The following is a 57,671-nucleotide window of genomic DNA, read 5'->3' as shown; positions in this document are numbered from 1 at the left end:
TGCTCGATTATTCAAACTTGAGGCGTATTTTATAACACTTGCCCTGATAACAGAGAAAATAGCGCAAAAATATTATTAAGACCCCACTGATTGCTACGGCCTCACTAAAAATAAGCAAAAAAAACCGATAGTGGTTAAGTAAAAAACTTACTCACTATCGGTTACCTTGATACCGAATACTTACTTATCTAATTTAGAAGCGATAATTAAAGCTTACTGTATATGCATCACGGGTTTCACCTTTGTTATACAGCACACTTAAATTGTAATGTTTACCAATTTGCTTATTAAAGCCGACTAGATAAGCCCATTGGTTCAACTCAACACCTACATCGAAAGTAAACTCACGGTTCAACTCTTCAACAAAACCTAAATTACCTTCCATGTTAGCTTTTAATGCTTGATATTCTGCACCAACAAAAAACTGAGCACGGTAATCCAGTAACTGGTAACCCAACATAGGTTGCACGGTGAGAATACCGTCGCCCCAATCCTGGCCACTTAATTTAGTGAACGAATAGGTACCTGTAACTGAAGCAAAAAACTCCCTATAACCCACCGAAAGTGTGGTACCTGCGCCCACTAAATCATAATTAAGTTCCAAAGGAACATCAAAACGGGTTGGCTCACAAAGTGGTACTCCGACTTCAGCAGCAAAGGCACAAGCAATATCAGCTTTAAACTCTGAGCCTAATTTATCGACAAACACATCACGAATATTACCGGTATACTGGGCATCGATAACCGCATCGACTTTAATTTTACCGACTAATGCATACACATTCCAAAATGGAAAAATATTTAAATCGGCCCTTAGGGACACACTTTTAGCGTCTACGGTTCCGAAGGTGGTTTCTGGGTCAAAAAACTCGTCTAACTCCAACCCCATAATATCAAATGAAGTGAAACCTACATCCATACTTTGATCTCGATAGGCGACTGAAATACCGTAAGGTAATGGCACATCAATCCCTTGTCGACGCACCAAGTCAGCAAGTATTGGGAACATCGCTTGTAGCTCTACTTTTTCTTCTCGCATGCGCGGATCTGAAACCGTTGCGAGTAAGTCAGCATCAATCACCACCACGGCATCTTGATTATCATATAAAGCAATTGTGGTAACCGTTGTAGTTAAGGTGATCGGTTTGTCTTTTTTAGTGCCCTTGGTAATTTCAATTTTCTTTTTGATATAAGGCTTACCGTTTTCCAATTCAGTAAAATAAATCGTTTGCGAATAGTCTTTAACTTTTACGCCTTCGTAATCGAAGTCTTTTGAATTGGTAATCTCCATTTTAATTGGCTTGCCGTCTTTAGCCGTGATGGATACCTGCATAAAACGAAAATAAGCAATGTTTTGCGGAAGTTGGTATTTGGAGTAGTTAAAACGAATCACCACTTCTCCATTGGCTTTTTCAGCCACCTTAACTGATGACTCATCATAGCTTTTAGCGTATTGGCGCAAAAGGTACTCGGTTTTTGTCAGATTTTCGATACGTGCAATGACATCTTCGTCTTTATCTAACTTAATTGGGTCATATTTAATTCTTAAATCAATATTGCCTTTAGTGTCAGTACTTTGGACTAAAAATATGTCCGACGTTGTTTGTTTCCCTTCAAACTCAGTGACTCGAGATGCATGTTCAACCAGGTTTTCACCTTGGGATAATGAACTCATTCCAAATTTTGGGAGGTCATCAGAAAGACCATACTTTTCAAATACACTCACCCCCTTAGGGACGCTAATAAACTCTAAATTATTGATATCTTCACTAGCAATTTCTTCACTAAAAGCCACATTACTTAGTAACAATGAACTCACAACTAAACTTGAAACTTTTATTACCTTGTTAAGTCTGAAAAATCCCACCTTTGATAGAACATAATTAAACGTTATTCCGTTTAACGATCTTTTATTAGTATCCATATAAGCGCTACCTAATTGATGCATAAAGTCATTTTTATTGAGCTACTAGGTAAATTGTACGCACTAACAACAAAATTGCAAAGTTTCACCTACATTTTTTACATTTACCTGAGTGGCAGTATTAGCTGTTGTTCTAATAGAACAATTAAGCTGAACGATAAAGGTAAAACTGTGACTAAAACCCACACGCTAAACGATGACAAGGGGAAATGATTACGGGTAATAATCGGTAGAATTTAGGCGTTATTAAAGGTATTTGAAGGCAAACTAACAATGCTTTGAGCCTGTGCATTACCACGCTCAAAGCATCAATGGTAGAGTAAAGCGAGTATCCTCTTTGTCTTAAAAAGGGTAATACATACCCACTGAAATATAGTCGTCGTTACTATTGCTGCCGTCGGCATTTTTACCGTTATCGACCACTCCCTCAATAAAGGCAAAAAAACCCAACGATGGCACATTGTAATTAAGGGTAAGGATCAACAAATCAAGCTCATATTGGCTAGCTTGACTCTGCTCTGCAATATCATAATTATCTGGCTCGATATGGTTCCAACCGATCATTGGAGTCCAATTTCCTATGTCTCGGCTCAGTGCTATTTCGTAGCCTTTACCTTCAAAAATTTGATTACTGTTGTCTTGATACATGCCTTCTGAATGTGCGGCTACCGCAGATAAATACCAGTCACCCATGGTTGAACTAAAAGAAACTGCTAAGGCCCTAGGGTTACTGATCCTAATACCTTTCCCTTCAGCCTCGTCATTAACATACGCTAAGCCAAAGGTAAATTTGTCTACATCATAAGCATAAATAACACTGGCCGCTTCACCGCCTTTAGCTGTTAGAGTGACTTCATTACCGTCATCATCTAATACTGGCATATCTTCATCGTCTTTAAGCACTGTGGTGTCGTCGATAAACTGCCCTTGAAGGTTAACCGTTAAACTATGATTATCGAAATCGAACGGCTTATTCCAGAAAACACCATTATCGACTCGACCCGTGCCACTTAAGCCACCATCACCGTATACATAAGTTGATGATGCCAGCGCCGAATAAACATTAAACCTATCGGTTACCGAGGTCACTGCCGAATAAGCTCCTATTCTTTTACCAATAGACAGCTCTCCCCATTTGCTGTGCTGAGCAGCAAAGAAACCTTGCCTGAGTGACATAAACTCATTTCTACCATCACTTAGCGAGATTGCATTATGACCAACGTTGTAACTATCAATGCTATTGCGGGCTACCGCATTAATATACCACTCAAAAAAACCTCTAAATTTAAGGTCTGAATTTACCGAACTGCTAAAATCAAAATGTAATCGAGAGCCGTTATCAAACACAGTGGTGGTATTGTCACCATCGTTAGTGTCACTATTGATAACACCTAATTGAATATTGCCACCGACGTCTAAATTTAATAGATCAGACTTATAAACTTCAACTGCCTCTAGCGGTAACACGGTTACCAGTAAGCAAGCCCCTAATAATTTTTTCATCATCTCAATGACACTCCCATTTGTAGTCATTTTGGCGAAATCCTTCTCTGTGACTAATTTTTCGCCTCTTTATAAATGTAGCTAATTTTTCGCAACTATAAAGATACACAAGAAATTGTTTTTATTTTTTATTTTTTATTCAATAAAAGTCGTGAGAAGAGCGATGAGAATAAGAGTAATGAGAGTAATGAGAAAGAATTATCGGTTGTTACCTAAAGCGAGCCAGCGCTATTTAAGTAACCCTTGCTCAGCGGCGCTGATTAACTGTTTTTCAAGCTCAGTCCATAGACTATGACTACCTTTAGCGATTCGATCACCATTCAATGACATGACTTGCTGCTTTGAAATATTATGCTTTTTCCAACTATGACCACCGCCATGAATGTTATGCAGTAACGGCGGCACTCTATCAATGGCTTTAGCGAATATAGCATCGGCAGTTTTACCTGCTTCGAACTCAAGCCAAAGCTGTAAATATTCGTCAGCTAAATATTCTGGCAAGGTTTTGAATAACCGCTCTACTCCTTGCTGCTCCGCAATCGAATGCGTATTGCTGCTGGCATAAACTATGGTATCGCCTGCATCGATTTCACCAAAATCATGCAGTAGTAGCATTTTAATCACCCGATTGATATCAACGGGTTCATTAGCAAACTCTTTTAACATCAGCGCACTAATGCACACATGCCAGCTGTGTTCAGCTGAATTCTCATAGCGTTCTAAACCTACAGGTTTAGTATTAGGTGTTACCGACTTTAACTTTTCTATTTCTACAATAAATTCAACAATGCCTTTGATCTCATTCAAACATCCTTGTAAATGAATCCCATAATATTCAGTGAGCATTAGTATTCTTTGGTGAGGAAAATCCTTTCAGGGCTACCAGGAAAAGCTGCCACACTGCCGACAACTTTAAAACCCAGCTTTTTATAAAACTCTGGCGCTTGGTAATCTAAGGTATCCAGTTGGGCAACAACACAACCCCTTTTCTTGGCTTCCAGTTCTGCCGATGCCATTAATTGACGGCCAAGACCTGAGCCTCGGCTTGCTTTGTCGACCCAGAGCACTTCAATAAGAAAGTTTCTGTATATAGTTCGCCCTGCTATCCCACCTATAATAGTGCCTTGTTCATCACGACAAACCACAGATAAGGGCTTGGTTTCTTCTGGCCCCATATGTTCATATTTGTGCTCTCTAACCCCTGCGACTAGGGTGTCAAAAATAACGCTATCTTCTTGATGGTTTACTTCTAACATCATTTGCTGGCCTCCAAGCCAATATCTTGGGTTATTCAAACTAAATTAGCTTAGCCTTCGAATTTAATGTGAATTTTATTGCCACTGAAACTCGCCTTAAAGCCATACACCTGTAATTACTTAACTCATTTTTGCAACTGACTCACTCCATGTCCTTGTTTATAGCAGTCTTCAATATTTTTACACATTAAGCTGGGTTATCAAATTGTTAGATCCATCGTTTACTAAAATATCTACGGCCCAACTTTAACGCAAACAGCTTTATCTACCCCCTAGCAACACATAAAGGGGTTAATATACTGAGTGTATATCAACTATTACTATCAATTGCCCTGCTATAGGGCCATACTAAGATGGTTACTTATATATTCGACAATTGAGTCTAATGTACTAGTAACAGGGTCCTCCGGTTGATTAAAACTAGCCTCAGGTGTGTTACATGACAACAAATGGAAAGTATCATGAGCAAAGGACAAGACAGTAAGAAAAACACTAAAAAGCAACCACTTTTAACTGCAAAAGAAAAGAAAGCAGCAAAGACTGCCAAGAAAGCTAACAAAGGTTTTCTAGAGCATTAAGCAAGATGTGGCCATCGAGTTCCTTCGGTGGCCTGAATAGCTACCAACATTTCCCTCGCGATACTTACTTGTTATACCCCGCCCTAAAACTGTGATGTAAAAATTAGCGCTGCTAAAAGTTAAAAATCACCCCAACAAAATCCCAAAACGCAGTAATTGTTGAGATGACTTTAGTTCGGCATTAAGCCTGATTAACAATTAACTCATACTTAACTAAAACCATGTGTATTCAAATGTCACCCCGTATTGGGCGCCCATTGCTGGGTATTTGGCATACATTTCATTATTTTTGACTGTGGTATTGGTGTAGTACTCGTCAGTGATATTTTTACCCCATGCAAAGGCTTTCCAACTATCAGCTTCAACCCCAAAACGTAAATTCACTAGGGTATAAGACGGGTTAATAAAACGCTCATCAAACTCATAATCGGTTGCTGGTATTTCAACGGCATAAGGCTCACCAACAAAATCTGACACGGCAAGAGTTTGATCAACTGAGGCTTCAAAATCGGCATGTGACTCACTTGAATATGCTACATCTGCGCCAACAAAGCCTTGCAGCCCGGCTGAAATTTCAAAGTCAAAACGGGCAAATAAATTAAACTGATGCTCTGGCGTAAAAGGCAGTGGCGAACCTTTAAAGTCTAAATATTGCCCTGGTTGGTTATAGCCGACACCTTGTTTAATCTGTGAATCTAACCAGCCGTAGGCAGCGCCTAAGGTCAAGTTATCTGTCGCTAACCAGCGCCCATCAAGTTCAACCCCTGTGATCGAAGATTTAGGCATATTACCCAGGGTAAATACGGTGTTAAATACTGGGGCGATTTTTTTGGTAAGCAATTGCTTATCTTGGTAATCATAATAAAAAGCCGCGCCATTTAACTGCAGAGTACGCTCGGCTAGGCTTGATTTAAAACCTATTTCATAAGCGTCAAGTTGCTCTTGAACAACGGGAACTAACTGTTGATCAGTCACTGCCGCTAAAGAAGGAAAGCTACCCGCTTTAAAACCACGGCTATAAGATGCATAGACTGATAAATCATCATTAAACTCATAATTAGCAGCTAGGCGCCATGAAAGTGAGTCTTCGCTTAATGTGTCACTAACCTCCCCAACACTCGCCTCTGGCGTTCCAAAATCTAATACCGTAACGCAACTGCCTGCGTTGTAGCCATCACCTTTGATGACGTCACTAGTGGGCGTTGTTCCGAAAAAGAAATTAAAAAAAGTATCAGCTAAACCGCCATCAACATCTCTTGAGCAGCCAGTAAAATCCGCTTCATCTTTTGAATAACGCAAGCCGGTGGTAAGCGTGAATTGATCTGTAATAAACCAGTCAGCACTGGCAAACACTGAGGCGGTTGTGGTTTGTTGATTAATATCATTTTCAGCAATATTAAAGCCAAAGCCAGGGATTGGCAGAATATTTACGTTACTACTTATGCCCCAATCCTGCTGGGTTTGGTAATCGACTTCGCTTTTACTGTAATAAAGCCCTGCAATCCACACCAGGCTATCAAGTTGTTGGCTAACTCGAAACTCTTGGGATATGGAATCAATTTCACCATTTTGATAAACATAGTCCATGGTAACGTATTCGGAATCGGCGGCATTTTGATAACGACCTAATAAGTAGCCGTCAAATCCTGCTCCAAAGGCTTGTTCAGTAGCGGCACTCAGTGGGTTATTTTTAATATTAGCAATGGTTTCCCCTGCAAAACCAGCTCGCTCGTATTCTGAACCATCATCTTCAAATTTTGAGTAGCCAGTCAGCGAGGTAAATAAGGTTTGATCATTAATGTCGTGCTCAACTTTCAATGACACATTCGTGCTGATGTGTTCAAGGCTCGGTGTGCGCCCAGCAGTCCAATCTGCTTTGGCATTATCATCCATTAAGCCGGTAAAATTCTGTGGATTTTGTGCCATATCTAACTGGGTTTGATATATCGAAACAGTAAACGGCGCGCCTCCTGCTTTACCGGGAATATAATCAATATTTTGCGGCGCAATTGTTTCTGAATTATCGCTAGCATAACCGATAGTCAGCAATGCTTGAGTTGCCTCACTGAAGTCAAAGTTTAAGCTACCACGCACAGCCAGTTTATCTTGTCGACCTAAGGTTTCATCACGGCTAATGCTTTCCTGCCAGCCCTCGTCTGACTGAATCGTTTTAAGTGCCAGACGACCACTTACCATGTCGCTAATTCCGCCTGTCACGTAACCTTCAGCAGAAATGGTTTCATAAGAAGCAATACCCGCTTTGATGGCGGCTTCAAAATCCTTAGAGGGTTTCGCCGCAATATAATTGACCGCGCCAGCCGTTGAGTTACGGCCATAAAGCGTGCCTTGTGGCCCTTTTAAAATCTCCACCCGTTCGACGTCAAGGTTAGTGCCTTTGGTCATAATAGGAAATGGTACTGCAATTTCATCAACATACACTCCAACCGTTGATGTCGCTTGAGCGCTTGACTCATTGAAACCCACCCCACGTAAGGTATAAACCGGTGCCCCAAATGCGCTATCACTGAAATTAAACCCAGGTACAATATTGGCTAAATCAGTGGTGTCATCGATACCTATTTCATCTAATGTCTCGGCATTAAAGGCCGAAATCGACATAGGCACTTCATTAATAGACTGGCTGCGTTTTTGCGCGGTCACTTCAATCACTTCAAATTGTTTTTTTTCTGACTGAGTTTGTTCTTGTTGTGGCTCATTTGCCATTACTGGCGCATGAATTATTGATAGCAGCACTGTCGCAATTAACGACTTTTTAAAATTTCCGTTTGCTTGAACATTTGACATAGTTAATCCCCAAATTGACTATTATTATTTTTCAACCCATGTTAATTATTTGTAAAGAAATACGGGTTAATTTGAGGGTAACGCTAGCGCTGTACAATAAACTGCCACATTTGTTCGGTTGGGATATCTGTGGGATAAAATATCAACTAATTTATAGCGAGGATTTGTTTATTAAAATGGGTTGGCTAAAAAGATTTTGCAAGCTTTGGCTGTCATGAATTCAAGATAATGGCATTGTTCGGCTCAATATGTCCAAAAGACAGATTAAGCCATAAAACCTAGCCTCATAACATATAAACATACCTTATGAGGCCACTGCTTATATCGTGTTAAGCAGCCAATAACTCCCAATTGTGGTTAAACAGGCAATGACGGGGAACACCACAGTCACGACTCCGACATCTTTATAAGCCGTTTTATGGGTTTGCCCTGTTATTGCCAATATCGCTACTACCGCGCCGCAATGAGGCAGACTATCAAACCCGCCGCTGGCCATAGCAGCAACCCGATGTAAGATCTCTGGATCGACGCCTTTATCTAAATAAACAGGCGCCATAGTCCCTAAAAAGATTTGCAAGCCACCTGATGACGAACCCACAATTGCAGACACTGAACTTGCGGCAATAAAAATTGACAGCAGCACAGGGACATCTAAGGTGGTGATCCACTGGGAAAACTGCGAAAACGTTTCGGTATGGCTCACTACGCCACCAAAACCGATGACAACTGAAGTCGCGATTAACGGCGATATAGACTCTTCAGCGCCTTGACCAAGCTCGGTAATACTGCGGGGTAGAATACGTGGAAACAACACTATGGTGGTAATAATACCAATCAAGAGTGCCATACAAGGCCAAATTATCGGCTGACTGTTGGCATAGTCAACAACCTCAATGCCGTTAACGCCTAAAGCACTGATGATCCTTGGAGAGACAATACAAATTACCACAGCGGCAATGGGAATGACTGAACGAAACCAAGATGGCATCGCCATTTGCTTATTGTTGGCTAAAATCAGTTTATCTTTTTCAGAAGGGATAAAACCCTCACCATTGGCCTTGGCTATGTGACGCTGCTTTTCAAGATACCACAGCCCCAAAGACAACATAATGGCGCTACTGAATAGGCCATATCCCGCTGCGGCAAATAAGTCGGTTTTTAGCGATACCGAAGATATCACATTATGTATTGACGGTGAGCCTGGCATAGCGGTCATGGTGAACGTACCAATACCTAAGGCAATGGCACCAGTAAATAACCGCTTAGGCACATTCGCTTGTTGCAATAGCTGCACCCCAAGCGGATACATAGTGAAAATAACCACAAACAACACCACGCCACCATAGGTGAGCAAAGCTGAAAATAATACCGTAATAATTAGCACACGTTCAGCGCCTAAGGTGTCGACTAACTTATTCGCAATACTATTGGCCGCTCCTGTTGCCGCCAATAAACGACCAAACATCGCACCTGCGGCAAAGAGTAAAAAGAACCGTCCCGCAAATGTAAATGCCCCCAGTGCCCCGGTTGGAAAATATTCCAGCATGGCTTTATCAAATGCCATGCCGCTAGTGATAATCACTATGGTGGAACACACTAGCGAGGCCAGCACAATGCTATAGCCGCGCATTGCCATCCATATAAATACAGCTAATGCCGCAATAATTCCTAAAGCCATATCAATAACTCCATTTATAGCTCACGATATCCACCGCGATCGGCACTGGTAGCAAACGCTGCATAGGATTTTAACGCGCGGGTGATCACACGGGTTCTTGGTTCATTGGGCTGCCAAGCTTGATCCTTTGGCAATGCATTCATGGCATCACGACGTTGCTGCAATGCCGTATCAGAGATCAGTAAATTAATCGAACGATTAGGTATATCGATGCGTATTTGATCGCCATCTTCAATTAACCCGATAGCACCTTGATTAGCCGCCTCAGGTGAAACATGGCCCACTGATAGACCCGCAGATGCACCAGAGTATCGACCATCTGTCACCAGTGCACAGCTAGCATCTAACCCTTGAGCTTTTAAGCTCATGGTTGGTTTAAGCATCTCTTGCATGCCAGGTCCGCCCTTGGGGCCTTCGTAGCGAATAATGATGATGGTGTTAGGTTGAATTTCACCATTATCAATGGCGGTTAATGCCGTTTCTTGCTGATTGAATACTCTTGCCGTTCCGGTAAAATCCAGCATATGCTCATACACTGCAGCGGTTTTCACTATGCAACCATCTTCAGAAATATTACCGTACAAAACGGCCAAGCCACCTTCGGTGCTATAAGGGTTATCAATATTACGGATACAGCCTTTTTCACGATCTAAATCTAACTCTTTCCAGCGCTGTGACTGGCCATAGGCCTTAATGGTGCGTTTGCCACCAGGCGCGGCTTTAAAGTACTCATGCACTTCTGGGTTATCTGTACGTAATACATCCCAATAGGCTAGCATTTCCGCTAATGTCCCGCCGCCAACCGATTTAACACTGGTGTCAATTAATCCGGCGCGTTCTAGTTCGCCAATGATTGCCATCATGCCGCCAGCACGGTGAACATCTTCCATATAGTAATCTTTGGTGGCTGGTGACACCTTGCAAAGGTGCGGCACTTTTCTGGATAAGCCATCAATATCACTGAGATTGAAATCCACCTCGCCTTCTTGGGCCATAGCCAGCAAGTGTAGAATGGTGTTGGTAGAACCTCCCATCGTAATATCCACTTTCATCGCATTGAAAAACGCTTCGCGAGTGGCAATCGAGCGCGGTAACACCGAGTCGTCATCTTCAAAATAGAACTTTTTGGTGTTGGTTACGATTTGCTTAGCTGCACGGGTGAACAAGTCTTTACGATCGGAATGAGTCGCCAATAATGAGCCATTGCCCGGTAGTGCGAGCCCTAACACTTCAGCCAAGCAATTCATTGAGTTGGCGGTAAACATGCCAGAACAAGATCCGCAGGTAGGACAGGCATGATTTTCTAAAAACTCAGCACTTTTACCATCAAGTTCCTGACTACTGAAAGCGGCAATATAGGTATCAATGGGGTCAAAACGCTGAACTTTATCTTTTTCAACTACGCGGCCTGCTTCCATAGGCCCGCCTGAGACAAATATCACTGGAATATTTAACCTTAATCCCGCCATTAACATGCCAGGGGTGATTTTGTCGCAGTTTGAAATACAGATCATCGCATCAACGCAATGAGCATTAATCATATATTCGATGCTGTCAGCAATAATTTCACGGCTCGGTAAGCTATAAAGCATACCGTCATGACCCATGGCAATGCCGTCATCGATAGCAATGGTATTGAACTCACGGGCAATGCCGCCCGCTTCAAAAATAGCCTCACACACTAGGCGGCCGACGTCTTGTAAATGTACATGGCCTGGGACAAACTCGGTAAATGAATTAACCACGGCAATCATGGGCTTGCCAAAATCTGTTTGCTGTAATCCCCCTGCTAACCAAAGTGCACGTGCTGCAGCTGCACCTTTACCGTCGACAACTTTTGATGATCTTAATTTAGGCATGTTAACTCTCGTTTTTATTATTAGTGTTAACTACTTTGTCATAGATGATTTGTTAATTTCTGTCACATTTGTGACAATTAAGGCGAAGCACTGAGTTTGGTTCGAAACTCAATTGCAATGACAGGTGTAGCAAATATCAGCCATAAGACCTTGCGAGGCACTGTTAACACAATAGATGATAAAATATAATAAAATCAAATATCTAAGCGGTATCTGCCATTGTCGAATAAAGCGGCACTATGGCTTGATGTGACAAATTCAAATCAAACAATTTGATCATGTTATCAATATCATTAATAAAAATTTTACCGTACTCAATTTGAATCAGGTTTTCTTGCTGCATTTTTTTCAATTCACGCCCGACGCTTTGCCGTGTTGCCCCCACCATTTGCCCGAGCATTTCTTGTGATATATCAGGTAAAGAGACGGCTTCAAGTTCTTTAGCGCCGCGGCTTAGGGCAAGCCTGACAATTGCTGCACCTAATCTTTCATAAAGTGGCAGTAATAATGCTTCATTTAAACTGGCAAAAGTGTATTGAATGCGGGTACATAGAAAGCGGTTTAGTGCTATCGACATTTCAGGAAAGTGCTGACTTAAATGTAAATAGTCTTTATGTGACAATACATTAACTTCAACATCAGTGCATGCCACAGCATAGTTAGGTCGATTATAGCGGGTGATTAATCCGATATCCCCAAAGCAATCACCTGCATGCAAAATGGCCACAATTAACTCTCGACCTTCTTTATTGTAATTACAAATCTTGACTTTACCTGACACCACTTGAAAGCCACAATTTGAGGTTTCACCAGAGTTGTAAATAAATTCATCTTTACGAAATTTTTTAAAGCTAAGCCTGTGGGATATTTGCTGCTGTATTTCGCTGGGTAATTCAGCGCGCCAATTATGTAGATGTTGAATTGTTAACATAGTGCAGAGAGTCCTTGTTCATTCGAACTTATTATTATTGGTCAATCATGGCTAGATTAAGTGATAGTCCCTACAAAGGCAAAGGCTAAAAAAACCACACGCTAGCAACAAATGCTGCCTAGGTTTTTATCCACTTAACAACACTATTCTTCTACCGATTAATAGTGATATTTATAGTAGACACGTTATTATCGTTCACAAAAGCAAGCCAATTAAGCTTATAAATTTTATATCAATATCGACCATGAAGCATCTCAAATGCAACATTTGTTGCGGAAACAAACCATCGCTACTGGCACTCTAAACAATCACTAGCTTCAAAAATCATGACAGAAATAGCGAGACCTAAAACCAATTGATTGCCCATAAAAATAATAATAAGGACAAGATAATGACTGATATTATTGTACTTTCTCGCCCATTACCTCTACCGCAAATTAGCGCTAATGGCTCCGCAATCGAAGTGCGGGTATTTGAAGGTGATTACGCTGTTTTTACAGGTGCAAAGGTGTACTTAACAACGGCATTAGATGCCGTTAGTTCTGATTTTATTAATACCTTGCCGACATCCATTACATTAATCGCCAATATTGGTATTGGCGTTGATAATATTGACCTTAACGCCGCTAAAGTGCGCTCCATTTCGGTAACTAACACCCCGGTGGTCACTGAAGATACTGCCGACTTAGCCTTTGGGTTATTGCTAGCCACTTGCCGCCGACTTGGCGCAAATGAGCGCTTTTTACGCAGCGGTAAATGGTCTAAACAAGCCCCAATGGCCATGATGGGAAATCAAGTCCACGGTAAAAAGTTAGGCATTGTGGGAATGGGTAGCATAGGCCAAGCCGTTGCGCGCCGCGCCAAAGCCTTTAATATGGATATTTATTATTATAATCGCTCACGATCTCTCGAAGCCGAAGCAAACTATCAAGCCCATTATTGTGACAGTCTGGCGAGCTTGTTATCGTCTGTAGATATCATTAGTTTACATTGCCCACTCACCCCTGAATCACAACAGATAATCAATGCTGATAGCTTAGCCAATTGCAACGATGGCGCCATTTTGATCAATACCGGCCGCGGCGGATTAATTGATGACAACGCCCTCATCGATGCACTAAAAAACGGTAAAATTGCTGCAGCTGGATTAGATGTATTTGATGGTGAGCCTGATTTCCATTCTGGCTATCTTGATTTTGAAAATGTCACCTTAACTCCGCATATTGGCAGCGCAACGGCTGAATGCCGTCAAGCTATGGCAGGCAAAGCCTTACAAAATGTTATTGCGATGCTTGAAGGCAAACCGTTATCAACTCCTGTATAGAGCAGCCACTATGTTATTAACTAAGTCTTTAGAAAAATGCTTTAACATTGAGCAGTTACATCAGCAAGCACATAAAAACCTCCCCCTACCTGTGTATGACTACATGGCAGGCGGTGCTGACGATGAAGTGTCTTTGAGTCACAATGTTAATGCCTTTGATCAATATCAGATTATTCCTAAGTGTCTCACTAATGTCACCGACATCAATACCCACAGCCATATACTGGGCTGTGACATGTCGGCACCATTTTTTATTTCACCTGTGGGTCAGCAGCGCATGTTTCATGCTGATGCAGATATCGCTGGCGCTAAAGCCGCTGAAAAACAGGATATTTTGTTTACCTTATCCACTTTCTCTTCCAAAACCATTGAAGAGGTCGCCAGCAGTAGTTATGGCAATAAAATGTTTCAGGTATATGTCGTGACGGATCCGCAATTAAATGAAGAAATTATGCAGCGGGCAAAAGCGGCAAAATATCAAGCCATGTGTTTAACCGTTGATACCGTGGTGGGCGGCAATCGTGAGCGAGACATAAAAAATGGCTTAACCATACCCATGAACCTCAGCCTAAAAAGCCTATTGGAATTTGCTAAACATCCTTTGTGGGTAAAAAACTACTTTATGTCAGGTGGCAAAGATTTAGTTAATCTAAATGCAGCCCCCTCAACAGGCGATACCGAAAGCTTCCTTAAGTATATGGGTAATCTATTGGAGCGAAATCTCACTTGGGATCACGCCGCCAAGATGATTAAACAATGGGGCGGCCCTTTTGCCATCAAAGGCATTATGTCGGTAGATGATGCAGTTAAAGCTAAACACATTGGCGCATCGGCCATTATGATTTCAAATCATGGCGGCAGACAGCTGGACTGCACCCCTGCGCCAATTGAAATGGTGGCTGACATTCGAGCGGCAGTCGGTCCAGACATCGAGCTCATCGTCGATGGCGGCATCAGACGCGGCAGCGATATTTTTAAAGCGATAGCCTTAGGCGCTAATGCGGTATCACTTGGCAGAGCATACGCCTATGGCCTAGCTGCGGGCGGGCAAGCGGGCGCAGAAAAAGCCATCAATATACTCAAAACAGAATTTGTCCGTACTATGGCCTTGGCAGGCTGTCAAAGCCTTAAGGATATTAACACCAGCATGATCCGTAAGCGTTAACGGTCATCCTCATTCCCTTTAAGTGAGATAATATTAAGTTAGAACAACATCAGGCCTGCGAGCTCCCCCCCCCTTCGCAGGCCTGATGCTCTAGTGTCATAATGCAACGACTTAAAAGAATTTAAGCATTCAAACTAATCCGCGCTATTCACTCGCCTAATTCCTATCGCCTTCTATACTTTTGTTGAGCTTATAAGTGATTTGATTATCAAGCATTCGCTAATTAACTCGCTCATGTCCTATACCTTTAATTCACAGTCTTGTAGGAGTAATTTTATCAATGACACGATTAAGCACCATATTACTGCTATTAAGTTTGTTAAGCATTTATCCACTGCAGGCCACAACCAATCCTTGGGAGCTCGCCACCAGCATCTATCAAGGGCAAGTTGCAGCTATTGGCGGCTATGCTAATGGTTGTTTATCAGGCGCACAGCCACTGCCGTTAACGGGTGACGGCTACCAAGTTATTCGTAGTCAGCGGCAGCGTTTTTATGGCCACCCTAATCTCGTGAATTTTGTCAGTCACTATTCAAAGCAGCTAACTCAGCAAGGGATCAATAATATTCTCATCGGTGATATGTCGATGCCCCGCGGCGGTCAATTTGATTTTGGCCACAGCAGCCATCAAATAGGCTTAGATGTGGATATTTGGCTAAAACTAACCGAGGCGCCACTCAAGCCCCAAGAATTACAAAATCCACGTCATTTGTCTGTGGTTGATATTGATAAATTAACCGTTAATCAAGCATGGTCAAAACAACATAAAACCATGCTCAAAGTCGCTGCAGAGAATAATCAGGTCGCTCGGATTTTTGTTAATCCAATCATCAAGCAGCAGCTGTGTAATGAACGAAGCGACAAGGATACTTGGCTACAAAAAATTCGTCCTTGGTGGGGCCATACCTCTCACATGCATGTGCGCTTGCATTGCCCTGAAACTGATAGCTTATGTAAAGCGCAGCAGCCCATTAAATCAGGTCATGGCTGTGAAGAATTAACTTGGTGGACCCAGCAACTTAAGCGTGCAGCGGCAAGCCAGCAACAAGCTAAACAACCTAAAACGGCAGCGGCGCCAAAGCCTTTAAAACAAAAACCGCTTTCCTGTGAACCACTAGTTAAAAACTTACAGGCAAAACAGTAATTTCCCCCTCTTAAAACATTCACTATTGAGCATTTGCCCGTTAAATTGCACTAAACAGGCCAAAAATATACTTTAACTGCATTGGCTGCTCGACATATGAGCAGTTATGTCTGTATAATCCGCGGCTGTTTTACCTACGTAAATGCTCTGCCTTTTTAAGGTCAGCGTTTATCTGCTTAGCTTGGCTGAACTCAAAGTACCTTTTTATTGTACATCGAGCTTTGTTTTGCATACTTAACCATTCAGGATATTCCTTTGATTTCTACCGCAAATATCACCATGCAGTTTGGCCCAGAGCCATTGTTTGAAAACATCTCAGCTAAATTTGGCCACGGAAACCGTTATGGTTTAATTGGTGCCAACGGTTGTGGTAAATCAACCTTCATGAAAATTCTAAGTGGTGAACTTGCACCGACTTCTGGCAACGTGTCTATTACTCCGGGCCAAAAAGTCGGTACCTTAAGTCAAGATCAGTTTGCTTTTGAACAGTACAGCGTAGTCGATGCTGTCATTCAGGGTGACCCAAAACTGTGGGAAGTTAAGCAAGAGCGTGAACGCATTTATTCTTTGCCTGAAATGACTGAAGAAGACGGAATGAGAGTCGGTGAACTTGAAAGTGAGTTTGCTGAAATGGACGGTTACAGTGCAGAAAGCCGCGCTGGTGAAATCTTACTTGAAGCCGGTATCGATGAAGAATATCACTTTGGTTTAATGAGCCAAGTCGCTCCCGGTAAAAAGCTACGTGTATTACTGGCACAGGCTTTATTCTCAAACCCTGATATCTTGCTGCTTGATGAACCGACCAACAACTTGGACATACATACCATTAGTTGGTTAGCAGATGAGTTAAACAAACGTAAATGCACCATGATCATCATCTCCCATGATAGACATTTCTTGAACACTGTCTGTACTCATATGGCTGATATCGATTACGGTGAACTGCGTATTTACCCTGGTAATTACGAATACTTCCTTGAAGCTGCAGGCTTAATCCAAGAGCAGTTATTAGCAGGTAACGCTAAGAAAGTGGCTGAAATGGCTGAACTTCAAGACTTTGTTAACCGTTTTGGTGCTAACGCATCTAAAGCGAAGCAAGCCAGTTCTCGTGCTAAAAAGCTTGATAAAATTTCGCTAGATGAAGTTAAATCATCTAGTCGCATGACGCCTTCATTACGTTTTGACGAAAGCAAAAAAATGCATCGTCAAGCGCTTATCATGGAAGACGTTGGCCATGGTTTTGAAGATAATACCTTATTCCAAGGCGGTAACATTATCCTTGAAGCAGGCGCAAAGCTTGCTGTTATTGGTGAAAACGGTGTCGGTAAAACTACCCTGCTACGCTGTTTAGTTAACGATCTGACCAATAACGAAGGTGTGGTTAAGTGGTCTGAAAATGCCGCTATCGGTTACTGCCCGCAAGACAGCAGCAAAGACTTTGATAATGATCTAAGTTTATTTGATTGGATGTCGCAATGGCGCACCCCAAGACATAACGATTTAATGGTCCGTGGTATGTTAGGCCGTCTTCTATTTACTGAAGATGATGCCAACAAGAAAGCCCGTAACTGTTCAGGTGGTGAAAAGAACCGTCTATTATTTGGTAAGTTAATGATGATGGATGTAAATGTACTCATCATGGACGAGCCAACCAACCACATGGACATGGAAGCCATTGAAGCGCTGAACAATGCCCTTAAAGAATTTGAAGGCACCTTGATTTTCGTTAGCCACGATAGAGAATTTGTATCATCGCTTGCAACTCACATCATTGATGTGAGAGACCAAAAGTTATTAAGCTTCCACGGTACCTTTAACGAGTACATGGCAAGCCAAGCTGAAGCAGCAGCGCTGATAAAAAAATAAGCCTTATTAACGAAGATTATTCGTAATATCGCAGTCATAAAAAAGCCATTTGAATATTCAAATGGCTTTTTTGTTTTTACGCTATGCCAACCTTTGGAACTTATAAATAGGTATTTAAAAATTCGAGGTATTTATTAGAAGCACTAATGCGGTTAGCTTTTTTACTAAAGCCATGGCCTTCATCATCAAACACAAGGTAATCAACATAAGTGCCGCCCGAGCGGATTGACTCGACCATTTCATCACTCTCAATTTTTAGTACTCGGGGATCATTTGCCCCTTGCACCACCAACACCGGGCTTTTCACTTGTTCACCAAAAAACACTGGTGAAATATTGTGTAAGCGCTCTTTATCTGTCGTTGGGTCCCCTAACTCGTCATAAAGACTTTTACGAAATGCTTCCCAGTAAGGCGGTATGCTTTCAAGGGTTCTCACCCAGTTAGTAACGCCAAAGATATTAATTCCGACCTTAAACTCATCAGTAAATGCCATCGCAGCCATTGTTAAGTAACCGCCATAACTGCCACCCATAACACCAATCTTATCGGCATCAACCCAATCTAAGGTTTGAAGGTATTTTTTGTTATACACCACATCTTGTAAATCATCTTCACCATGACGTTTATCATCTAAGTGAAAAAACGTTTTACCATATCCACTTGAACCACGATTGTTAATCTTAATGATGGCATAGCCGTTATTCACCAGATGTTGAACTGTTGCAGAGTACCCTTTGCGAGATTGCCCGCCAGGACCACCATGGATATAAATCAATGCGGGCACTTTTTTCATATTAGCTTGTTTAGGCTTATATAAAATCGCAGGAATCTCTAAACCATCAAAGCTTTTAAAACGCACCACTTCACCGGTAACAAGATTCTGTTCTTTTATGTTTGGATTACCAGAATTGGTTAATCGAAGTATCGAGTCTGTACCTAATTTGTGGGTATATAAGTTTGATGGTGAAGTATCTGAGTTAATGTAAAACACCATTGAACTTGAATCATCAGAGAAATTTACCCCGCGTAAATCACCACTGGGTAAGGTCGGTAATTGCAGTTCAGAATTAGTGGTTAAATCAGTAATAATCAACTGTGTTTGCGCATCGGCATTGACACCGGTAATTTGAAAACGACCATCTTTTGAAAAGTAGCTAAAACTGACATCCCAATCTGCCTTATAGCTTAAGGTGCTCTCACCTGTTGCTAAATCATATGCCCATGATTGATTGAACTCACCAAATTCATCGGTGGCATACAACAAGCGTTTATTGTCTTTAGAAAAAGTATCAACCGAATAAGACACATCACCACTATGTTCAGTGAGCAAGCGTGGTTTTGCCATTTTCAATCTAAGGTCGATTAAATAAAGATCTGAGTTACTGTTTGAATGGCTTTTACTCAGCGCGATAAAACGGCCATTTGGACTCACACTTTCTACACTAAAACCAGAGTCATTTTTAAACACTAATTGGCGACTGTAATCTTCAGTATTATATTGATAAACATCAAAATACTTAGCATCTCGTTCATTGGTTACCACAAAGAAAGATTGCTCATCTTCATGCCATGACATTACTGACGCTTTTAAGCCTTCGCCTGGGGTTAAATCCACGTCAGTGCCATCTAACTCTTGGACATAAAGATGATTAAGTTCATCACCACCTTTATCCGCGCTATATAAAAAACGTTCGTCTTTTGGAAACCACGACTCAACAAATACTGATTCTTTAGTTGAAAACGTCAGTTGTTTTGACGGGCTGCCATCAACAGACACACGATAAGCATTGAAAATACCGCTTTTATCATTACTGACTAAAACAGCATTGCCTAAATGGTTAATTGAAGAGCCAAATACACTGGTGGTTTTATAAAACTCTTCAGCATTGTAAGTTTCAAATGCCACTGAATTACTGGCAACTAAATCAATTGGATCAGCTTGTGGTTTAACATCATTGGAGTTACTGGAATTCGAGCAACCACCTAGTGCAACCGCCATTATGGCTGTTGTGATAGCAGTTGTGATGAGGGTTTTAAGCATGAAAATATCCTTATTATGTCCGAGAACTTAAACGAGATAATTCAAAAAGTAGCGATGAATTATTGAGTATAGTATTCAACCTAGCAGGAGATGCTAATATTGGCTAGCCGTATGAGAATCAATAAAACAGAAGTTGAAGCGGAACGTTATAACATTTAAATAAAATAACGATTATGCGAATACATTAACTAGCAAGTTGAAATGAGATAGCCAAAGGTATTATTTGCATGCTCTGGAACGCCCAAACCCACTAAAGTAGACATCACAAAAATGACTAAGATGGTAATTGCTAACGCTGCGGTGATAATCATTAATAGCCTAAATAATGTTGCCATCTAAGTTCCTTTAGCCTTCACTTTTAACTGACTGATACGATTTATCTCAATCATATTTCAGCCATAAGTTAACAGAATGAGCTCATATAGTGTTATTGATAAATGCTATTACCTTTATACAAATGACAAAAACAACAAAGCCCATCATGAAATGGGCTTTGTTAAATTGGTTTTAACTGTATTCGTTATTTAGCGGCATTCGCCCGTGCTTGATGCAGCTTTTTATAGCTTTCAATCAATCTTAAATGCGGCTCGATACCTTCAAGCTTCATGCTGGTTTGAGTCAAACCAAAGAACTTCACCTCACCAGTGACACTGCCAACAACGTTTTTCATATTGTCTTCACCAAACATACGGTTGAAGTTATTGATAAAGTGCTCAAGCGCTAAACCGTCATCCAAGGTGACTTCTAATACCGCATTAACCGCTTGATAGAACAAGCCGCGCTCGACTGTATTGTCGTTGTATTGTAAAAACTCACCAACATAATCCATCGCATCTTCAAGTCTGCCTATCGCAAGATAGATTAAGATTTTAAGCTCGATGATGGTTAACTGTCCCCAAGGGGTGTTTTCGTCAAACACGATACCAATTAAGGTTGGTATATCGGTTTGATTATCCAGTTGGCTTTCTTCTAAGCGCTCAACTAAATCAGTTAACTGCTCTTGGGTTAACACATGCAGGTTTAAAATCTCTTCACGGTAATCCAACGCTTTATTGGTGTTGTCCCAAATAAGATCTTCAACTGGATACACTTCTGAGTAATCAGGCACCAAGATACGGCAAACCGCTGCGCCTAATTGGTCAAACTCAGCAATATAAGCTTCTTTGCCAATATCCGCTAAGATGCCAAATAAGCTTTCAGTTTCTTCTTCCGTAGTACCAGAGAAATCCCATTCGCAGAAATCATAATCATGATTGCTGCTAAAGAAACGCCACGAGATAACACCTGTAGAGTCAATAAAGTGCTCAACAAAGTTTTCAGGCTCTGTCACTGTCATGCTATTGAACGTCGGCTTTGGCACATCGTTCAAGCCTTCAAAGCTTCGACCTTGCAATAATTCTGTCAGGCTGCGCTCAAGCGCCACTTCAAGACTCGGATGGGCGCCAAATGAAGCAAATACGCCGCCAGTTTTAGGGTTCATCAAGGTGACACACATTACAGGGAATTGACCACCGAGTGAGGCATCTTTAACCACAACAGGGAAGCCTTGTTCTTCTAAACCTTTAATACCCGCTAATATGCTTGGGTACTTTTCAAGTACAGCCATTGGCACATCTGGCAGGACAATTTCTTGCTCGATGATTTGGCGTTTAACCGCGCGTTCAAAGATTTCAGATAAACACTGCACCTTGGCTTCAGCTAGGTTATTACCCGCGCTCATGCCGTTACTTAAAAATAAGTTCTCGATTAAGTTAGACGGGATATTAACCACTTCGCCATCTGAGTGACGAGTATAAGGAATGGTACAAATACCACGCTCAAAGTTACCTGAGTTGGTATCTATCAGATTTGAACCGGCTAACTCACCATCTGGATTATAAATCTCTAAACAGTAGTCATCTAAAATGCCGCTTGGCAGCGAGTCATCTTCTTCTAACTCAAACCATGTTTCATTGGGATAATGCACAAACTCGCTATTAGCTATCTCTTCGCCAAAGAACTGGTCGTTATAAAAGAAGTTACAGTTTAAACGTTCAATGAATTCACCTAATGCAGAGCACAGCGCACTCTCTTTCGTCGCGCCTTTACCATTAGTAAAACAGGCTGGTGATGCTGCATCACGAATATGCAGTGACCACACATTCGGCACAATGTTACGCCATGAAGAAATTTCAATCTTCATCCCCAGCTCTGCTAGCATGGCAGTCATGTTGGTGATGGTTTCTTCAAGGGGTAAGTCTTTACCTATGATGTAGGTGCTGGTATCGCCTTCAGGTTGACCCATTAGCATGGCATTGGCGTCAGCGGCTAAATCATCAACGGTTTCGATTTTAAATTCAGGGCCGGTTTGCACCACTTTTTTAACCGTGCAGCGGTCGATAGAACGTAAAATACCGGTACGATCTTTTTCAGAAATATCATCTGGTAATTCAACTTGGATCTGAAAAATCTGGTTATAACGATCTTCAGGATCAACAATGTTGTTTTGTGATAGCTTGATATTTTCCGTAGGAATATCACGGGCTTTACAATACACCTTGATAAAGTAAGCCGCACACAGCGCTGACGACGCTAAGAAGTAATCAAACGGACTTGGCGCTGACCCATCACCTTTGTAGCGAATAGGCTGATCGGCAGTAACAGTAAAGTCGTCAAACTTGGCTTCAAGTCTTAAGTTGTCGAGAAAATTAACTTTGATTTCCATTGAATAGTTCCAGAGTCGTGCGCTGTAAATTGGCGGGTATATCTAATGAGGTGAATTATCGGTGTTTTTAGCGCAATAGTCTTGGGTTAATTGTCACTATTGCTTAATTAGCTGAAAAATTTCCCCTGCATTAAACAATAATCAAAGGCTTAGCATTGGCCATGCTTGCACATGACCAGCTAAGTTATTGCTGATTAAGTCGACATATAGATTTATTTATGACATTTGCCATAGTTAAATGACTATAGTTAAATGACCATAGTTAAACGGCGAGGCTTAATTCAATATCTTTAATCTTGTAAGGGTACTCTGCCTCACGGTGCTGAAACGATAAAATCGCCTCATTTAAAACAACGCCCTCTTCAATGTTTATCGCTTGGCGAATGGTTTCATTTTGCAGCCAAGCGCTCTGCCCTGCTAGCACTGCAGGTAAATACACAATCAGCGCTGCTGAAATCGACCGAGTAGCACTTTCCCAAAGGTAAGTCGGGGTATGATCCACCGCATAATAATCCACCGTTTTATAGTTAAACATTGGCTGTTTAAATGTGGTCGGCTTAGCAAAAAAGAAGCCCATTTTTTCATCGCAACTGACATCAATGATCAAACTATGGGGTTTTAGGCACTCTGCTTCAGATTCGATAACGAAATTAGTTGGCTTGGCAGTGTTTTGAAAAGTGCCGTTAACGATAATATCGGCTTCACTGATGAGCTCTGTTAATGGCCTGCTAGTGCCATCATGCTCAACCACCATCATTCGGGCTTCGCCCGTCTCGCCTGCGCGAATACGGACATAGTTACAATCTAATACTTCTTCACGCACTTGCTCTTCAGGTCGCTGAATACAAATGGTAATGTCTTTAAAACCATGGGCTTTAAGGGCGTAAATCGCGCCGCGACTCACGGCGCCAAAGCCAAAAATAATCGTCTTACGTTGATCGCCATAGTGGCCATCAATGCCTTTAAGTTGTAATGAGTGTAGCACTGCACAATAACCAGCCATTTCATTATTTTTATAAAAAGTATGACGACCCATTTGCCCCGTTGCCGACCAAATAAACATATCTTCAAAAGCAATTAGGGTTTGTTTGCGATCTAGCGCTGCTTGAGTAATATCTTGCTGCTGCACACAATGTACATAACCCCATAAAGTGCCGCCTTCACGCAGCTCTTGTAAATCTTCTAACACCGGCTTGGCAATAATTACCGTACCAATATTTGCCAGTAACTCATGACGCGTGGCAATACCGCCAGTTAATGCAGCAATTTCAGCATCTGAGATCCCAAAGGGTTCGCCATAACCTTGCTCAAATATGAGTTGCTTTCGAAGCGCTTGCGGAATGCGCAGTAAATGTCCTGGGTGAATGGGAAAGCGTTTTTCGTCTACTTTTCTTGAAGTCCCTATGACTCCTACTTTTAACGTGTTCATGTCATCGTTCCTTGTTATATCAATGGATCTATGTGACTGCATACACGAATGTTTATTTTCGCCAATGGCCAGTTGCTCTAATGATTAGAGGTGGGATCTGCTCTGGTTAATGCGACAGTCGTAAACAACGCGGCCTAATTAACATAGAGTTTTATAAATGGAAGAACTTTACGGTGACCGAGCTTAAAAAAGCGTCGCAGACGATAAAGTGTCAATATTTGAAGGGAAATTTATTGCATACTCATTTATCCACTACGAAGGTTTTAGCTACAGAATTATGGGAAGTTCATATAACTAGCAGTGTGAGCACTTAATGAATTAATCATTGCTAACGCTTTTGAAAACTCATATAGCACAAGATGAGGTTGTCTATTTACCGAAGAAGATAAAAAAGATAAGCGCCTTACTTTAGCATAAATTAGCCCGCTAAAGTTAAAATGCGCAGCTTTAGTCCTGTTAAAACCGCGGCTGCTAAATATAAGCTCGTATTTAAACAAGATAAGTCAAGCCAGCTAAATTGGCCTACTTTTGCATAATCTTTAAAAAAGTCAGTCTATATTATTAGATTATGCTTAAAAACAACTACACTGATCTCATCGAGATCAGCTAAATGTAACTATTCACTTTAATAAATAGGTTAACTACAGCCACTATGCGACAATCGCGCCCATGAGTATCTACCAGCTATTACACAAGGCCCCTATTCGCGTTATCCGTATTGGAAGACGGCGCATTTGGCTACGTGTAAAACTGGATATGTTGGTGGTAAAACAGGCCTTAGCCCAAGAAAAGCAAGAAACCAAAGCCATGCTGGTGACTTATAAACGCTATACCTGCAAGCAAGCCAACAAGGATGAATTAGCCGAAGCCAATAAACAATTTGCCGACTTACTCAAAGGTTTGGGCTTAGGGGTTTTCGCGGTGTTACCTTTTGCCCCTATTACTATTCCTTTGGTATTAAAACTCGGCAAAATGGTAGGCGTTGACGTGCTGCCAAGCTCATTCAATAATATGTCCGAACGCAAAGCCAATGCTCGAAAAAACGCCATTAACAAAACCAGTTAACCCAAATAGCCACAGCCTAACTGATAAGTGACAATAGCCAGTAGCTAAACTAATAAGCAACTACCACGGTTATTTTTTAGCAATCCTAATAACTTTGCCAAAAAGTAGTCGTAACCTCAGCTCATAACCGCCTATTTCAGTCGCGCCATTCCACTATAGTCATCTATTGCAGCAAACAAGCACACTAAAACCATCTCTATGCTTTCTAGAATCAAATCAGCCTGATACTCTTAGGGATATCCTTAAACTCATCGCAATCAACGAGTCCTACTATGAGCAATATCATTATTTCAGGTGTTTCAGGCATTCCCCTGTCTATTTTCAATAGCGAAACATTTGCACAGTGGCGCGATAAGCAGTCTAAAAATGTTACTAACTGGCTCACCACCACCCAGTTTTCAGGTAAAGGCATGAGCTTAATTCCTAATACCGAAGGTGAGTTAGCTGAAGTTATTTTTGTGAGTAACCAAGATGACTCTTATTGGCTGTGTGGTGATCTGGTTAATCAACTGCCCGCAGGTCAATACCAATTAAACGCGGATGACAAGCAGATAAAAACCGCCGCATTTAGTTGGGGTTTAGGGGCGTATCAGTTCGATCGCTACAAAAAAAGCGACAAGCAAATTCCACAGCTTATTGTGCCGACTAGTGCGCAAGCTGATGAAGCTAATAAGTTCATCCGCTCAGTGTCATTAGTCCGTGACTTGGTTAACACACCCGCCGCCGATATGATGCCGCAACACTTAGCTGAGACCATGAGCACCATGGCGACAGAATTTGGCGCTAAGCTCAACCAAATTGTCGGTGATGAACTACTTGAGCAAAACTACCCGACCATTCATATGGTTGGCCGCGCCAGCGCAAATGTTCCGCGCTTAATCGACTTAACTTGGGGTGATGAATCGGCTCCTAAAGTGACCCTAGTAGGTAAAGGTGTGTGTTTTGACTCTGGTGGCCTTGATTTAAAACCCGGCGCCGGCATGCGCTTTATGAAAAAAGACATGGGCGGCGCAGCGCATGTTATTGGTTTAGCGCAATTGATTATGGCGAGCAACTTACCTATTCGTCTGCGGGTATTGGTTCCTGCGGTTGAAAATGCCGTTTCAGCCAATGCCTTTAGGCCCGGTGATGTGATTACTACCCGCAAAGGGCTGACCGTTGAAATTGATAATACTGACGCCGAAGGCCGCTTAGTCTTATGTGATGCCCTTGCTGAAGCCAATAACGACAAACCTGAGCTAATGATTGATTTTGCCACCTTAACAGGGGCTATGCGAGTTGCTTTAGGCACCGAGCTGCCGGGGTTCTTTAGTAACGATGACCAAGTGGCCGCCGATATTACCGCATCGGGTTTATCTGTAGACGACCCAGTTTGGCGCATGCCACTGCATAAACCTTATTATGACTTAACCTGTAGTGATATTGCTGACTTAGCCAACTGCGGCAAAACTCCATTTGGCGGCGCAATTACCGCAGCACTTTATCTTGAGGCCTTTGTTGATAAAGATATTAGCTGGAGTCACTTCGATGTGATGGCATGGAATAACCGTAAATTACCGGGTCGTCCTGTGGGTGGTGAAGCCTTTGGTATTCGTGCGGTATTTGATTACCTGCAAAATCGATTTGATAAGTAAACTAAGCCCAAAACCTCATTAGCGAAAAGGCCTGTCGATACAGGCCTTTTCTTTATTAAAACCATGATACTTTTATCACTGTTTTATATAGCAAACAAAAAACACTGCATAGCTATTAAGCTTACTCAGCGCCACGGTCTACATCTTGACCATTATCATCTAACCACTTCAAACTTGATAACGGATAGCCTAAAAACCACTTACTGCGTTCAAGTACGATACGGGTCTTAATATTTTTGATACTTAGCTCTGATCTGTCTGAAAGCTCGGTACAGATCTCATTGAGTTTTTTGATATTGGGAAAGCAACTTAACGACATATAATCCACATCACCAGCAAGCTGCATGCAATCCATAAATTCTGGAATATCTTGAATAGCACTAACAAAGCGTCGCCGCGACGGTGCTGTGTTATCGGTTAAGGTAAACTCCACATAGGCCATCACGTGCTCACAAATCTGCTCTAAATTCACATCCGCATGAAAGGTTCTGAAATAGCCGGCTTCTTTTAACGATTTAACTCGCTGAAAACAAGCACTAGGTGAAAGGTTTACTTTTTCAGCTAATTCAATATTGGTCAAATCCCCCTCAAGATGTAGGGTCGCCAATATTTTTTTGTTGTAACTATCAATCTTTACTTTCTTTTTCATTTTCAGAAACCTAGTGTTATTTTATCTATGGTTTTCGCTACCTATAGTGGATTATCCATGATTAATTTGCAAAATGTCCCGTGTTTCCTCTCAAAGCGACAAATTTTTACTGCATTTTTGCTGCATTACAAAATATTATTTTCCAGCAAAGTCCCACAATGGTTATAACGGATCACACAAATGCATAATAACTACATATTTATGCAAGGAAGCCTATAAGGGCCAAAATATGAGTCATACTAATCGTCGTTTTTTCGCAAAATCAATATTAGCCACTGCGGTGGGTTTATCGCTTGTTAGTTCAGCCCACGCTGAGAACAATGAGCCACAAACTGTTGAAGCCACTAGCGGAATAGAGCGCATCGAGATTAGTGCTCGTGGCCGTGTAGAAACCTTACAGAATGTACCAGACTCGGTAACCGCGTTTAGTGCTGATATGATCCAAAACCAGCGTATTGAAAATTTCAGAGATGTTGCCGATCTCACGCCTAATTTAAGCCAGTTGGACAACTTCAGACCAGGCCTTGCCCGTATCACTATCCGCGGCTTAATTACCCCGCAAGTGGGCGATGCGCCGCTGGCTTTTGTGGTTGATGGGGTCACCGCACCCGATTTAGAATTTATTAACCAAGATTTAGTCGACATTGAGCGTATTGAAGTCATGCGCGGTGCACAGGGTGCACTTTACGGTAAAGGCGCCATTGGCGGCGCAGTGATTGTCACCACCAAAAAACCAACCGAAGAGTTAGAAGGCACCATTAAAGGCTCATACGGTAACGGCAATACCTATAATTTAAATGGCGTGGTATCGGGCGCGCTTAATGATGACAGCAGCGCATTTTTCCGTGTTGGCGGTTATACCAAAAACTCTGATGGCTTAATTGATAATGTGTTTTTAGATGAGCCAGCAGATTACTTTTCAGAAGACTCAGTGTTTGCCCAGCTTGAATTTGATCTCACAGACGACACCAGTTTAAACCTGCGCGGCCGTTACACCACCAGCGATGCCGGCTTTGCTTATTATCAAGGCGTCACTGAAGACAGCGCGGAAGACTTTGATATTGGCACCTCGCAAAACATCCGTAATAACGACCAACGTGATGTATATGAAGTCAGCGCCAAACTTACCCAGCATTATGACTTAGGTACCTTTGACTTTATCACTGCTTACAGTAGCTCTGAAAACAAACACTTTTACGATGGCGATTACTCCGCCGACCCGACCTTTATTGATGAAGATGATTTTTTCCGTGCCCCTTTTGGCACTGAAGGCTTATTTGATGTGAAATCACTGACGGTTGAATCACGCTTTACTTCTCAAAGTGATCAGGATTTAAGATGGGCAGTGTCAGCTTTCTATCAAGACAAGAAACGTGACAACACCATTAACTTCTTTGACGACTTCTTAGGCGATGTGCCGCTAGACAGAGACGATTTTACCGATGAGATGATGTATCTAACCATCGCCGATAAAAACAGCAGCAAAGCCTGGGCATTATCAGGTCAAATTAACTACGACATTACTGACAAGTTAGAATTAACGGCAGCGCTACGTTTTGATAGCGACAAACGTGAGTCTTACGACCCTAACTTCCCTGTTGATACGTTTGCAGAGGATACCTTTAGCCAATGGCAACCTAAGGTGACTTTAGCTTATCAAATGAATGAGGAGTTGCTGCTTTATACTGGCTACTCAAAAGGTTTTAGAAGTGGAGGCTTTAACGAGCCCGCAGAAGGTATAAACCGTGTTTACAATCAGGAAGTGTCTGACAGCTACGAAGCGGGTTTTAAAACCACCCTATTCTCAAATAAACTGACCTTAAACGGTGCGTTATTTGTCATCTCCCAATCTGATGCACAAATTACCCAATTTAATGTCGACAGCTTTACCCTTGAAAACCTCGCCATTGATGACGTGCTCACTAAAGGCGCTGAAATCGAATTAGGCTGGGCTGCGACAGAAAACCTCAATGTACGTTTTAATGCAGGTTATATTGACTCAGAAATAAAAGAGTTTACAGATAGACCTGAGCTTGAAGGTGAATCACAAGTATGGGTGCCAGAATATACTTATAGTTTATCTGCAGATCATTATTTCCCTATTAGCTCAAACTGGTCACTGGTATCTCGAGCTGATATTCAGGTGCAAGGGCCACAATATTTTGATATTGAAATCCCACATGTTACTTCGTCAACCTTCACCTCAATTAATGCTGGGGTCGGTTTGAAGTCTGACGATTGGACAGTGCAGCTATATGTCAATAACTTAACTGACGAGCGCACCATTGAAGATATCTTCTTTTATGGTGATGGCGTAACCGATTTAGCCCGCATGCCTAATAAACCGAGAACATATGGTATCGAAGCGATTTATAATTTCTAAGGCAAGACATCGTCACTCCCATACAGGCCTCTAGATTAGGGGCCTATTTTTACAAGTAGAACTTATGCCTAACCGTCTGACACCTAGCGCTGAATACTGCGCAAGAAACAACCAAGAACACAGCCCTAAGCCAAGCTCTGAATATAGCTCTGAATATAGCTCTAAAAATAGTGCAAACAATGATCTATTTGATGATTATGCCACTCGCCCCGTGCCGCAAGATAAAACCGTCGGCGGCGTGCGCATTGGCATGATAAACGGTGGATTGGCATTTGCCGTGCCGGGTCTAATCACCGGGCTTGAGCTTGGCGGCGCGTTAGGCCTTAGCCAAAGTATTTACGCCTTTATTATTGGCGGCATTATTTTGTCAGTACTTGGCACTGTCACTGGCTTAGTTGGCATGCACAACCGCCTAACCTCATGCATGACCATGAAATTTGTCTTTGGCCGCAAAGGAGCAAACCTGCTCAGCCTTGCGTTTGTATTATCTTTACTGGGTTGGTATGGGGTTAACATCAATCTGTTTAGCGAAGTCTCTCAAGCCCTGTTTCAACAGTTATTTACTGTGACAGTGCCATTGTGGCTATTAGAAGTATCAGCCGGAATGTTAATTACCCTCACCACTATTTGGGGCTTTAAGCTGATTGAAAAGCTGTCCAGTTTATTCGTGCCGATTCTATTTATGTTAGTGGCTTATATGCTCTATAAAAGTGTCGGTTATGTCATCGCCCCAGATGCAGTTACTCAGTTTAACAGCATTGAACTCACCTTTGGTGAAGCGGTATCAGCCGTTGTCGGCAGTTTTATTGTCAGCGTGGTATTAATGCCTGACTTTAGCCGGTTTGCAAAAACCACCAATGACACCATTATCGCTTCATTTCTGCCATTTTTAGTACTCAACAGCTTCGTTTATATCGCTGCAGCCATGGCAGGTATTGCGGTGCAACAAAGTGATATTCTGGCTGTCATGCTCACATTAGGCATTGGCACTTTAGCGTTTATCTTGCTCATCATGTCGAGCTGGGTCACCAACGTGGTCAATTTATACAGCGCCGCGCTGGGTTTTAACGCCATAAATATTAGCTGGAAAGAATGGAAAATCATCGTGGTTTCAGGCGTATTAGGCACGATTATCGCTTCATTTAATTTACTGGCTAATTTTACTGACTTCTTATTTAGCCTATCGATTATCTTCACCCCTGTTGCGGCGATTTATGTGGTGGATTTTTTCATCGTACGTAATAAACAATCTTACCTGTTAAGTGAATTAAGCCAAGTTGCGGCGGTTAATTACCTTGCCGTTATCGCCTGGGCTGTGGGAATTGCAACCTCAATGCTGACCAATCATGGCCTAATCACCATCACAGGTATTGAAGTATGCGACGCCATTTTAGTCACCGCGCCAACCTACTATTTATTGATGCAAGCTTTTGCAAAAAAATCCATTGCTTAAGCCAGTAAATACATAGGAATGTTTTTGCTTCGCGGCACAAATGGAACACAAATTTTGCAGCGTTGGCATAAGATCAACACCATAAAAAGTTTAAGTTTAAGAGCTATTATTTATGAAAACACTAACAAGAGTTGACCTATCAGATATCTTGCACGGCTGCGCTATATTAGGCACAGGCGGTGGCGGTGAGCTAGATGAAGGCTTTTACTATATTGATAAAGCACTGGCTGAAGGTAAGACATTTAAGCTTGTTAGTGTTGATGATGTGCCCCAGGGCAAAAAGATTTGCACCCCCTATATGCTAGGGGCATTATCACCAATGACACCTGAAGAAGAACAGCAATATACCCGCTTACCTAAAAGCAGCAGCTCATCGATTATGACCGCATTTAGACGGTTAGAAAAATACACTGGCGATGAGTTTTATGGCACCATTTGCTGTGAATTAGGCGGCTCAAATACCGCTATTTCGTTTTACGTGGCCGCCATGGCTAATGGCTATATTATTGACGCCGATGTGGCAGGTCGTGCGGTACCTGAAATAACCCATTCAACCTACTATTTCAATAACATCCCTGCTGCGCCCATTGTCACCGCCAACGAGTTTGGCGAATGCTTTATTTGTGAAAATGTTATTGATGATTTACGCGCCGAAAACGTGGTAAGAGCCTTATCGATGATAAGCCGTAACGACATTGCTGCTATCGATCATGCGATGCCCATAGAGCAGGTTAAAGATGCGGTGATTAAAGGCACCATATCTAAGTCACTTGAAATAGGTAAAGCCTACCGGTTAGCCAAAGAAAACAACCAAGATATCGCCGATGCCATTGCCAGCCATGGTGGTGGCTATGTGGCCTTTAGAGGCTCGATTGCCAAATATCAATTTAAAACCCAAGACGGTTTCACTCTTGGAGACATATTTATTGAAGGCACAGGCCAACATCTCAATGACCGTTACCATATTGAAGTAAAAAATGAGAATTTAGTCAGTCGCTTAAATGGCGTTGTGGATGTCACTATTCCTGATTTAATTTGCTGCCTAGACATGGATAGCAATAGCCCTATCACTAACCCCAATGTCAGTTATGGCGTCAATGTTGCCGTTATAGTACTGCCAGCACCAAAAGAGTTTGTCACCGAAAAAGGCTTACAGGCTTTTGGTCCCGCTTACGTAGGCATAGATGCGCCCTACCAAGCTGCGGTAGAGCGTCATTTTTTGCAAGCGACTCATTTTGAAAACCATGACTAAATGCTTAAACAGGTTAAATTAATTTCTAGCTAAATTAAGTACTTAAATGCTCATAAATAAAAGCTAAATAGAAAATATGCGAAATGAACCTATTCATTTAACCATCATTAGGTTCATTTAATAGAGCAATAACCACAATTACTGCCACTGTTACCAAGCAATAATGCCACTGACAAATTGATCTTCCACTTTCTGCTACTATGCCTGCTAGTTAAAGGTGATTTAGATGTTTTTCTGTCTATTGAGCTGTACAAAAACGTTCACTGATTGATAAGCATTTCCTCCATTGGATTAAGCTTTTAATACCCCATATAATTTCAAAAATAGGATTTTTATCTCACTTTAAGTTCTAAAAAGTATCGCTACTGATATTACCGCTATCTCGAGATACCTAATGTGAAGTCACCACAGTTGAACTAATCAATAAAGAGCTAACAACAGTCTAACCACTCGGTAAAACTAAACCATCACGCTTCCTATGGGATTAGTTAAAACCGCTATTTTGCCGAAACATAACTAACGCTGATGCTTTTTAAAGGATGTTTGCTAATATTAATTTAGTAGAGCAAGGATTGAGCTTATTAAACTAATAGAAAATCAGCATTTACTCGACTAACAGTAGCGCTGTGTTAGCAGCCCTAATTAGTTCGCGTAAATGGGATTATAGAAGGGTTATAAATGGAAATTTCAGACCTCATTGTGTCCCAACATGACGTTAAAGGCAAAATTTTGGTGGTCGATGACCAAATTGTTAATGTCAAAATAATTAAAAAATTATTGCAAGAAGACTATGATATTTTCATGGCGACCGATGGCGATCAAGTCATCGACGTATGCATGGGTTTACAACCAGATATGGTATTACTTGATATAGAAATGCCGACAGTAAATGGTTTTGAAGTATGCAAACAACTCAAAGCGAATCCACTCACGGCCAATATCGCCGTTATATTTATTACAGCTCATTTTGAAGAAGCCACTGAGGTAAAAGGACTTCAACTTGGCGCAGTAGATTTTATTCATAAACCTATTAACCCCATCATCACCAAAACCCGAGTTAAAAATCAATTGAGGCTCAAACAGCAATCGGATTTATTGCGCTCTTTTGCCATGTACGATGCGTTAACGGGTGTCGCTAACAGACGCCAGTTTGACCAGCGTTTTGCCGCAAATTGGCGCCATTGTGTTCGTGAAAAAGAGCCTATTTCCATCATCCTGTTAGATATTGATGTCTTTAAGCAATACAACGATAACTATGGCCACCAGCAAGGAGATAACTGCCTAGCCCAGGTTGCCAAAACAATACAACAGACACTGAAACGTCCTTGTGATTTAGTGGCACGTTACGGCGGTGAAGAATTTGTGTGTATTTTGCCACAAACTGATTTTTGTGGCGCTGAACATAAAGCCAAATCAATTGTCGATAACATCAACGCCCTAAAAATCGAACACGGCTTTTCAAATGTATCAGACTACATCACCATCAGTGCAGGCGTAGCTACCGTTGTACCTCATAAGGAAATGCAGCAAGGTATGTTATTGGAACTTGCTGATAAGCAACTGTATCTTGCTAAATCGAATGGAAGAAACCAAGTCGCCAGCATAGAAATAAGCAATATTTCCTAGTGGTTATTATTTGTGATTTAACAGAATAGTTGGACATAAGAAAGTATAACTAATGGCATAAAGCTCATTTAGATTAAGTTTTTCATCACTGGTTTAGGAAAATATAAGCGATTTTGAAATGCAAATGAGCGCTAGCTCGAGTTTTTTAAATATTATTGGTGAATTACCCGCATAATGAGGTAGTTGCGACTATAGTTTATTATAAGCTTATGAATGGATTCGGGATGCTTTATGTCATTAGGACAATTTTTAAGGCCTTATACCAAACTTTTATTGATTACATTGTCAGGATATACCTTTGTTTTTGCCGGTTTGCTGTCATTCGCATTTCAATTAAACAATGAGATACATGACTTTACTTCTCAAACCAATAAAATCTACCAACACCCTTTTCAAGTCAACGCCGCTGCGCGTATTTCACGACAATCAATTACAACCCTAAGAAACCAGCTACTCTATGGCCTCATTGACCAAAGTAATATTAGGCGTGACACCTTTGTTGTTGAGACCGACAAAATACAAACTACATTGGCTGATAATTTAAACATCATCCAAACAAATTTTTTAGGTGATATGACCAAAGTCACTGAGGCAATTTCATTTACTTTACAGCTTCAGCGCATTCAACAAGATATTATTGAATTGCTTATAAACCATGACATTACGAATGCTGAAAAACTGATAAAAAATCAGGCTACCCCCTTGTATCAAGCTTTAATGAATAGAATGGACTATATCGTTGACTACTCTTCAAACAAAGCGGCTAATTTAGTAATACAGGCTCAACAAAGAAGTGAAAAGTCACATACTACATTGTGGATCCTATTTACTGCATTTTCACTATTTACGATTTTGTCAGGCTGCATTACAGCCACAATGGTCCTAAGAAACTTATTTAACCGTGATAGTAGCCTGAGAAAAACGCATGAAGATTTGCGGATTGCTGCAACCGCTTTTGAAACCCAAGAAGGCATGCTGGTCACTGATACCAATAACAAAATATTACGCGTAAATCGCGCCTTTTCTAGGATTACCGGATATGATGCCGATGAGGTCCTTGGTCAAAATCCGAGTATTTTATCTTCCGGCAAACACAAAAAGCCGTTTTACCTACAGATGTGGAAAATAATCAAAGAGCACGGTTATTGGGAGGGTGAAGTTTGGGATAAGAAAAAAAATGGCGATATCTACCCACAAAAGCTCACTATCACTGCGGTCACTGATAATAATTCTGTCATTACCAATTATGTCGGCACCATCTGTGATATCACCCTTAATAAACAAGCTGAGAAAAAAATTGCCGATTTAGCTTATTTTGACCCATTAACTCGACTGCCAAACCGTCGTTTACTTATGGACCGCCTCAATCATTCTTTATTAACAAACAGCCGTCATAACCAAAAAGGGGCATTACTGTTTTTAGACCTTGATAATTTCAAAACCCTCAATGATACCTTAGGCCATGATATGGGAGACATACTCCTAAAAAAAGTGGCAAAACGGCTGGTACAGTGCATTAGAGAAAGCGATACAGTATCTCGTTTTGGCGGCGATGAATTCGTAATTTTAATTGAAGCATTAAGTGGTAAATCCACTATAGCTGCCACGCAAAGCAAAGATATTGCCAAAAAAATACTCGCCTCAATTAATTTACCCTATCAACTAAATGGCCATGATTATTCCATTAGCACCAGTATTGGTATTACTTTAGTTAAAAACAAAAATACCTCCGTTGATGAATTACTGAAACAAGCCGATATCGCCTTGTATAAAGCTAAAGACGATGGCCGCAATTCAATGCGATTTTTTGACCCCCAAATGCAAGCCAATATCTCTAATCGCGTCGCGCTAGAAGCAGAATTAAATCATGCTATTGAAAATAAACAATTTGAACTTTATTACCAAGTTCAAGTAGACAAGCATAACAATCCATTAGGTGCTGAAGCGCTATTGCGCTGGAATCACCCCAACAGGAGTCTTGTTCCTCCGGTAGAGTTTATTCCCGTTGCAGAGCAAAATGGTTCGATTATTTCAATTGGTCATTGGGTATTAGACGCCGCCTGTGCACAACTGCAATTATGGCAGCAAAATAGCTCAACTGAATCACTCACCTTAGCGATTAATGTCAGTGCGAGACAATTTCTCCAAGACAATTTTGTCGCAACAATAAAATCCGCATTAACATACCATAAGGTTCGCCCTGAATTACTGAAGCTAGAATTAACCGAATCAATTCTATTAAATGATATCGATAAAACCATAGTAAAAATGAACCAAATTGCTGCATTAGGCATTCAGTTTTCACTGGATGACTTTGGAACCGGCTACTCATCTTTACAATATTTGAAAAAATTACCTCTTTTCCAACTTAAAATAGATAAATCTTTTGTCGATGGTTTGGTTGAAGATAAGTGCGATCAAGAAATTGTCCGCACCATCATAGCAATGGCACATAATTTGGGTTTAACCGTGATAGCTGAGGGGGTAGAAGATGAATCACAGCGACAGATTTTATCAAAAGAAGGCTGCAGTCACTATCAAGGATATTTGTGTGGCAAACCTGAAACTATCGATAAATTTGAAGCTCGATTTTCACAACCTGATACGTCATCAACACCAGTAGCATTAACCGCCCTTTTTAACTGATTCAGTTTTAAAGGTTAATCAGAATAATTATCTGTCGTGATAGGAATTAACTTTTCAATAACTATCTAAAGCGATATCAGTTTGCAGAAAGCTTACCTTTGCAGATAAACCTTCATTCCTAAGCTTAGTGAATATATTGATAAAACTAAATGACCACTAACGCTGGATGAAATTATTATATCTTAATAACTATAAGTTAACCCTATTCGAGTACGTAGCTCACGATCAGGGCTATCATTACTGACATTAATATCACCAAATTCAACATAAGGTGTCCACTGGCCTATCTTACGAGCTACGGTTAGATTCAACTCATAATTAGTATCACCATTGTCATAAATATTGTAATCAACGGCCTTATATAAATCAGCTTCAAAACCAAATTTCCAATCGTGAGTGGTATAACCAAAACCTGTGGTCAATCGATGACGCTGCTTATCAACATCGGAATTATTTCTATAAAAGTCATGACGATAACGAGCTGTAATGGTTAAACCTTGAATGCTGTCAACGGCATAGTTTACTCGAATTTGCGGTTTATAGGTCATTCCTTTTTCACGGGCCTCAATGGGCATCCCTGGCACTATGGTCCAGTTATCGTTAATTTTAAAGCGATAATCTAAACCTAACTCCCAACCATTATTTTGGCTAGACTTCCTATCAGAACCATCTACAGGCTTAAATTTTAACTCGCCACTATAATTAAAATTACCAATACTGCTACCTATTTTGACCCGAGTCGACTCACCAGACTCAGCTCGAAATTCTTGACGAACGTTAAATGATGCAGCAGAAACGGTAGAGCAAGTAAACAGAGCGACACAGCCACACAAAAGCAGATTTTTAGCAGTCATTACAATAAACCCTCACATCATAGCTATGATACATCGAATTAAAAAGCCACTCATGTACCCAGTATAAATTCAATTAACAGCCTTAATAAGTAATACAATATTGTAAAATAGCACAGGTTTGTAAATTGAGATCTAGATCAAAATGATATAAACCACAGCAAAAACTCGCTAATTTACCGCCTATTTGCTTGCGAATGTTACGCATTCGTTCAACATAAGAGCGTAAACCCCTTGAAATGTAAGCAAAGGCGCCACAAGTTGTTACCAACCTATTATCAGCACTGTTAGGAATAGTAGCCTTTTGTATTACAAATTTACAATTTTAGGCACAGAGGTTATTTATAAAGCGCAAAAGTAACATGTAAAAAACACGCTGGTGATATGTAGAAATTCGACAGTAAAATATTGGCGATGAAAATGGCTTGCTTACGTTTTTAGCTTAAGTGCTAGCTATTATTGAGTATCGCTTAAGATTTGCATCAGGATTAAACAAGCCAATGTCCCTATCAGCATTTTTAAATAATAAAAATTTAAGCAAAGACCATAATAAGCTTATTTTAACGAATAGCCGGGCTGCATCTTTTTCACACTAAACAATAAAGCGGGTAATACCGTTAAACTGTAGAAAAGTAGAAAGCCGATGGCGATGGTGAGTAAAAAACCAATGCTATACATACCTCGGTGATCGGCCAGTAACAAAGAACCAAAGGTCGCCATTGTGGTTAGTGAACTTAGTACTGCCGCTCTTGGGGTTGATGATTGATAAAAGGCCCTCGCAGATCCCACCGCCCGAAAGCGCTCAACGATGTGAATACCATTATCGACCCCCAAGCCAAATATCAATGGAATGACAATGATGTTGGCCATATTTAGCGCCTGTCCACTCCAATGGGCAACAGCCATAGTTGATAAGGTGGTTAATAACAGCGGTATAAAAGTCAAAATAACATCGCGCTTATGTTTTAGCGCTAGCAACAAAATGACGGCTATCAGTAATAGTGAATAAGTGATTGCCTGCAAAAATGCGTTAATAATAATATTACCCACTTGCTGCTCGGCTACAGGTCTTCCGGTTGCATTGGGCGCTACGTCTTGTACAAGCTTAATAAATCTATCCAGCTGTTTCACATCACGCATATCGCCAGCAGGGTAAGCCACCACTAATAAATATTGCTCGTTTTTATATCGCTGAGCTAACACCGTAGGAATATCATCATAGCTTGGAATTGGGGCTTGCAATAACTGAGTTAAACTTTGCTGCATAACTTGTAATGGCGCCAATGCATGTTGATTAATTTGACTCACAAGGGTGAATTCATCATTATTTTTAAGCCAATCTAAGGTACGTTGCGCAATCACGCCTTGGGCATAATCAGCTCTGACTAGGTTTTGTTGCAAGCTTGCAAGGCTATCTAATGACTCTATTGGCGCATTGGCGGCTGCTAATGTTTGCAACAATGCTGCCTGTTTGGACGCGCGATCAGTGGCTAAAAAAGAGTTGATTGAAATCACATTGCTCACTTCAGCTAAACCAGACAATTGTGATTGCCACTTGGCCGCTTGTTGTCGTGATGTCGCTAGCATCATCATTTGATAGCTTGAGGTTAAGCCTTGTTGTTGAATTTCTTCAAGGGTTCTAACCGATTCAGACTTCACCGATTTTAATACCAAAGTCGAGAAATCAAATTCCATTTTACTGGCACCATAGCCAGAAATAGCTAAGGCTATCACGGCCAAAAAAACTACCATTTTGTGATGTTTAGGCAACCAGAAATCATCGTCGCTGGCATATTGGAACTGAGTATCACCCTCTTCAGTCGCTATGTTAGCCTTAAAACCATGCGCTCGAGGATAGCCACAAATAAAGAAAAAAGTCGGAATAACGATAAAGGTTGCCAGCAACCCCATTGCCATCCCCGCCGCTGAAATAACCCCTAATTCAGCAAGCCCGGTATAAGCTGTAGGATAAAAGCCAAGAAACCCTATGGCAGAGGTTAATGCGCACAAACTAAGTGGCGTAAAAGTGCCGCGAATTGCCGCAATCAAGCTGGCATAATTGGTAGGCTGTAGTGCTTGCTCTTCTCGTAATCGCAGACAAAAATGAATCGCAAAATCGACACCTAAACCAATAAACATCACCAAAAATACAATGGAAATGGTGTTGTATGAACCAACCAAAAATAATCCAAGTGCGAGCGTCCACACCAACCCAATAATCACGGCCACATAGCTGGCAACGATTATGCGCAAAGAGCGAATACCAAATCCCAATACTACAATCAAGCCTATCAGCGACATGGTCCCCGCTAAGGTTACGCTATTATTGGCGTCACTGATTTCATCATAGTCCAACGCCGTCTGACCAGTAATGCGAATTTGCACTGCGTCATTATCACTGTATTGATGGATAATATTTTGTGCGGTTTCGATGATATATTTATTCGGCTGTTTTTGATCGTTTTGAGGCTGTGCATTTAAGGTGATAATTTGATAAATAGTACCACGACTTGGTGGCATCAATACCTCAAACCAGTCAACACTGCCCTGCTTTGCCGCCAGTTGGTTTAATACGTTAATTAACAGCTTCGCGGCTTTAATGTCATCAGTTTCAATAGCATGATTTAATTGTGCTAATAATTGTATCCCAGCATCATTTTGCCCAGTAGTGCCATTAGCTTCAACTGACATGACCGCCTGAAGTTTTGGCATTATGCTGGCAACATTGGCATTAAAATCAATAAAGTCTTGCTCGGGTAATAACCACAAGGCTTGCTGCTTAAGCCATGGCAAGGTTGCTGGCGCAAATACGTCGTTAAATAAGGGCTGTGCAGAAAAGTCTGCTTGTAGCGCTTCAGTCATAGTTTGTACTTGCTGATGATTGTCACCAGAAACCACAATGACCAGACCATTTTCAGAGTCGCCAAATTCATTTACCGTCTTCGTTAAGTTGTCCTTCCATGGGGCATTTTGTTGAACGAGACGATCTAGGTTGGAGTCAACCACGAAATTATTTTTACTGTAGATAATAGCAATGGTGGTCATTAGCCCAATAAAGAGCAATGACAATATAAACGGCAATGTTTGTTTTGAAAAAAACCAATGTTTCACAAGTGAGCTTCGCAGATAAAGTGGATAGCGACATTATAGTCTTGATAATCATCCATGTGGCAATGACATAAGCAACAACAATGATAATTTGTCATTGGGAAAGGCTGTAATGAACATATGTATTAATGTGCATTCGCAGTCAACGTCAGCACAAAACACTATTGCTCAATGACAGCATTGCTCAATTACAGCACCGCTGGATAACGCCATTCAACACCAAACCAGTTGTGGTAGGCCATTTAAATCCAGTTTATCGCCATGGGCTGCTATCGCAAGCGCTTGGGGGCCAGATGATTTATCTTGCTGTATTGCATCCACTAACCCTTGCTGCGCCGTGGTTTCACCGTGGACTAATATCAATGGTGGTTGATGATTAAAATGACGATACCAGCGCAGTAATTCAGCTTGATCGGCATGGGCAGACAAGCCGCCTATGGTATGCAACTTAGCAGCAACTTTTACCGATTTTCCGCGAATTGTCAGTTCAGGCTGACCATCTACCAGCGCTCTGCCCGGCGTACCTTCTGCTTGATAACCACAAATAATGACATCACATTCTGGGCGCCATAAATTATGTTCGAAATGACAACGAATTCGCCCGCCGTTACACATTCCACTACCAGCAATGATAATCAGCCCCTTATGTACTTCGTTCAGCAGCATTGACTCATCTGTGCTTTGGGTAAACTCAACATTAGATAACAGTGGATGTTCACCTGGATGCATGCGGGTAAAGCGTTTAAAGTCTTCATCCATTAACGGGTAATTATTGATATACACTCGGGTCGCCTCAATAGCCATCGGGCTATCTAAGCAAATTTTCCAACGGGATAAATCCCACTCTTTGGCATACAAATGAAATAAATACAGCAATTCTTGTGCTCGCCCCACCGAAAATGCTGGTAGCAATATATTGCCGCGACTTTCGGTTATCGCTTTGGCAAAAATTTGTTTTAACTCAGCAATGGTTTCATCCCAACTACGGTGTAAACGGTTACCATAAGTACTTTCCATTAAGACTAAATCAGCATTATCAATTAAGGTAGGGTCTCGTAGAATCGGCATGCCTGCGCGGCCAAGGTCACCACTAAAGACTATGGTTTTCTGCTGACTGCCCTCACCTAGTTGTAACGAAACAATAGCCGAGCCTAAAATATGCCCAGCATCAAACAGTCTTACACTAACATGTGGCACGATTGGGTTTTCGACTTGGTAATCGAGCGGCACGAACTGCGATATCGCCTTATCAACATCTTGTTGATCAAATAAAGCGGAGATTGGTTCGAGCTGTTGTTTCTTACGCTTCTTATTCAGCCGTTCATTATCGCGCTGCTGCAGCATGGCGGCATCTTTTAGCATTACAGTGCACAGTTCAGCAGTGGCTTTATTGGTATAAATAGGGCCATCAAAACCTAACTTTGCTAATAAAGGCAAACGGCCGGAATGATCAATATGGGCATGACTTAAGACCACCGCATCGATAGTGCTTGCCTCAAAAGCAAACGGCTCATGATTTCGCAGTTCAACGGCTCTACCACCTTGAATTAAACCGCAATCTAACAACACTTGTTTACCGTCGATAGTTAATAAATGACAGGAACCTGTTACCTCTTGAGTTGCCCCTAAAAAACGCAGTGTCATTTCCATGGTAACTTCCTCAGTTTTCCCTTGAGTCGTTCCTTAATCATAGACTATGACAATAAATTAGATGCGAATAAGCCATTGGTAAGTGCATATAATTAACAGATAGAGAAGTGCTAAGAAAGTGAGTATGGAGAAAGAGTCAATAAGTTAAAAACACACAGGCAACAACCCACTTAAAGTAAGTGATTAATAGCCCTTTAACCCGATAGGATCTATTACAACAATCAAACGAGAAAGGCTATTTTTGTAATTTAAGTCAGTTACTTAGTTGCATCAACTGCATCAATTACAATAGTGCCCTAGCGGCGTGATATACATTGGCTGATAATATTAAGATTAAACTCATGTTCTCTGCAAAACGGCGAGATTTATCGGTGAAATGATTGAGTTGTTTTGTGGTTGGCTAGCTACATTTTCACTCGTGTTAGCTTGTTGAGTGAGATAGTTAAGCAAACAACTGCTGTAATTAGATGTGGCCTTTGCCACTTGTGAGCCATCATCAGTGCGGATTAAAATAGTATCACCCACTGCAAACTCGCCTTTTACCGAAAGAATACTAGCACTGGTGATCACATCATCATGCTGACTAATCGCTGCATGTTGATCTTCAATCACCACCTCACCTCGCTCGCGGACAGTATGAGTCATCCAATGCTGCTCTGGTGACATCGGGGTTTTACAAGACACAAAATGCGAGCCTGGGTTTTCATCTTGCAGCAAGGCGCTAAAAGTTTGATGATTAAAGCCATTAACTACATAAGTATCAATGCCATGAGCAACCGCTTTTTCAGCCGCCTCTATTTTGGTTTGCATGCCGCCAGTGCCCATTGAGCTGGTTGCACCGCCTGCCATTTGATAAATAGACTCGTCAATAACATCAATGGTTTTAATCAATTTAGCATCAGCATGTTGCTGGGGGTTTTTATCAAACAATCCATCAACGTCAGTACAAAGGATTAAGCCATCTGCCCCTGTTGATGCCGCAACCATAGCGGCGAGATTATCGTTATCGCCAACTTTTAACTCTTCAGAGGTCACCGTATCGTTTTCATTTACGATAGGTAATACCCCATGCTCCAATAAGGATTCTATGGTTTCTTTAATACTGGCATAGCGTTCTTTATTACATAAATCAGCATGGGTCAGAAGAATTTGCGCAGTGGGAAAGTCAAATAACTTATCCCAAACTGCCATCATATTGGTTTGTCCGGCTGCTGCCATGGCCTTTTTTAGGGCAATTGACGGTGATTTAATATCAATCCATTGACGACCAGCAGCAACTGAACCCGAAGAAACCAAAATAACTTGCTTTCCCTGCTTACGACAACGAAGTATAAATTGCGCAATACTCAGCAGGTGATGCGAACTACAACCGTTGTTTTCAGGGGCAATTAACGCACTACCCACCTTTATCACCAATCGTTGATTGGATTTAATAGACATGAGTAGACCTTATGATAATTGTTGAATTAATTGATGATTAACATCTTTAAATGTTTTTTGGATCTCAGCAGATGGCGCTTTGGTTATTAAACTCACTAACCAAATCGATACTGCACTGATGAAAAAGCCCGGCAGCATTTCATACACTAAACTGCTTAAGGTTTCACCATTAGCTAATACAGGTGCAAAAATCCAAAATAATACCGTCACAGTACCAGTAATTATGCCGGCTAAGGCCCCTTCATAAGTCACCTTTTGCCATAACAAACTAAATAAAATCAGCGGACCAAATGCCGCGCCAAAGCCTGCCCAAGCATTACTGACAATAGATAAAATACTACTCGATGGGTTCATTGCGATAAAAGATGCCACAACAGCTACACCAAATACGCAAAGTCGGCCAATATTCACCGCTGTTTTATCAGATACTGCTTTTTTGCTGTAAGCACGATAGATATCTTCTGTCAGTGAACTTGAAGACACTAGCAATTGTGAAGAAATGGTACTCATTACCGCCGCTAGAATTGCCGCTAATAAAAAACCGCCAATTAAAGGATGAAATAACACTTCAGAAAAGAAAATAAAGATAGTTTCAGGATCGGCAAGCGTGACTTCAAATTTACGCGTATAAGCCACCCCGGTTAAACCCGTTGCTAAAGCGCCAATAATGGTCACTGTCATCCAGCTCATACCAATCCGGCGAGCTGTTTTGATATTTTTAACAGAGTCTATCGCCATAAATCGAACAATAATATGCGGTTGACCAAAATAGCCCAGTCCCCATGCCAAGCTAGATAGCAGCGATACCAGAGTTAAACCAGATAAGCTTTCACTAAAAGAAGGAATCATCTCAAGTGAATAATTCATCATACTTGATGGACTATCAAAATGCGTGAACGCCACAACAGGCACTAAAATAAGGGCAATAAACATAATCACACCTTGGACAAAGTCTGTCATGCTTACGGCTAAAAAGCCGCCCATCAAGGTATAAGCCACCACCACTAGCATGGTAATAACAACGCCAGTTTGATAGTTCATTGCAAACGCGGTTTCAAATAACTTACCACCGCCAACAAGACCTGCTGAGGTGTATAAGGTGAAAAATATGATGATGACTACAGCTGAAATGAGGCGAATAACACCATTTTCTTTATCAAATCGTTTACCAAAAAAATCTGGCAAGGTTAACGAGTCATTGGTTTTTTCGGTGTACAAACGCAGCTTAGGCGCCACAAGTTTATAGTTAGCCCACGCGCCAATCACTAAGCCTAGTGCAACCCAAATAGTATCAAACCCTGAAACAAAAATGGCACCGGGTAATCCCATTAGCATCCAACCACTCATATCAGATGCACCAGCAGATAATGCGGTCACTTGAGGGCTAACTTGGCGGCCGCCAAGCATATATTCAGAAAGATTAGCTGTGGATGTTTTTGCGGCGTAGATACCGATAGCTAACATGAGTACAAAATAAACCCCTAATGAAATATAGGTATATTCCATTATTTACCAGCCTTATTTATTTTAGTTAGCGGATAAAAAATATAAGTACTAAGAATTAACCATAAACATATTAATCCCACTGTATGTTTCGCTATTTCAAATGAACGTGTTGTTAATTGTTGCAGATAACTGGGACTGTCACATGAACTGGTTTCGCCTTGCATTTAATTCTACCTCTAATAATTAGTACTCTAACTATTATGTTATAGACTTATTACACTAAGATCAACCGAGCAAATTCCAAGCTGATATTTTACAGTAGCTTAATGACCGCTAATTCTTACGACATGAAAATAAATCATTTGAGTTAATCCCATTTTTGAAAAGTGGTTATTGTTTAAAAGCGAAAATGGTTAGTATTCGACTCGAAAGCAGCTAAGACTTATTGCTAATAGACAATATGGACTGATAAAAAATAAGGTTAGTGTTATCCTACACTCATGGCTAATAACTAGAAGAAGCAATGGAAAAATACGAAGAACTATTAATATCGATACGTAAAGTGATTCGAGCAATTGATTTGCACTCAAAACAGTTGAATAAAAAGTCTGGTATAACCGGGCCTCAATTAATGATCATGCAAGAAATCGCCGGTATTAATGGTGTTACAGCGAGTCAAGTGGCTAAAAATATCAACTTGAGCGCTGCAACTGTGACTAACATTTTAGACCGCTTAGAAAGCAGAAATTTAATTCAAAGAGTCCGAAGTGAGCAAGATAAAAGACGGGTTAGTTTATATTTATCTGATGAGGGCAAGGCTTGTTTACTTGAAGCACCAAAGCCATTGCAGGAGCATTTTATTCAAAATTTCTGCGCATTAGAAGAATGGGAACAGTCTCAGCTTTTATCATCAATGCAACGTATTGGCTCTATGATGGATGCCAACGAACTCGATGCAGCGCCAGTACTTGAGGTCGATCCCATTTATAAAAGCACTGAATTACCTGCAGAATAACCATCACAATGGTTTAAGAATATAGCCAATTGATAAAGTAGAGGGGTAAAATGGAACTTATAATATCCCTCTATTTACGTAAATCAGCCTCCACAGTCAAAGTTCTGAGTTCAGATAATCACTGCAACGCTATAACGAAGATTGCCTGCCACTAATCTTAAAGTTCACTCAGCATGATGACAGGCAGTCATAACTCTTAAAAGCTCAACCTGATTGAAGTGACTGCTTTCCGTTACTTTCGTTAACCCCCTTCCCATATAGAATTTTAAGGCCAATATTCAGGCCTAATTCCAGGTGGCGCATGCCCACCTGGTTCTTTACCTATGGATAAGAATGTACTGACCTTTATCAAAAAAATGAATGAGACAAAAAAAATCAATTGAAAATAAAAAAGTCCACCAGCACAAAGCAGGCTTTGTACTAGTGGACTTTTATTAAGCCCTTGTAATTGGGCTAATTTAATCTTTACCGTTTATTTCTAAGCTATATATTTCTCAAATTTTAACTCAAAAATAAACCTTCAAAAGCTTAAGATTGACGTCGACGCCATAACAGCGGTAATAACATTAGCAAGCCAGCGCCTAAACTACCTGCACCATCAGGCTTGCTCCAACCACTCTCTTGTTGGTTTTTCACATCAATACTGACATTGGTGCTGTATTGCTCTTCGCCATCACTCACGAAAAGTGTAAACACTAATGTTTGATCAACATCAACGTCAGGTGCAGTCACATTCAGCACTAAACCATCAGCAGTGTAATCCGCACTCATACCTGAAATTTGTGTCCAGCTATATTGTAATCCTTCAGGTTCATTGGCTATGGCTGCTGTGATCACTGTGCTGTCACCTTCATTTAGCTCTGTGTTGCCACTAAAACTGATATCAAAGGCTAATGGCACATTGACCACTGTCACACTGACTGCTTGTGTAGTTTCAAGCGTGCCATCGCTTACCGTTAGGGTAAATTGTAGTGGTGTATCGCTAGTTACTTCTGGTGCTGTTAGCGCAAGAATTGAACTTGAAGCGTCAAACTCTAGCTCTGGACCTGCAGTTTGCTCCCAGTTAAAACTAAGCTCAACGTCGTCTTTAACAACGGTTTCAGAAGCATCTATGATAAACGCTTCACCTTCGTTAACAGATTCAGGCGCAGTTATGATCACATCAACATCTAGCTCTGGCTGAAGTGGATCATCACATTGCTCACCATAAACCGCTTGTACCCACTCTGGGTAATCAATATACGGGTTACGGTTGCCTTGATAGGTATAAATTGCATCATTACGCTGAACATCGGCATCGTCGACAGGATCTTGATGATGCCATGCATAAAGCGTACATAACTTGCCATGAAGCGGTTCATTATTAGAAACTTCATCACTCGTTGTCATGCGGTCAACAGCAATCAAATCTGGCATATTAGAATCGTTACCTTGATAACGAGTATCCATATACATGATCATCCGCGCCACATCACCTTTAACTTCATCTCTTGGCTCAAAACAGCGACCGCTAGAATCAACAAAATTACCCGGTGCATCTGCGATTTCTGTAGCAGTATCACCACATTCAGCAAAATCGTAATTACTGCGAGTAGAGTTAACCTTCACATTCGTTGGACGTAAGTGATGTGCATCGGTGTAACCAAGTTGAGACTCACTTGGGAAACCATGACTTTTAGCCCAAACGTGTTCACGGTTCCATTCGTCTGCAGCGTTGGCTCCTTGGCTATTATTTTGCTTTGATATTGAGTTACCAGTATAAAGCTCAATAACGTTGCTCCTGTTTGCCGGATCTTCATCTGAGTAAGTCAGCGCTGTCCACACTTCTTTATAGCTCAATTGCTGATGACCATTAGCAATGGTAATTGAAATCGCATCTTTCATTGCTTCAGCATCGTCAAAGCTACCGCTAAGTACGTCGGTATAATAAACGTTAGGCTCAAAAGCATCAGGATCTGCGACAGGTGTTAGCTCGACACAATTATTACAAGGTGTTGGATCGGGTTCTGGATCTACTGGTGTATCACCACAGGCAACTTCGCCCATACAACCTAGACCATCAGCAGTGTCTATATCAAAGGTAATCCACTGATTATTTGTCCCAGGGAAGTCACCGTAAGCATCGCTGTCACCTGCAGTGATGCTAGCTTTACGTCTTAACGTTTTATCTTTAGTTGAGAAGTCTGGATCATTTGGATCTGTCCATGCACCATCAGGCCTTTCACCAAGTTTACCAATACGGTCAATGACCACATCGTCCTTGGTCAACATTAATGCGTCATCACCATTAAAGTAAGTAACTGTTGATTCAGTACCAACTTTAAACTCATCTGCTGCGCCACTGTTATAAAACACAATGCTCTCACCTGCAGCCAACATACCTGATAGCGTTTCACTATTACCCGGTTCTGTAGCGCCGTTAGCATATAGTGTCAGTTTGTACTGAGCGGCATCTAAGTCAATTGCACTGCCACCGACATTAGAAAGCTCAATTGCTTTGTTATTACTACTGCCTTCAATATATTCAGTAATAATAAGTACACCAGACTCAGCAACACAAGCGCCTTCACCAGGACAACCTAGTCCATCGGCAGTGTCTTTTTCAAACACAACCCATTGATTATTTGCACCAGGGAAGTCTGCTGAGGCATCAGTATCACCAGTGGTAATACTGGCCTTGCGTCTTAAGGTTTTATCTTTAGTCGAAAAGTCTGGATCGTTTGGATCTGTCCAAGCGCCATCAGGTCGCTCACCCAATTTACCAACACGATCGATAGTCGCACCATCTTTGGTCAGTACTAACGCATCATCGCCATTAAAGTAAGTGACTGTAGATTCAATACCAACCTTAAACTGTTCGTCAGCACCTGCATTGTGATAAACAATGCTGCTACCCGCAGCTAAATTACCCGTCAAAACAGCTGTATTACCCGGTTCAGTTGCACCGTTAGAGTACAGGGTTAATACATATTGAGCGGCATCTAGGTCAATATTACTATCGCCAAGGTTTGAGATTTCAATCGCTTTATTATTACTACTACCTTCAACATATTCGGTAATAACCAAATCTGCATACGCAGTCGTTGAAGCAGTGGCTAATAGCAGGGTAATTGCTTTAGCCACTGAAGTGATTTTATTATTCATAGTGTTATCTTTTTATTAGGTGGTGAGGTGTCACCGAAGTGAACACCTCACCTGGGGTTGAACCTATTTGTGATTACGGCGACGAAGAGCTGATAAACCCAGAAGGCTTAACAAGCTAAGTAAACCAGTACTACCGCCACTACCATCATGTCTTTCTTCTTTTATTTCAGCGACTAACGAGTCTCGATTTTGCACTTCAATATCGAAAGAAAGTGAAGAACCCGCAACCACTGCACCGTCGCGTTCAAGAGCAACTTTAGCGCTGTAGCGCGCAGATGGCGCACCGAAGACTTCAAAGTTAACTAGGGCTTGACCATCCTGAGTTAACACCACGTTGGGCTCAACGAGTTGGCTCAAATCCAGTTGCTCTTTATCATCTTTAGGCGTCAGTTTGATGGTGGCGACATCGCCAGTCAAAGCGCCTGCAATCTCTGGGATCTGATATGGCACCTTCATTAACTTATTGAGTTTGGTCAGATACATTGAACGGCCTGAATCAGCCTCTCCAGGCAAGTAACTTAAGGTCACTAATGCTGGATCGTGATCTGAAGAGCGGAAATGGTCTTCAGCATAGAACTTATTAAATTCATTGCTGTAGTCACCCTTATACTCATTGTTGTAATCATAAAGGCTTGATTCAGCAGCGTTGATATGCCAGTCAGCAGCATCGATTACACGCTCTTCTAGCGAAGGTGAAATAAGAATGTGATCAAGTGAACCCACCTCATCGTTATAAGAGTAACTCCATGGGGTTTTACCCTTCTCTTCGAATATTTTCGAAATAATATTAATGTACCCGTAACTATTAGTAATTTGTACTGGCGAACCATCTGTATTGAACTGTGGTTTGCTACCTACAAAAGTATGGCTTGCGGTCATTAGGGTTTTGTTGCGAGGGTTTTCAGTCAGAACCAACATTGGGTCTTCTTGGCCGTAGGCGTTAAGGTCGCCTAAGATGATTTTGTCACCCTCAACGTCTTTAAGTTCTTCAGCTAATTGTACTGCACCTGAAATACGGAACTCTGAGCATGAGCCTTGAAAATCAAGATCTGGAGCATCTTGGGTCCACTTAGTAGCATCACCAAACTCAACTCCTTGCCAATCTTCCCAACAAGTTGAACCTTTAGACTTAAAGTGATTAACCGCTAGAGTTAAGCGCTTGCCTGTCTGGTTAACAAGGAAAGTAACCACAAGTGCGTCACGATGATAGTTTTGACCGCTTTCTAAAATCTCATCATTATTGTCTTTAATCACCTCGTTATTGTCATTAACAATGGTCGGCGCTTTTTGCTGTGGCATCGTAACAACACGGGTACGCTCGATGCTTAATTTACTCGGACGGTAAATAATACCTGTCGCTATCGCATCTGAACCAAGGGCATCTAGTTCATCAAGTACACCATTACCGTTATGGTCAAAGCCAACGAATACATAGCGGTTTTCGGTTGAGTATGGCTTGTCATAGTTATCTGCGTATTCGTCGTTGTAGTAAACGTTAACTTCATTAACTAAATCAGCAACAGCACCATTAAGGCCAAAACCATTATTTTCCATTTCCATCAAACCGACTACATCAGCATCTAGCGCACGGATGGCTTCTACTAATTTAGTTTTTTGTTGAGAAAATTCAGTAAAAGTATCAGCACCGCGGCTTTGGCCGAATTGGTTTTGAGCACCACCAAATGGTGAGTTGAAATAGTTAAATAAATTCTGGCTAGCTATGCGGATAGCAAACTCGTCATTTGTTACTGTTTCATCGATATCAGGGCTGTCAGTTCTAGGAAGGTTATGAACAAAGTTATTGTTATTTAGCTCGTTAGTCACAGTTAAAGCATAATCACCAAAGCTATAACTAATCACCCCTTCCATACCCACGACACTGTCATCGATACGGATGTAATTATCCTCTGGTGCGATACCAAAGTTAGGATAATAAGGGATGTCACCGTTAGCAGCAGAAGTCGAACTTTCGATAACTAAACGATAATCATCATTTTGCGCAGCTGCTGCATAAGATTCTGGTGAACCAGGTACATTAAGCTGATTTGGCTGTAAATTAGGTCGCTTGTAAGCCAAAGTCATGTTGTTACGGTAGCTGTCGTAGTTAAAGCTGAAACTACGTGATACACGCATATCTTGATTGCCATCTTCAAGCGGATTTATATCTGCAGGCAGATTGACTAACATGCCTTCATAACGATTGAGTGTGGTTTCAAATGAACCACCATCTGATTCTAGCATTTCAATATCAGTAGCCACAGTCGGCGTGAACTCGCTATTGGTCACTTCCCAATCATCGGTCGCTAACTGAGTTTGTCCATAGCTTTCAGCGACTTCACTGCCTAAACAAATCGTGCGGCCAACTAGCTGACTATCTGCACTGCCACTTTCAACAAAGATACCATCTGAGGTTAATGGGTTGCCATCAGCCACTACATCACGTAAGTAAAAACCTTTTTTCGGTAAACCAACAACGGCTGTTACCACACCTTCAACGGCAACACTTTCACCTTTTAATGGAGATGGTCCGCCCGTACCTTGGATGTCACCAATTGTGGTTAAATCAGCACAAACAAATGGCTCATAAGCTTCAGCTAGATTTGGCGTACCCACAGTTGAAATATCAAGTGGACTAATTACTTCCCACTGCGAAGCATTAAAGGTTGCAGAAGGAACAGGTGCATTACCTTCACTATCCATACGACGGCGCAGCGTAGTGTCTGGAGCCCAAACGCTGGTATTATCTGCAGCGCCAACACGGTCAATAATCACATCGCCATTTTTAATGTAGAAACCATCATTACCACTTAGGTAAAAATCGGTGTAACTGGTATTTGGGTCACCTTCACCAATTACGTAATCACCTCCGTTATCAGTAATGATTTGCTTATACTCGTCGCTAGCATCTTTGTTTAATACCACTAAAGATTTACCAGGTGCAATGGTAAGGCCTGATAGTAATGGCTGACCACTGGCATTGAGCATGACATTTTCATACTTACCGTTAGCCCACATATACACGGCGGTGTCATCGGTAAAGGTAAATTCATCGGTAGCGTGGGTATTGGTGATTTCCACAGAGCCCAATTCAGCCCCATAATCTTTTTGCACCATTTCGGTGATCAGTAGGTCGTTGACTGCAGCATTAGCGCCGACACTGATAATACTGGCGATGGCCAGTGAGAGAAAACTTTTCTTCATAGTAAACTCGATAATTGTTTATCTTGGAATGAAATTAGAAATACATGCGCACATAGGCATATGCAGCTTCTGGCGCTTCGCCAACTCGGGCTTCTACTGACACAACGATGTCTCTTGCTGGACGGTAGTTGAAACCTAAGCTTGCCCATTGGCGGTCTTTACCAAATTCAGCTGGCAGCTCGGAATAGTCGTAGTTAGGGCCTTCTACATCCCAACCTTCATATTGCTCATGATTTGCTGAAGCAATAATTTCCCAAGACTCATTAAGATCGTATTTACCACTTAACGTCATGCCATAATTGCGGAAAGTTTCGTATCCAAGATACGTATCACCACTCTTGCGAGTTGCTAGATCTTCATCTTCTAAAAAGGTATTGAAACCTAATGCAAAATCTGAGGTGATTTGAGCGCGAATACCTAAGCCGACAAGCATTTGCTCACCATACTTAGAGATCCCTTCTGAGCCACCACGACCTTCGACACCCACGACAACGGAAACAAAGTCTGACATCCAGCCAACATAACCGTTGACAATATCACCTTGTAAAGCACCATTCTTGTGCTTGCCTTCATAGGAATAAGAAACGCCGTACACCAAGTTTTCAAACTTAGCTTCATATTTAACGGTATTTTCTTGATCGCCTGCTTCACCGGTTTCTACCGATTTATTGAAGGTAAAATCACCAAAATGATCATACTCATCAAACGCAGTATCTGTTAAACCCAGCTCAATCCAGTGATTATCGTCAAATATATAACCGACAAACATTTTGTCGATGGCAAGTTCAAACTCGCCATCACCACCAAGCCAATTTCTACGTTGGTAATCCAGTTCTAATCGGTAGATAAAGTTTTTATTCTGTCCTGCTACACCTAACGTGGCAAAACTATCATCGACATAGCCTTTAGTATCGTAAAACTCATCATGGTTATAATCTGAATTGGTACCAAAATGACCCCCAACACCCACTTCACCAAATAGGCGAATATAATCTCCATTGTCTCCTTCTTGTAGTGTGACTGCACTTGCAGCATTCACACAGAATAAAGAGGCTAAGGCGATTGCAACGGTTGTTCTTCTAAACATCGCATTTATTTCCATTAGTAAATTTCAACCCCTTCGCAATAGGTTGAATTCGGGCTTAATAATTATTTATGTGAGGTTGATTTATCGGCAGGAAGAATATACAACGCGGTTATACATAAAACATATAACAACGAATTAACATTCAAAAGTCTTTGAAATGAACGAAGCTAGAAATATTCAGCCAATTAGATCACAATTTATCAACATGAGCAATTGAGGCTGCTCAATAAAACCGCAACCCTACACAAAACAACCATTATTAAAATGAAAAATGATTACTAAATGTATTTACACTTAAAAATTAGCAACATTTACTTCGACTATTTTTTATAAAAAAGCCTTTTGTATCAACACCACGATATTAAGTAAGCCACACTCTCATAGCAAGAAAAACTTACGATTAATATCACAAAAACACCCTTACCACTTGAGTTAACATTTATTTAATAATTATCGCATCCCGAGGTAATTATTAACCAGTCAAACCTTTTACTTAAACCGATATATTTAATAAAACAAAAATAAAACCTTAATACTCATAAAACAAACAAGATCTAACCATATACTGAAACAAAAAAAATAAAGTAGGCATCAATTAATGTATATTTATAAAACAAACAATTTTTTGTGCAAAACTTATACAACTTATAACTTTTACATTGATAGAAAAGCTGATCGTTTATAATTATCCATTCATAAAAGCAAAACCAATAAAGGTTAATTAATGCACAGCATCATCAATGTTTATATTATTAACATTGATAAAAAACACGAAAAATATTGAGAATTTTTCATTGGAATTAAGATAATTGGACTGTTAGATTGTTGGATTGTGAGATTGTGAGATTGTGAGATTGTTGGATTGTTGGATTGTTGGATTGTTGGATTATGAATATCATCAAATGAATCGACGGTTCCCCCAATCCATTACTGATTCAATCATACAACAGCTAATTTAGTGGATTACTTAAGTGTGTTGACCAAGCCATTGGCTTTTTATTTTTTTAGTGATTTACCTGTAACTAAAGTTTGATGTTGAGATTGACAAACGTAATAGATAACCCAATATAAAGCCCCACGGCAGCTGCAATAGAGCTCTAAACACCAGTATGCTATCAACAGAAAGCAGCATCAAAACTAGTTAGCGAAATAACATCACCAGCAGCCATATTATCAATATGTATATCGCCAATTCTCACTCTAACTAGCCTTAAGGTGGCAAAGCCTACGGCTGCAGTCATTTTTCTGATCTGACGATTCTTACCTTCACAAAGCGTAATAGAAACCCAACTTGTTGGCCCATGTCTTGGGTCGCGAATTTTACGACCCCGAGAGGGAAGCGAAGGTTCTTCATCTAATTTGAACGCCTTACAAGGCAAAGTTAAATATTTACTACCATTAATGCCAATTTCAACCCCATTTTGCAGTAATGACATCGCCTCAGGAGTAATATCACCATCCAGCTGTACATAGTATTCTTTCGCTATACCTTTACTTCTGATCTTATGACTCATCATGCCATCAGTGGTGAGTAATAACAGTCCTTCTGAGTCATGATCTAACCGACCAATGGCCATGGTTTTATCGGGGAAATTAAATAGCTCACCCAGTAGATGTTTCTTCTTACGGGTTTCAGGTACAAACTGGCTTAAAAAACCATACGGTTTAAATATTTTAAAATACTGATGAATTTCGCTCTTATCAGCAGGCGCTAGCAAACCCGTTTGGTTAGTAGTTGGCATAAAATGGCTTTTAATCGTAAAAACTGTATAGGTTGGCATTATACGGTGAGTCTTAGCATGATGCACATAATCTAAAACGCCCCCAATACACATAATTAAAAGTAAATATTCTTATCAGCGCATAAAATGCTAGAAGAAACGAGGATAAACATATTGAGCAAACATTACTGGGGGCTTGCTCATATGAAAAGCAGTGACATTGACTGAGTCAATCTTCTCAAGGCAAATAAGTGACTATAAAACAGGCAATTTAAATACTAGGCAATAAAGCAATTTTGAATTAATAGTATTAATCTTCAATATTTTTAGTGATTTAAACGAAAAAAGGCTCATCATTCCTGATGAGCCTTTCGTCTTGAATATGGCGGAGAGATAGGGATTTGAACCCTAGATGGGCTACAAACCCATGCCGGTTTTCAAGACCGGTGCATTCGACCACTCTGCCATCTCTCCGAACGCCGCGAATAATATGACAAGCTGCGGTCGCTGTAAATCCCTAAATGACATAAAAACGTTTAAGTGTTGATAAAAAAACCAAAGTGTTCATTAATTAAATTGTTTGAGCAATAAATCAACGTCACTAACACGACATGAAAGTACACTTATGCAAGTCATTACCTTAACCCATTAAACTTTAGTTGCTGAGGCAGTTTTTTGTTGCAGATACACTTAATAAAAAGCCCATTTATATTGTTGTCAGCTAGTACGATCATAGCGGCTATCACTTTGGCTACACAAAACCTACGTTACTGATTCTATTCTCTTGCCCATTAAATACTCTCATTTTGAGTTATCAGCTGAATCACTGAGCCATTTTATCGCTGAATATATGAGGTGGCTCACTGCGGCAATGATAGCGACATAGATAAAAGTAGGCATAAACCAACTGATGCCAGTGTCATAAACAAATTGCCAATTTGTACCTTCAGCGCCGTGAAATATGCCGCCAGGATTTTCGAGCCATTCCCATATGACAATAAAGAGTGTTACCAATACCGAGACTATTAGTCCGCTGATAATACCAAAGGACCAAAAATGTTTTATTGCAGCTGCTAATTTCAACGGCTCTCTCCTGTCAAAATTCAATAAAAAATGATGCTTCATTATCAGAGCTAGTAAAATAAACAGCTTATCGCCCAGCTGTTGGTTAAGCGCATCTAGACGGATAACTTACCTCGGCGGATCGACTTTAGCAGCGATAGAAGTATTAACCCTAAACCAACCAGCGATAGAATATCGATCCCGCTTGGCTGCCAATACTTCATGGGGAAACTCTTCACTTAAAAATGTCACTATCGTGCCCAGTAACGGCATTACTTTAATGCCTTCTTTATCGACGTTATCTTGATATAACACTAACTCGCCGCCATCTGACGCTGACCACGCTCGATTAAAATATACCACGATTGAAAGCACTCGATTCGCTTCGCCCTTAAAAGCATCATAGTGTCTTTTATAGTAATCACCTGGGCCATAATGAGCAAAGTGACTTTCAAATGAAAACAAACCTAGAAATAATCGTCTATTTAAAAAGCTTTGCAAGTTGGCGGTCCAAGTGAGCCAATCTCTGCCTGCTTCAGATCCATTGGTTATCCAGCTAATGGCATCAGTTCTAACAAACTCATTTTTTAAATACTCGCCACCCCTTCCTATACCTGCTTCTTCAAACTTGTCTGCTTCTATCCCTTGCTGATGATTAAACAAATTGTTCGCTAATGCATCTGGCAAGGCCGTTGGCCGAATACTGTAGCCTTTTGCTTCGATATCCTGCGCAATAAGCGCAAACAAGGTTTCATCAATTGGGCTATCGCCAGTCATTGATGGGCATTTCTTTATGGCGACCACATTGTCTACCTTTTAATAATAAATACATTGAATAAAGGATGGATAACACCCACTTAAAGGAAGTGAGCTAGATGTAGCTATGACTAGTGAAGCTGTTATGGAAATGAGACTGTAATTATAAGAACGAGTTTAAACGCAGGCAGACTCGCGTTAGTGACGGCACAGTGACTATGATGATTAAAGTTAGAAGTGCTTTGTTGTAGTCAGTGAGGGTGTAACAGATTCTG

Annotated in this window: 36 protein-coding genes and 1 tRNA gene; 12 read left to right on the top strand and 25 right to left on the bottom strand. The window is 41.1% G+C overall.

Features of this window, described 5'->3' with window-relative positions; translation table 11 throughout:
* Positions 1–193: 193 nt before the first annotated feature.
* From AB4140_RS11095 to AB4140_RS11060, 8 genes are all read right to left on the bottom strand, one after another.
* Positions 194–1,819: a hypothetical protein gene (locus AB4140_RS11095; RefSeq protein ID WP_198589305.1), complete on the bottom strand. Its 1,626-nt coding sequence runs from the start codon at positions 1,817–1,819 to the stop codon at positions 194–196.
* 447 nt (positions 1,820–2,266) lie between these two features.
* Entirely contained in the window at positions 2,267–3,457 is a 1,191-nt protein-coding gene (locus tag AB4140_RS11090; RefSeq protein WP_372000947.1) for a porin, read from the bottom strand.
* Between the two features lie 198 nt (positions 3,458–3,655).
* Entirely contained in the window at positions 3,656–4,273 is a 618-nt protein-coding gene (locus tag AB4140_RS11085; protein ID WP_241904080.1) for an HD domain-containing protein, read from the bottom strand.
* A complete protein-coding gene (locus AB4140_RS11080; protein WP_102476424.1) occupies positions 4,273–4,686 on the bottom strand; it encodes a GNAT family N-acetyltransferase in 414 nt (137 codons plus the stop codon). The genes AB4140_RS11085 and AB4140_RS11080 overlap by 1 nt, the downstream gene beginning before the upstream one ends.
* A gap of 788 nt (positions 4,687–5,474) precedes the next feature.
* A complete protein-coding gene (locus AB4140_RS11075; RefSeq protein WP_372000945.1) occupies positions 5,475–8,066 on the bottom strand; it encodes a TonB-dependent receptor in 2,592 nt (863 codons plus the stop codon).
* 319 nt (positions 8,067–8,385) lie between these two features.
* Entirely contained in the window at positions 8,386–9,744 is a 1,359-nt protein-coding gene (locus AB4140_RS11070; protein ID WP_241903478.1) for a GntP family permease, read from the bottom strand.
* Positions 9,745–9,758: 14 nt separating this feature from the next.
* Positions 9,759–11,603 (bottom strand): dihydroxy-acid dehydratase, encoded by a 1,845-nt coding sequence (gene ilvD, locus AB4140_RS11065; RefSeq protein WP_372000943.1) that lies wholly within the window; start codon positions 11,601–11,603, stop codon positions 9,759–9,761.
* 202 nt (positions 11,604–11,805) lie between these two features.
* Entirely contained in the window at positions 11,806–12,534 is a 729-nt protein-coding gene (locus tag AB4140_RS11060; protein ID WP_102519976.1) for a Crp/Fnr family transcriptional regulator, read from the bottom strand.
* A gap of 391 nt (positions 12,535–12,925) precedes the next feature.
* Here AB4140_RS11060 and AB4140_RS11055 point away from each other — a divergent pair, with 391 nt between their 5' ends.
* The 4 genes from AB4140_RS11055 to AB4140_RS11040 all read left to right on the top strand — a co-directional run bounded on the left by AB4140_RS11055 (position 12,926) and on the right by AB4140_RS11040 (position 18,033).
* A complete protein-coding gene (locus AB4140_RS11055; RefSeq protein ID WP_372000941.1) occupies positions 12,926–13,858 on the top strand; it encodes a 2-hydroxyacid dehydrogenase in 933 nt (310 codons plus the stop codon).
* Positions 13,859–13,868: 10 nt separating this feature from the next.
* A complete protein-coding gene (locus AB4140_RS11050) occupies positions 13,869–15,023 on the top strand; it encodes an alpha-hydroxy acid oxidase (RefSeq protein ID WP_372000939.1) in 1,155 nt (384 codons plus the stop codon).
* Between the two features lie 280 nt (positions 15,024–15,303).
* Entirely contained in the window at positions 15,304–16,167 is an 864-nt protein-coding gene (gene mepA, locus AB4140_RS11045; RefSeq protein ID WP_372000937.1) for a penicillin-insensitive murein endopeptidase, read from the top strand.
* A 255-nt stretch (positions 16,168–16,422) separates the two neighbouring features.
* Positions 16,423–18,033, top strand: a complete 1,611-nt coding sequence (locus AB4140_RS11040; protein ID WP_102519974.1) for an ABC-F family ATPase — start codon at positions 16,423–16,425, stop codon at positions 18,031–18,033.
* Positions 18,034–18,133: 100 nt separating this feature from the next.
* On the opposite strand, the gene AB4140_RS11035 is transcribed toward AB4140_RS11040, so the two are convergent.
* From AB4140_RS11035 to AB4140_RS11020, 4 genes are all read right to left on the bottom strand, one after another.
* Positions 18,134–20,074 (bottom strand): prolyl oligopeptidase family serine peptidase, encoded by a 1,941-nt coding sequence (locus tag AB4140_RS11035; protein ID WP_372000935.1) that lies wholly within the window; start codon positions 20,072–20,074, stop codon positions 18,134–18,136.
* Positions 20,075–20,262: 188 nt separating this feature from the next.
* On the bottom strand, positions 20,263–20,409 hold the full coding sequence (locus AB4140_RS11030; RefSeq protein ID WP_157936287.1) for a hypothetical protein: 147 nt from the start codon (positions 20,407–20,409) through the stop codon (positions 20,263–20,265).
* 185 nt (positions 20,410–20,594) lie between these two features.
* Entirely contained in the window at positions 20,595–22,778 is a 2,184-nt protein-coding gene (locus AB4140_RS11025; protein WP_303410083.1) for an OsmC domain/YcaO domain-containing protein, read from the bottom strand.
* 262 nt (positions 22,779–23,040) lie between these two features.
* Positions 23,041–24,207, bottom strand: coding sequence for a N(5)-(carboxyethyl)ornithine synthase (locus AB4140_RS11020; protein WP_372000933.1), 1,167 nt, complete (start codon positions 24,205–24,207; stop codon positions 23,041–23,043).
* Positions 24,208–24,876: 669 nt separating this feature from the next.
* Here AB4140_RS11020 and AB4140_RS11015 point away from each other — a divergent pair.
* Together AB4140_RS11015 and AB4140_RS11010 are read left to right on the top strand one after the other, a co-directional pair.
* Positions 24,877–25,272 (top strand): hypothetical protein, encoded by a 396-nt coding sequence (locus AB4140_RS11015; protein ID WP_102437087.1) that lies wholly within the window; start codon positions 24,877–24,879, stop codon positions 25,270–25,272.
* Between the two features lie 272 nt (positions 25,273–25,544).
* Positions 25,545–26,906, top strand: a complete 1,362-nt coding sequence (locus tag AB4140_RS11010; RefSeq protein WP_303410089.1) for a M17 family metallopeptidase — start codon at positions 25,545–25,547, stop codon at positions 26,904–26,906.
* Between the two features lie 121 nt (positions 26,907–27,027).
* Here AB4140_RS11010 and AB4140_RS11005 read toward each other — a convergent pair whose 3' ends face one another.
* Positions 27,028–27,555: an Lrp/AsnC family transcriptional regulator gene (locus AB4140_RS11005; RefSeq protein WP_102437084.1), complete on the bottom strand. Its 528-nt coding sequence runs from the start codon at positions 27,553–27,555 to the stop codon at positions 27,028–27,030.
* A 229-nt stretch (positions 27,556–27,784) separates the two neighbouring features.
* Here AB4140_RS11005 and AB4140_RS11000 point away from each other — a divergent pair, with 229 nt between their 5' ends.
* From AB4140_RS11000 to AB4140_RS10980, 5 genes are all read left to right on the top strand, one after another.
* Positions 27,785–29,938 (top strand): TonB-dependent receptor, encoded by a 2,154-nt coding sequence (locus tag AB4140_RS11000; protein ID WP_102437082.1) that lies wholly within the window; start codon positions 27,785–27,787, stop codon positions 29,936–29,938.
* A gap of 64 nt (positions 29,939–30,002) precedes the next feature.
* A complete protein-coding gene (locus AB4140_RS10995; protein ID WP_102476437.1) occupies positions 30,003–31,391 on the top strand; it encodes a cytosine permease in 1,389 nt (462 codons plus the stop codon).
* Between the two features lie 112 nt (positions 31,392–31,503).
* Positions 31,504–32,643 carry a DUF917 domain-containing protein gene (locus AB4140_RS10990; RefSeq protein ID WP_102519968.1) on the top strand — a complete coding sequence of 380 codons (1,140 nt, stop codon included), beginning with the start codon at positions 31,504–31,506 and terminating at the stop codon, positions 32,641–32,643.
* A 678-nt stretch (positions 32,644–33,321) separates the two neighbouring features.
* Complete coding sequence (locus tag AB4140_RS10985; RefSeq protein WP_102531588.1) at positions 33,322–34,269, top strand: diguanylate cyclase; 948 nt, start codon at positions 33,322–33,324, stop codon at positions 34,267–34,269.
* A gap of 231 nt (positions 34,270–34,500) precedes the next feature.
* Positions 34,501–36,915: a putative bifunctional diguanylate cyclase/phosphodiesterase gene (locus AB4140_RS10980; RefSeq protein WP_372000930.1), complete on the top strand. Its 2,415-nt coding sequence runs from the start codon at positions 34,501–34,503 to the stop codon at positions 36,913–36,915.
* A 182-nt stretch (positions 36,916–37,097) separates the two neighbouring features.
* Here the strand turns inward: AB4140_RS10980 and AB4140_RS10975 are convergent, their stop codons facing one another.
* The 5 genes from AB4140_RS10975 to putP all read right to left on the bottom strand — a co-directional run bounded on the left by AB4140_RS10975 (position 37,098) and on the right by putP (position 45,470).
* Positions 37,098–37,769, bottom strand: coding sequence for an oligogalacturonate-specific porin KdgM family protein (locus tag AB4140_RS10975; protein WP_102437072.1), 672 nt, complete (start codon positions 37,767–37,769; stop codon positions 37,098–37,100).
* Positions 37,770–38,321: 552 nt separating this feature from the next.
* Positions 38,322–40,877 (bottom strand): MMPL family transporter, encoded by a 2,556-nt coding sequence (locus tag AB4140_RS10970; protein WP_303445591.1) that lies wholly within the window; start codon positions 40,875–40,877, stop codon positions 38,322–38,324.
* Positions 40,878–41,087: 210 nt separating this feature from the next.
* Positions 41,088–42,524, bottom strand: coding sequence for an MBL fold metallo-hydrolase RNA specificity domain-containing protein (locus tag AB4140_RS10965; protein ID WP_372000928.1), 1,437 nt, complete (start codon positions 42,522–42,524; stop codon positions 41,088–41,090).
* Between the two features lie 339 nt (positions 42,525–42,863).
* Positions 42,864–43,964, bottom strand: coding sequence for a glutamate 5-kinase (proB, locus tag AB4140_RS10960; protein ID WP_102437067.1), 1,101 nt, complete (start codon positions 43,962–43,964; stop codon positions 42,864–42,866).
* 9 nt (positions 43,965–43,973) lie between these two features.
* Entirely contained in the window at positions 43,974–45,470 is a 1,497-nt protein-coding gene (gene putP, locus AB4140_RS10955) for a sodium/proline symporter PutP (protein ID WP_303502010.1), read from the bottom strand.
* A 463-nt stretch (positions 45,471–45,933) separates the two neighbouring features.
* On the opposite strand from putP, the gene AB4140_RS10950 reads away from it, so the two are divergent.
* Positions 45,934–46,425, top strand: a complete 492-nt coding sequence (locus tag AB4140_RS10950) for a MarR family winged helix-turn-helix transcriptional regulator (RefSeq protein WP_076543138.1) — start codon at positions 45,934–45,936, stop codon at positions 46,423–46,425.
* A gap of 528 nt (positions 46,426–46,953) precedes the next feature.
* On the opposite strand, the gene AB4140_RS10945 is transcribed toward AB4140_RS10950, so the two are convergent.
* From AB4140_RS10945 to AB4140_RS10915, 7 genes are all read right to left on the bottom strand, one after another.
* Positions 46,954–49,569, bottom strand: a complete 2,616-nt coding sequence (locus tag AB4140_RS10945; protein WP_372000925.1) for an endonuclease — start codon at positions 49,567–49,569, stop codon at positions 46,954–46,956.
* 63 nt (positions 49,570–49,632) lie between these two features.
* Complete coding sequence (locus AB4140_RS10940) at positions 49,633–52,770, bottom strand: ExeM/NucH family extracellular endonuclease (RefSeq protein ID WP_303410110.1); 3,138 nt, start codon at positions 52,768–52,770, stop codon at positions 49,633–49,635.
* Positions 52,771–52,804: 34 nt separating this feature from the next.
* Positions 52,805–53,857, bottom strand: a complete 1,053-nt coding sequence (locus AB4140_RS10935; RefSeq protein WP_102531596.1) for a hypothetical protein — start codon at positions 53,855–53,857, stop codon at positions 52,805–52,807.
* A gap of 1,115 nt (positions 53,858–54,972) precedes the next feature.
* The gene (locus AB4140_RS10930; protein ID WP_372000923.1) at positions 54,973–55,599 is read right to left on the bottom strand and encodes a pseudouridine synthase; all 627 of its coding nucleotides are present in this window, start codon (positions 55,597–55,599) and stop codon (positions 54,973–54,975) included.
* 362 nt (positions 55,600–55,961) lie between these two features.
* Positions 55,962–56,052 (bottom strand) — tRNA-Ser (locus tag AB4140_RS10925).
* Positions 56,053–56,379: 327 nt separating this feature from the next.
* Entirely contained in the window at positions 56,380–56,661 is a 282-nt protein-coding gene (locus tag AB4140_RS10920; protein WP_102437062.1) for a hypothetical protein, read from the bottom strand.
* Positions 56,662–56,769: 108 nt separating this feature from the next.
* Entirely contained in the window at positions 56,770–57,417 is a 648-nt protein-coding gene (locus tag AB4140_RS10915) for a 2OG-Fe(II) oxygenase (protein WP_372000968.1), read from the bottom strand.
* Positions 57,418–57,671 lie beyond the last annotated feature (254 nt).

The organism is Shewanella sp. 10N.286.51.B2 (assembly GCF_041469265.1).
GTDB lineage: Bacteria > Pseudomonadota > Gammaproteobacteria > Enterobacterales > Shewanellaceae > Shewanella.
The sequence above is the reverse complement of the archived record's forward strand: the minus strand, read 5'-3'. Positions and strand labels throughout refer to the sequence as shown.

Bases quoted from the DNA above. Each gene is read 5' to 3' on its own strand.
- AB4140_RS11025 (WP_303410083.1), bottom strand. From the start codon at position 22,778: ATGGAAATCAAAGTTAATTTTCTCGACAACTTAAGACTTGAAGCCAAG.
- AB4140_RS11090 (WP_372000947.1), bottom strand. From the start codon at position 3,457: ATGACTACAAATGGGAGTGTCATTGAGATGATGAAAAAATTATTAGGG.
- AB4140_RS10945 (WP_372000925.1), bottom strand. From the start codon at position 49,569: ATGAATAATAAAATCACTTCAGTGGCTAAAGCAATTACCCTGCTATTA.
- AB4140_RS10985 (WP_102531588.1), top strand. From the start codon at position 33,322: ATGGAAATTTCAGACCTCATTGTGTCCCAACATGACGTTAAAGGCAAA.
- AB4140_RS11000 (WP_102437082.1), top strand. From the start codon at position 27,785: ATGAGTCATACTAATCGTCGTTTTTTCGCAAAATCAATATTAGCCACT.
- AB4140_RS11050 (WP_372000939.1), top strand. From the start codon at position 13,869: ATGTTATTAACTAAGTCTTTAGAAAAATGCTTTAACATTGAGCAGTTA.
- AB4140_RS10990 (WP_102519968.1), top strand. From the start codon at position 31,504: ATGAAAACACTAACAAGAGTTGACCTATCAGATATCTTGCACGGCTGC.
- AB4140_RS11085 (WP_241904080.1), bottom strand. From the start codon at position 4,273: ATGCTCACTGAATATTATGGGATTCATTTACAAGGATGTTTGAATGAG.
- AB4140_RS10935 (WP_102531596.1), bottom strand. From the start codon at position 53,857: ATGTTTAGAAGAACAACCGTTGCAATCGCCTTAGCCTCTTTATTCTGT.
- AB4140_RS10975 (WP_102437072.1), bottom strand. From the start codon at position 37,769: ATGACTGCTAAAAATCTGCTTTTGTGTGGCTGTGTCGCTCTGTTTACT.
- AB4140_RS10950 (WP_076543138.1), top strand. From the start codon at position 45,934: ATGGAAAAATACGAAGAACTATTAATATCGATACGTAAAGTGATTCGA.
- mepA (WP_372000937.1), top strand. From the start codon at position 15,304: ATGACACGATTAAGCACCATATTACTGCTATTAAGTTTGTTAAGCATT.
- putP (WP_303502010.1), bottom strand. From the start codon at position 45,470: ATGGAATATACCTATATTTCATTAGGGGTTTATTTTGTACTCATGTTA.
- AB4140_RS11055 (WP_372000941.1), top strand. From the start codon at position 12,926: ATGACTGATATTATTGTACTTTCTCGCCCATTACCTCTACCGCAAATT.
- AB4140_RS10930 (WP_372000923.1), bottom strand. From the start codon at position 55,599: ATGCCAACTACTAACCAAACGGGTTTGCTAGCGCCTGCTGATAAGAGC.
- AB4140_RS11030 (WP_157936287.1), bottom strand. From the start codon at position 20,409: ATGGCAACATTATTTAGGCTATTAATGATTATCACCGCAGCGTTAGCA.
- AB4140_RS10915 (WP_372000968.1), bottom strand. From the start codon at position 57,417: ATGACTGGCGATAGCCCAATTGATGAAACCTTGTTTGCGCTTATTGCG.
- ilvD (WP_372000943.1), bottom strand. From the start codon at position 11,603: ATGCCTAAATTAAGATCATCAAAAGTTGTCGACGGTAAAGGTGCAGCT.
- AB4140_RS11035 (WP_372000935.1), bottom strand. From the start codon at position 20,074: ATGCTTAAAACCCTCATCACAACTGCTATCACAACAGCCATAATGGCG.
- AB4140_RS11020 (WP_372000933.1), bottom strand. From the start codon at position 24,207: ATGAACACGTTAAAAGTAGGAGTCATAGGGACTTCAAGAAAAGTAGAC.
- AB4140_RS11010 (WP_303410089.1), top strand. From the start codon at position 25,545: ATGAGCAATATCATTATTTCAGGTGTTTCAGGCATTCCCCTGTCTATT.
- proB (WP_102437067.1), bottom strand. From the start codon at position 43,964: ATGTCTATTAAATCCAATCAACGATTGGTGATAAAGGTGGGTAGTGCG.
- AB4140_RS11070 (WP_241903478.1), bottom strand. From the start codon at position 9,744: ATGGCTTTAGGAATTATTGCGGCATTAGCTGTATTTATATGGATGGCA.
- AB4140_RS11005 (WP_102437084.1), bottom strand. From the start codon at position 27,555: ATGAAAAAGAAAGTAAAGATTGATAGTTACAACAAAAAAATATTGGCG.
- AB4140_RS11080 (WP_102476424.1), bottom strand. From the start codon at position 4,686: ATGATGTTAGAAGTAAACCATCAAGAAGATAGCGTTATTTTTGACACC.
- AB4140_RS10940 (WP_303410110.1), bottom strand. From the start codon at position 52,770: ATGAAGAAAAGTTTTCTCTCACTGGCCATCGCCAGTATTATCAGTGTC.
- AB4140_RS11060 (WP_102519976.1), bottom strand. From the start codon at position 12,534: ATGTTAACAATTCAACATCTACATAATTGGCGCGCTGAATTACCCAGC.
- AB4140_RS11015 (WP_102437087.1), top strand. From the start codon at position 24,877: ATGAGTATCTACCAGCTATTACACAAGGCCCCTATTCGCGTTATCCGT.
- AB4140_RS10980 (WP_372000930.1), top strand. From the start codon at position 34,501: ATGTCATTAGGACAATTTTTAAGGCCTTATACCAAACTTTTATTGATT.
- AB4140_RS10995 (WP_102476437.1), top strand. From the start codon at position 30,003: ATGCCTAACCGTCTGACACCTAGCGCTGAATACTGCGCAAGAAACAAC.
- AB4140_RS10965 (WP_372000928.1), bottom strand. From the start codon at position 42,524: ATGGAAATGACACTGCGTTTTTTAGGGGCAACTCAAGAGGTAACAGGT.
- AB4140_RS11075 (WP_372000945.1), bottom strand. From the start codon at position 8,066: ATGTCAAATGTTCAAGCAAACGGAAATTTTAAAAAGTCGTTAATTGCG.